The organism is Flavobacterium movens (assembly GCF_039581425.1).
In the GTDB taxonomy this organism is placed as follows: domain Bacteria; phylum Bacteroidota; class Bacteroidia; order Flavobacteriales; family Flavobacteriaceae; genus Flavobacterium; species Flavobacterium luteolum.
Genome location: NZ_JBCPXY010000004.1, coordinates 288356 through 346026 on the forward strand (window position 1 = coordinate 288356; position 57671 = coordinate 346026).

Sequence of the window (57671 nt, forward strand, 5' to 3'; positions counted from 1 at the left end):
ACAAAATAAAAATCAAAAAATTTATTTTCACATAAGTAAAACGTGTTTACTTTTAGAGCGAAAGACGAGGCTCGAACTCGCGACAACCAGCTTGGAAGGCTGGAGCTCTACCAACTGAGCTACTTTCGCATTGGTTGTGCAAATATAGAAAGAAAGTTCAGTTCAAAACAAGCTTTTGAGCAAAAAAAATCAATAAAAATCAACATTTTTTTATAACTTATTTAAAATTAAAAAGTTATAAATTCAATATTTTTTTCAAAAAATCATGATTACAATCAGAGAAATTCCATCAAATGAAACTTATACCGTTCGTCAACCTGTTTTAAGAAAAGGAAACCCCATAGAAAGTTGCGTCTTTGAAGGCGATGATTTAGAATCAACACATCATTTTGGTCTATTTGAAGATAAAAATTTAACAGGAATTATTTCGTTATTTGAAAAAATCAATCCTATATTTGCCGCTCAAAATCAAGCTCAAATTCGAGGGATGGCTGTTTTAGAAACGCATCAGAAAAAAGGATTCGGAGAGGCTTTGGTAAGACATTGTGAAGCTTATTGCACCGAAAGCCAAGTAGAATTAATTTGGTTCAATGCCAGAACTGCCGCTGTCGGATTTTATCAAAAAATGCACTATCAACCACTAGGCGAAGCATTTGACATAAAAGATGTTGGCGAACATTATTTGATGTTTAAAAAATTATAAAATGAAAATATTTTACTCTTTAGTAGTAATCTGCCTTTTAGTGGGCTGCAAAAAAGAAAGCCCAGAACCCGCTCCTATTATCAAAAAAAAGGCGCCGGCAATTATACTTACTGATGAGAGAACTGTCTTAATAGACACCGCATTAATAGGAACTTTTAAAAACGAAACCTTAAAGCAATTTTACATTGCATCTGAAAATCAAACTGTATGGGGGAATCTTCAAAAAAGGACTTTTGTTTTGGCTCAATTAGAAAAATCAGAAGAATTAGGTTTAGAACCAGAAGATTACAAAATATCTCAGCTGAAAAAATTCGAAAGTAAAATCACTTCGCTAAATGATAAAGATTTAGCTACGTATGATATTTTGCTGACTTTTAATTTCGAAAAATATCTTAATCATATATATAAAGGAAAACTAGATCCTAAAAAACTTTATACTAATTGGGATTTGGACGAGAAGGAATTTGACGTAAATTCTATTTTAATTAAAGGTTTCAACAAAAACAAATTAGATAGCATTGTTGAAAATATTCAGCCTAAAACACAAACATATAAAGAGCTATTAAAAGCATTGGAAATCATCAATACTTTTCCAGATGATAATGTAAAAACTATTGAGTCTGTTGATAAAATTGTTTTAAATGATACTAATCCTGCTTTAATAAATATTAAAAAAAGACTTTTGTATTGGAATGATATGTCTGGAAAAGATAGTCTGACACAGATTTACAATCAGAAAACTTTTGAAGCCGTTAAAAGATTTCAGGAAAGACACGGTTTGGCTTCGGATGGAGTTATTGGAGTAGGAACCATTCGTGCCTTAAACTATTCAAAAGAAAGCAGAAAAAAACAGATAATTGCTAATTTGGAGCGTTGGAGATGGTATCCGTCAGAATTGGCTGAAAACTATTTCATAATTAACATTCCTGATTATAGCCTGAATGTTGTCGAAAATCAAGACACAACTTTAGTTAGAAATGTTGTTGTTGGAACCAGTAAAAGAAGAACACCTATAATTACTTCTTTCTTGAAAACTGTTGTTTTTAATCCGACTTGGACTGTTCCTCCGACAATCTTGAAAGAAGATGTAGTTCCAGCAATGAAAAGAAACAGAAATTATCTCGCTAATAAAAATATTACGATTTATGATACTTCTGGAAATGTAGTAAATCCGATGTCATGGAATGAAAACAAGCCAAACAATTATCGTTATGTACAAAGTCCTGGCTATGATAATTCATTAGGATTGATGAAAATTTTATTTCCAAATCACCATAGCGTTTATCTGCACGACACGAATCATCGTAATATTTTTGGACGAAACAACCGCTCTATGAGTTCTGGATGCGTACGCGTTGAAAATCCGATAGAACTTGCACAACACATTTTAGATGTTGACGGAAACTGGCCTCAAGACAGAATTGACACCATTATTGCCAGCAAAAAAACCATGAGCTTCAAAATCACTAAAAAATACGCTCTTTACCAATGGTATTGGACAGCATGGAGCAAAAAAAATCAGCTCCTTTTTAGAGCTGATATTTATGATTTAGATTCGGATTTATATGCGCAATTAAGAAATTAGCCTCTCCTCCATCGCGAAACTTCTCGATGGATGATAGATATATAAACACGATTTGTCTTTTATTAATTGAATAATTTCGTTTGTCAATTCAACTGGAACCGCTGGACAGCCTTGGCTTCTACCTAATCTTTTATGGTTTCTAATAAAAGATTCAGACACATAATCTGCACCGTGCATTACAACGCCTCTCTCGCGAGCATTGTCATTAACACCATCTTCTAAACCATCTAAACGCAAAGAGGCACCATGTTTTCCTTGGTAAATTTCACCAGTTGCATAAAACCCTAAACTGCTTTTAAATGACGAATTAAGATTTGAAAATGTTGAAGCAAATTCTTCTCCCGTATTTCTTCCGTGAGCAACAAGCGAATTAAACAAAATGGTATTGCTAGCTAAATCAATCACCCACAAACGTTTTGTGTTTGATGACAAACTGAAATCGATCAGTGTTAAGATATCTTTCTTAATTACTCCTCTTTCTTTCAACAAATAAAATCCTTTTAAAGCTTCCGAGAAAGTTTTAAGTTCAGGCATTTTAAAGTTGTTAGAATTTAATGAATTATAAACGCTCTCGATTTTAGAATCTACTGTGACTTTTTCGACTTTGGCAATCGCTTTTACAGTGGCATTTTTTTTAAGGTCTGGTGTGCTTTTTGAATCTTTTCCAAAAGACAATAGCAAAAACACAAATAACGGATAAATTTTGTAAATCATTGAATTTCTTTAGGTTAAACAAAAATTTGGGTATCGCAAAAATATAAAAAAATCATACCGCGCAAAATACAAGCCTGATTTTCAGGTGTTTTTTGTTTAAATTTTAACATTAAACCGTATTTCTGTAAGATTTTATCTTACACTCAAAAAGGCAACATTTCATCCATTTTCTTTAAAAAAAAATGAAAGATTTGAATTCAAAACATATAATTCCACTAATTTTGAAGAAGTTATTGAGAAGATTTCGAGCATAATTTTCAGATTATTAAACAATGATGCTTTAAAACAAGCCTTTTCTACCAGCATCAAAATACTTTATTGACTATAATGCTGTCAAAAACAAAGTCCAAAAAAGAGCTTAGCGTGAATTAATTTTAAAAAATAAAGGCTTCTTCAATTAAATCAATATTTTTTTTTATAGTTCATTTTATTAAACATAAATGTAACATAGCTCAGTTTTCAAACTTTAGAAATGCCTTATATTTGTAGAAAACAAAAATGCAATGAACAAAAAAGTTATCCTTATGATTTTAGATGGTTGGGGAAAATCTCCTGACCCTAAAGTATCTGCAATAGACAATGCAAATGTTCCTTTTATAAACAGTCTATACAAAAATTACCCAAGTGCACAACTTAGAACTGACGGGTTAAATGTTGGTCTTCCAGAAGGACAAATGGGAAATAGTGAGGTTGGACACATGAATCTAGGTGCAGGAAGAATTGTATACCAAGATTTAGCCAAAATAAATTTAGCTGTAGAGCACAAAACTTTAGCAAAAGAGCAAGTTTTAATTGATGCTTTTAATTATGCTAAAGACAATAATAAAAAAGTACACTTTTTAGGATTAGTTTCAGATGGTGGTGTTCACTCACATACTTCACACCTTCGCGGATTAATCGATGCGTCTCAAGAATATGGTTTAGATCAGGTATATGTTCACGCTTTTACAGACGGACGTGACGTTGACCCAAAATCTGGTGCAAAATACATTCACGATCTTGAAGATTATATTAAAGATACTCCCGTAAAAATTGCTTCGATTGTTGGCCGTTACTATGCAATGGATCGTGACAAACGTTGGGAGCGTGTAAAATTGGCTTATGATCTTCTTGTTAACGGCGTTGGAACTCCATCAACAAATGCTGTTGCAAGTGTTCTTGCAAGCTACGAAAAAGACGTAACAGACGAATTTATCGAGCCTGTTGTTATTGTTGATGATAACGCAAAACCTCTTGCTACAATTGTTGAAGGCGATGTTGTAATCTTCTTTAACTTTAGAACAGACAGAGGACGTGAACTTACTGAAGCGCTTTCTCAGCAAGATTTTCATGAGCAAAACATGCACAAATTAAACTTATATTATGTTACATTGACAAACTACGACGAAACATACCAAAACGTAAAAGTAGTTTACAATAAAGATAATATCACTGAAACACTTGGTGAAGTTTTAGAAAAAGCTGGCAAAAAACAAATCAGAATTGCTGAAACTGAGAAATATCCTCACGTAACTTTCTTCTTCTCTGGTGGTAGAGAAACTCCTTTTGAAGGTGAAGAGAGAATCTTAAGAAACTCTCCAAAAGTAGCAACTTATGATTTAAAACCAGAAATGAGCGCTTACGAGTTGGCAGATGCTCTTGTTCCTGAATTGAACAAAGGTGAAGTTGATTTCGTTTGTTTAAACTTTGCAAACGGAGATATGGTTGGTCATACCGGAATTATGGAAGCTGCAATTAAAGCTTGTGAAGCTGTTGACGCTTGCGCGAAAAAAGTAATCGAAGCCGCTCTTGCAAATGATTATACGACAATCGTAATTGCCGATCACGGAAACTGCGAAACTATGATTAATCCTGATGGATCTCCAAATACAGCTCATACTACAAATCCAGTGCCGATTATTTTAGTAGACAAAGAATTGAAAAATATCCAAAATGGTGTTTTAGGCGACATCGCTCCAACTATTTTAGAATTAATGGGAATTCAGCAGCCAAACGCAATGACTTGTCATTCGCTTTTGTAGAAAAATATTTTCTCCTATATAAAAAGAGGCTAATTTTTTAATTAGCCTCTTTTTTATTTTTGCGTATTTTTTGTCATTTCGACGAAGGAGAAATCTCCCTGAGAAGCTCGACAAAGATTGGCTTTTCTTTACGGAGTTACTTGTGGAGATTTCTCCTTCGTCGAAATGACAAAACTGCGTGCACTTCTAGATAATCTTAAACCATAAAATAATGATAAATCTGCTCTACCCCATAAATCACAAGACCAATAACACCACCAACCAAAGTTCCGTTAATTCTGATATATTGAAGATCTTTTCCAATTTCCAATTCTAGTTTTTCAGAAACCTCTTTTCCGTCCCAACTTTTTACGGTTGACGAAATCAAATCCCCTATTACTTTTTTGTTATTCAAAAGCATCGATAGCAAATCGTTTTTAATAAAACCGTTTATTTTGTCAATCATAACTGGATCTTCTTTAATTCCGTTTCCGAAAGTCTGGATTAAATTTGAAATGCTATTTTTTATTGAAGAATTATCACCTTTATTTAAATCGCTTGTAATGGACAATTTAATTTCATCCCAAATGCTATTAATATAATCTTGAACCTCTTTTTTCCCAACAAAACCCAAAATCATATCGTTGATTTTGGTTCTCATTTCTTCTGAGTTTTTTACTTTTTCTAAGAAATTAAAAATGTATTCGTCTATTTTTACGCGTACTGCGCTTTCAGGTTTTTTAGCTTCATTTAGAAAATCTTGCAAACCATTAAAAACACCTTCTGTGATGCTTTTATCAGCCAATCCGAAACTTAAAAGCGGGGTTGAAGCTTTTACTTTTTGCCTAATTAAATCCTTATTGTTAGTCAATTCAATACTCATTACTTCTAAAAGATTTGTCAGCATCTGATTTTTTAAATTTCCTTTTTGCAAAGGTTCTAATGCCAGCGCTACCCAATCGCCAAAATTAATTCCTTCTATTTTTTCCTTAAACTGAACCTGAATAAACCTTCTGACATCTTCATCTTTTATAGTCCTTAAAACTCCTGGAATAATATTTACAGCAACCGCATTGGCAATTTTATTGGCGTTTTCTTGTTTCGAAAGCCACTCTGAAGCTTTGGTGGCAAAATTGAATTCGTCAAGTTTTATTTCCAATTTTTCTCGGTCTAAAAACTCCTCAGAAACAAAATCCCCTAAGTTCTCTCCTATTTCATTTTTCTTGGTCGGAATAATTGCCGTATGCCAAATCGGAATTCCCATAGGGTGACGAAAAAGCGCCACAACAGCAAACCAATCGGCGATTCCTCCAACCATAGCCGCCTCACTAAAAGCTTGAAGTATTGGAATTTTGAAGTAAATAGCAATTACAAACAACAGCACGGCAACCCCCAAAAGCCCCAAAGCATTTTGCTTCATTTTCTTGAGAGCTTTTACTTTGGCAATATCTCGATCTATAATAGTTTCCATAATTATAAACATTTGTACTACTAATTTATGGCTTTTTTCTGAAAAGGTTTAACTCTATTGATCATTTTGATAGCCACAAATTCATATATTCTTTTAAAATTAACCAATTCATTAGTGCAATACATTTTTAAAAATTTTGTTTTGAGATAATTCGTGAATTCGTGGCGAAAAATTTTAATTAAAAGTTGTATTTTTGCCAACTGAAAATGGAAAAAATATGATTATCCAAAAAACTAGAGAGGAAATCGAATTAATGCGCGAAAGTGCTTTAATCGTGTCGAAAACATTAGGAATGATTGCTTCTGAAATTAAAGAAGGAGTTACTACATTATATCTTGACAAATTAGCCGAAGAATTTATTCGTGATCACGGTGCAGTTCCAAGTTTCCTTGGATTGTATGATTTCCCGAATTCACTTTGTATGAGTCCAAATGCTCAGGTTGTTCACGGTATTCCTAATAATACACCTCTTAAAAGCGGTGATGTAATTTCGGTTGACTGTGGGGCTTTTAAAAATGGTTTTCATGGAGACCATGCTTACAGTTTCGAAATTGGAGAAGTTGCACCTGAAGTTAAAAAACTTTTACGCGTAACTAAAGAATCTCTTTACGTTGGAATTAGAGAATTTAAAGCTGGAAATCGCGTTGAAGATGTGGGAAATGCGATTCAAAAATACACTGAAGCTCATGGTTACGGAGTAGTTCGTGAATTGGTTGGACATGGTGTTGGGCAAAAAATGCACGAAGAACCAGAAATGCCAAATTACGGAAAACGTGGTCGCGGAAAGCTTTTTGTTGAAGGAATGGTTGTAGCAATCGAACCAATGATCAACATGGGAACTAGAAACATCAAACAACTTAAAGACGGCTGGACTATCTTGACTGCTGACGGAAAACCTAGCGCGCATTTCGAGCACGACGTAGCTTTAATTGATGGGAAACCTGAATTATTATCTACTTTCCAATATATCTACAAAGCTTTAGGAATCGAAAGCAACGAAGAAGATGAATTCAGACAAGTTCCGTTAATAGTATAGCTATTACACAGAGATACACAAAGATATACGCCAAGATTCACAAAAAATTATTTATACGCCTTTTTTGAAATGTATGCTGAAAATTTAGTCTCGAAAGATGAACTAGATTCTATTTCATACAAAATTATTGGTTTAGCAATTGAAGTCCACAGACAATTAGGCCCTGGTCTACTAGAATCTGCTTACCAAGAATGTTTGTACTACGAAATAGTAAATTCTGGTTTAATAGTTGAAAAACAAAAAGCTTTACCTATAATTTATAAAGATATAAAATTAGATCACGGATATAGAATCGATTTGTTAATTGAAAACAAAATTGTAATTGAATTAAAGACTGTGGAGGCTTTTACAGATATACATTTTGCACAAATACTAACATATCTTAAACTTGGAAATTATCCTTTAGGATTGCTCATAAACTTTGATTCAAAAATATTAAAAAACAACATAAAAAGATTTATAAACACTCTGTGAAGCTCTGTGTCTTACTTAGTGCAACTCTGTGAAACAACCCCATGAAAAAACTTTTCAAATTAGTTTTAAATACAATCCCGCGTCCAATATTAATTCGTTTGAGTTATGTGGCGCGTCCAATTTTAGCTTTCTCTTTAAAAGGAGATAAATTTACAGATCCAATTGACGGAAAAAGCTTTAAATCGTTTTTGCCTTACGGATACGGAAAACAGCGTAATAATGTGCTTTCACCAAGTACACTTTCTTTAGAGAGACACCGTTTGCTTTGGTTGTATTTAAACGATCAAACTGATTTTTTTACAGCACCGAAAAAAGTATTGCATTTTGCTCCAGAGCAAGCTTTTTATAAAAGATTTCGCAAGCAGAAAAATTTAGATTACACAACAACTGACTTACTTTCGCCATTGGCCGATGTAAAAGCAGATATCTGTAATTTACCCTTCAAAGACAATGAATATGACGTTATTTTATGTAATCACGTTTTAGAGCATATTCCTGACGACACAAAAGCAATGCAGGAATTATTCAGAGTTTTAAAACCAGGCGGAATGGCAATTTTGCAGATTCCTCAGGATTTATCTCGCGAAGTTACTTTTGCCGATGATTCGATTACAGACCAAAAGGAACGCGCTAAAATCTTCGGCCAATACGATCACGTTCGTGTTTACGGACGCGATTATTTCGATAAATTAAGAAGTATTGGATTTATTGTTATCGAAGAAGATTACACTAACAAAATTGCACCAGAATTGGTTGAAAAATACTGTTTAGCAAAAGGCGAGATTATTCCGCTTTGCTTTAAACAGGAAAACTAATTTTTCACCATATAAGTTCATTTAATAAAGAGTTTTCAAAATATCAGATTTGAAAACTCTTTATTTTTTTGCCTAATTCCCAAAATATAAGCCTAACCAAATCCCTAAACCTTGGAACCTACAAAATCATTTCAGTTCTGTTTTGACATCAGTTTGGAAAAAAATCTGAATGCCTATATCCCAACTGCATACATTGTCGAGAATACTAGCGAAATCAAATATTTAGATAAAAAAGCAAGCGCAGATGTACTTGAAAGCTTTGGAGTCACTTTTGAAAATCTTGATTCTAATACAAAAAGAATATTAACCGCTTGTGACTCTTTAAAACCTGAATTTATTTTTAAAAAATTCGGAGCCAAAATTAAATCCGCCAAAACAATTGCTGATTTACAGAAAGATTCAAAAATTGAATTTGCGATTCGCCAACACTTAAAATTCAATTTAAGTTCGTTTTACGATTTAATTGTAAAAGAACAATTTCCTTTGTCTTTAAACCTCGGCCCAGAAAAAGATTTTTATCGTTCAAGAGTCAGCATTGATCCCCTAGATTTTGAACCTCAGATTCAATTTGACAAACATGCCGAAGGAATTACTTATACCCTTTCTTTAAAGGAAAATGAAACCACTTTTTCTCCAATGGACAGCAAAGCAGAAATTCTTTTGGACGAACCGGGCTGGCTTATTATCAATAAAAAATTAGGACAATTAAAAGAGCTAAACTCGAAAAAACTAATGCCTTTTTTAAAGAAAAAGTCAATTGAAATACCTTCAAAATTAGTTGACGATTACTTTAAAAGTTTTATTCCGCAAATCGCAAAGAAAATAGATATTGAAGCTACTGGTTTTGAGATTGAGCTTCGGGACAAAATCCTTTCCTGTACAATTCAGCCTATTCACGATTTCTTTAAAAACTGTTATTATCTTAATCTTTATTTTGATTATAACGGATATTCATTTGATGGAAGCAAAACTAAAAAAACACATTCTTTTGTAGATTTCAGTATTGCTAACGAACCTAAAATAATTCAGTTTAAAAGGAATCCAGACGAAAATTTATATACAGATAAATTAAATGAAATTGGTTTATCAAAAATCAAAAACGAATTATTTGGAATAAATTCAGAAGCCGAAAACACAGATCCTTACGTAAACATTCAACTGATAATTGATCATAAAGAAGAGCTAAAAAGTTTAGGCTTTACCATCGAAAATCTAAAACTGGAAAGCAAAGAAATCATTACAGAAAGCCACACTATTTCTGCTTCAAAAGAAACAACAGGCGATTGGTTTGACATTAAGATAATCATCACGGTTGGAAATTATAAAATCAATTTCAGTGAAATAATTCCGAATATAAAAAGCAAAGAAAGGCTTTTTGCATTGCCTGACGGAAACTACTTTTTGATTCCGCTAGAATGGTTTAGTAAATATGGTTCTTTAGCGAAATTAGCCAAAACAGAAAACGGCGTTTTGCTTTTACGTAAAAGCAATTTTACAGCTTTAGACGGAATTTCGGAAATCGACAATGATTTGGATCGGATTCATCAAGCCGAATTTACAGCTTCAGACTTAATAAAAGCAACTTTAAGACCTTATCAAGTTGATGGTGTAAAATGGCTTTTAGGCCATTTCAATTCCAACATGGGTGCATGTCTGGCCGATGATATGGGACTTGGAAAAACCTTGCAAACATTATCCGTTTTAGTTTCTGTTCAGGAACAATTAGGCTTTACCACTAAAACCACCAATTTTGATTTGTTTGCTAACGAAACCACAATTGAAAGAGAACCACTTAAGGCTTTAATCGTTCTTCCTTCTTCATTGGTTTTTAACTGGTTTAACGAAGCTGGAAAGTTTACGCCTCACTTTTCTAAAATGCAATATGTCGGAAATGATCGAAAAATGTTAGCAAGCAGCATCAATTCAACCGACTTGATTTTCACAAGTTACAGCATCGTTCATCGAGATATTTCTATTTTAGAAAAATACGATTTCCGTTATTTAATTTTAGATGAAAGTCAGTACATCAAAAACAAAAATTCTAAGATTTTTAAAGCCATAAATAAAATAAGTACTGGACATAAAATTGCTTTGAGTGGAACACCAATCGAAAATTCGCTTGACGATTTATGGTCGCAAATGCAATTTATCAATCCGGACATTTTGGGCAGTTATGCTTTCTTTATGGAAAATTTCAAAAATCCGATTGAGAAAAAACAAAATGAAGAAGTTCTCGCTGAATTAAAAAATCTAATCCAACCTTATATTCTAAGAAGAACAAAAGAACAGGTTTTAAAAGATCTTCCTGAATTGACAGAACAGATTTATTATTGCGACATGGATCCTGAACAGGAAAAATTATACGAAAAAGAGAAATCCAAAGCTCGTAATTTCTTGCTTAAAACCGACGGATCGAGTCCAGATAAAATCAATATCATTAATACTTTGATGAAGCTGAGACAGCTGAGTAATCACCCGAAAATGGTTGATCAGGAATCTGAAGTTGATTCGGGAAAATATATTGCCGTAACCAATTATTTAGAAAATTTAGTAAAAGCAAAACAGAAAGTAATCATTTTCAGTTCGTTTGTTACCAACTTAAATTTCTATACTGATTGGTGTAAAGAAAACAAAATAGATTTCTGTGAAATTACAGGCGAAACTCCATCAGACAAAAGAGAACAGCAAGTCAAAATGTTTCAGGAAAAAGAAAATCCATTGCTGTTTTTTATTTCGCTTAAAGCGGGAGGCGTTGGTTTAAATATCACCAAAGCTTCTTACGTTTTATTCTTAGATCCGTGGTGGAATCCTTTTGCGGAAAAACAGGGTATTGGCCGAGCGCATCGAATTGGGCAATTGAATAAAGTAAACGTGATTCGTTTTATCTCGAAAAATACAGTCGAAGAGAAAATCATCAAACTGCAGGAAAACAAAAAACTACTATCAGATTCCCTTTTGGAAGAAAGCTATATTAATGATGAAATTGAAGGTAATTTAGAATATATTTTGGGTTCATAATCGTTAAATCCAATAGAATGGCATCTTTTTCGTTATATAAAATTGTTATATTTACAATCTTACAATGTTTTAAGATGCCAAAATTTTTATATACAAGCTTTATTTTTCTTTTCATTATTACTTTAGCGAAAGCTCAAGAAAAAGAAATTGATCCTCCTTATAATATTAAAACTGTTTCATTTATTCAGAATGGCAGTAATGTTCCGCCAATTTTCGAATTAGGTTCTCCATTTACCTTTCAATTTGATGATTTATTTGGCAATGAAGCTAATTATTATTTTGAAGTTATTCATTGCGACTACAACTGGTTTCCTACGGACATTCCAAAAACAGATTATATTCTCGGCATGGACAATCAGAGAATTACCGATTTTTCGAATTCGTTTAATACTCTACAAGTTTATACACATTATAGACTTTCTTTTCCAAATCAGTTTACGCAATTATTAAAACTTTCTGGCAATTACATGCTGCGAATTCTTAATGAAGACAGAGAAGTTGTTTTCTCAAGAAAATTTATTTTGCATGAAAATCATTGTACAGTTGGTGTTCAAGTAAAAAGAACCCGTAACCTAAGTAATATTGATTACAAACAGAATCTTGATTTTGCCATCTTATCTAATGATATAGTTTTTCAAACCCCATTGCAAAATGTAAAAGTTCTTTTACTGCAAAACGGAAACTTTCATACTGAGATAAAAAATGTTGTTCCCCAATACACAATTGGCAATCAGCTGGTTTATAAATATGATAAAGAAACCCAATTTTGGGGCGGAAATGAGTTTTTATATTTTGAAAACAAAGACATTCGAGCGGCAAGTAATAATGTTGCCAAAATAGGTTCAAACAATGACATTTACAATGCGTTTTTATATACCAATGCTGCAAGAGGAAATCAGATTTACACCAATTATGAAGACGTAAACGGAAATTTTGTAGTTAAGAATATCAACGGTTCTAATAATGACATTGAAGCCGATTATGCTTGGGTTTATTTTACTCTTTCTGCTCCTGCTTTTAGAATGAACAAAGACATTTATATTACTGGAATGTTTAACAACTATAGTCTTTCGCCAGAATACAAAATGGATTACAATACAGACAAAGGAGTTTTTGAAAAAGCCATCATGATCAAACAAGGTTTTACTAATTTTCAATATACCGTTGCAGACAAAAAAGGAGTAATCGATTCTGAAAATGCCATTGACGGAAACTTTTATCAGACTGAAAACGAGTACACCGTACTGGTTTATTACAAAGAAGCAACAGACCGTTATCAGCGTGTAATTGGAAAGGGAAATGCAAACTCTATCAATATAGTCAATTAAAACAATGTTAAGGTTTTAGTTTAAACGATTTTTTTTCGTAGCTTTGCCACTATAACACTCACATATATACGGCGTTAGTATGGTTTCTCAAATTACCCGAGGCATAAAAATATCTGTTTTGACTAGTTTTGAAGGTACATATTTCAAAAACTACAAGATTCATTTTGCTTTTAGCTACGTAGTTACCATCGAAAATCATAGTAAAGATTCTGTTCAATTAACTTCTCGCCACTGGGAAATTTTTGATTCTTTAAATGATTTAGAAGTTGTAGATGGCGAAGGCGTTATCGGTAAAAAACCAGTTCTAAAACCGGGCGAAAACCACACTTACAGTTCTGGCTGCTTATTATCGTCTCCTTATGGCGCAATGAAAGGTCATTTCAACATGATCAATTTTACTACTACAAAAACATTCAAAGTAATTGTTCCTACTTTTAGAATGTGTGCTCCTTTTGCATTAAATTAAGATATAGTTTACATCTATAGCTTTTATCGTTATCTTAATCATAAAATTGTCAATTTATTAATTTATCCTTTGTACTTTTGTGCAGCGTTAGATTATTCGTAACAAAACAAATCGTCTAACTTTAAATTGTCTAATTCACAAAATTTTAAATAACATGCTTAAAGGATTTTTTCATGTACCAAAAGCGGTAAACGAGCCTGTAAAAAGCTACGCACCAAATTCACCAGAAAAAGCTGCTGTTCAGGCTGCTTATACCACAATGTGGAATTCTCAAATTGACGTTCCTTTGTATATTGGAAACGAAGAAATTAGAACTGGAAATACAAGAAACATTACAGCACCTCATGATCACAAACACGTTGTTGGAAAATATCATTTAGCTGAAAAACAACATATCGAAAGTGCCATTGCAAATGCACTAGAATCAAGAAAAGCATGGGCAAACTTAGCATGGGAACAGCGTGCTGCTATTTTCTTAAAAGCTGCTGAACTTATCGCAGGACCATACAGAGCTCGTATCAACGCTGCTACAATGATTGGTCAATCTAAAAATATTCACCAAGCAGAAATCGATGCTTCTTGCGAATTAATCGATTTCTTACGTTACAATGTTGAGTTTATGACTCAAATCTACAACGATCAGCCAAAATCAGATTCTTCTGTTTGGAATCGTGTAGAGTACAGACCTCTTGAAGGTTTTGTTTACGCAATTACTCCTTTCAACTTTACTGCAATCGCTGCAAACCTTCCTGCAAGTGCTGCAATGATGGGTAACGTTGTGGTTTGGAAACCAAGTGACAGCCAAGTATTTTCTACAAAAATCATTTTAGAAGTTTTCAAAGAAGCTGGAGTTCCTGATGGAGTTATCAACGTAGTTTTTGGAGACGCTTTAATGATTACCGATACTGTTTTAGCTAGCCGTGATTTTGCTGGTATTCACTTTACAGGATCAACTCATGTATTTAAAGATATTTGGGCTAAAATTGGAGCAAACATTCACAATTACAAAACATACCCAAGAATTGTTGGCGAAACTGGAGGTAAAGATTTTATCATTGCTCACCCAAGTGCAAATGTAAAACAAGTAGTTACAGGAATTACTCGTGGAGCTTTCGAATTCCAAGGGCAAAAATGCTCTGCAGCTTCTAGAGCTTATATTCCTCAAAGTTTATGGCCTGCTGTAAAAGAGCAATTAGTTGCTGATGTAAAATCTATGAAAATGGGTTCTCCAGAAGATTTCGGAAACTTCATTACAGCAGTAATCCACGAAGGTTCTTTTGACAAATTAGCTAGTTATATTGACCAAGCTAAAAAAGATGCTGATGCTGAAATCATCGTTGGAGGAAATTACGATAAATCTGTTGGATACTTTATTGAGCCAACGGTTATTGTAACTACAAATCCAAAATATACTACAATGGAAACTGAACTTTTTGGACCAGTTATCACAATTTATGTTTATGAAGATGCTAAATGGGAAGAAACTTTAGAATTAGTAGATACTACTTCTGAGTATGCTTTAACTGGAGCAGTTTTCAGCCAAGATCGTTATGCTATTGAAGTAGCCACAACTAAATTGCAAAACGCTGCTGGTAACTTCTACATTAATGACAAACCAACTGGAGCAGTTGTAGGAATGCAACCATTTGGTGGAGCAAGAGCATCTGGAACTAACGATAAAGCAGGTTCTGCATTAAACCTATTGCGTTGGGCTTCTCCAAGAACTATTAAAGAAACTTTTGTAACTCCAGAAGATTACAGATACCCTTTCTTAGGATAATCTTATTTTAAAGAGTTTAGATTATAAAAAAGCAGGAATTTCAAATGAAATTCCTGCTTTTGCTTTTTATATTATTAAATTATAAAAACACTAACTCCTCCAAAACTTTCAGATTTTCAGACTTACATTTTATATTTTACAAGCATTAGTTTTTTGTAATACTTTTCTTATTTATTTAAAAATCAGCACTTTAAATACCAAAATGTCTTATTTTAATATTTTAATACCTTTTTGTTCCGTTCAGGAAAAGCACATCCTTCTAAATTTGCTTAATAATAAACAACATTAAAAGATATTAGAAAAAAAACTACATACGTATGAGAAATTTAAACAATGTTCCTGAAGTCATTATGAAATCAAAAAGCATAGGACATCCGATTAATTACAAATGGACTAAGAAGAAAATAAATAAACTTTTAGATTGCGTAGAAGGAAATGAAGAACTAGAAAACGCTTTAATGCAGATAAATCATAAAGGTTCTATAGGATTAACAGCAGCTCTTTTAGAATGGATATATTGGCGTTTTACTGGATATAGTCAAGCCACTCACGATACAAAAAAGCGTATCGAAGCACTTTGGTGTTCTATCAATAATCGCGAACAGACAAATCCATTATTATTTGACACTGATTTCGAAATACCTGCCAATGGGCCAGTCAACGGAGTACTTTGGATTGCCTTAATGAATGTTAGAATGATTGATGCCAGATACAGAAAAGGTTCTTACTTCTTGCAAAATGACATTGTTGGATTGATTCAGTTAGCACGTCATATCACACCAAAAAAGAAAAATTTTGACAACTGGCTTGACCAAACTGTAACTCATTTAACAGAATCTCATCCTAACACCTATAAAAATGATGTATTAGATGAAAGTGATGAAGCTGTTTATGATTCACATAGTGAACCAACAATTTCCAGAGAATATTTCTTTGATCCAGAATTTCAATATACTGTTGAAGCATCAGAAAATGCAATTCACAATTTTATTGACAATTTAGACCTTAAAGCAAATACTTTTCTTAATTTTTCAAAGAAAGCTTCTTAATACTAAATTTAAAAACAAACCCGATTAGAAATTACTAATCGGGTTTGTTTTTATTTATGGTTTAAATTTTAAAGGAAGATGCACTACTTTTTTAGTTTCAAAAAATTCATCCTCAAATATTTCGGCCAAGTCATACAAAGTAGCGCTTGGAAAATCTTTTAATTCTTCAGCTAAGTCTCCACCTTTTAAGTACAGAATACCATTCTTTAATTTATGTTTATGCTGCTTTTTAATCTTATCTTTTATCCAAGAGACAAAATCAGGCATATTGGTTACGGCGCGGCTCACAATAAAATCGAAATCGCCTTTTACTAATTCAGCACGTTTTTGCTCTGCTTTAACGTTCTTCAATTCTAATGCATCAACAACCCCCTGAACCACTTTTATTTTCTTTGCAATAACATCAATCAAATAAAAACGAGTTTCAGGAAAAAGAATCGCTAACGGAATTCCAGGAAAACCGCCTCCCGTTCCAACGTCCAGAACAGTAGCTCCAGGTTCGAATTTCATGATTTTAGCAATTCCTAAGGAATGCAAAATGTGTTTTGTATATAATGAATCAATGTCTTTGCGCGAAATAACATTGATTTTTTCGTTCCAATCGTGGTATAAAAAGTCTAATTTTTGAAATTGCTCGATTTGAAGATCGGTCAAATTGGGAAAATATTTCAATATCTCATCCATTGCTGTAAATTTTTAACAAAAGTACTACTTTACGATTGAAATATTTAACTCAATTTTGCAAATTGAGAATTTATAATAATTACCTTTGAAACCTATTTAAATTAATTATGAATAACACTGCTCCAACTTTTGCACGGCAAGACAATTTAAAGTTTTTTAGAACGCTTAACTCTCGCGTTAACAATTACTTTAAAGAAAACAATATCAAAAAAACCGGAAACTGGAAGTTACACTTAAAAGCTGTTATTCTATTTGCTGTTTTTCTAACTCCCTATTTTTTAATTCTTACTCTCGAGATGCCATTTTGGCTAATGCTATTGTTATCGATTGTAATGGGTATAGGAATGGCTGGTGTTGGGATGAACGTAATGCACGACGGTAACCATGGTTCTTACTCTACTAAAAGTTGGATTAATAAATTTATGGGCGGAACAATCTACGTTCTGGCTGGGAATGTTTACAACTGGCAAGTACAGCATAATGTATTGCACCACACTTATACTAATATTCCAGGACATGACGAGGATTTAGATGCTGGAAGAATTATTCGTTTTACAGAACATGCAGAATGGCATCGTTTTCATCGTTTCCAACACTATTATTCTGTTTTCTTATACGGTTTATTGACTTTCAATTGGGCTTTAACGACTGATTTTAAGCAGATGAGAAATTACCTGAAAAGAAAATTATCTTACGGAGAACCAAAAAATCCTAAAATACTTTGGACAACACTTATCATTACTAAAATGATTTATGTTTCAATCTGGATTGTTTTGCCAATTGTAATTGGAATTACATGGTGGAAAGTTCTTGTTGGATTTTTTGCAATGCATTACACAGCCGGATTAATCTTAAGTATCGTTTTTCAATTAGCACACGTGGTTGATCATACGACAAATCCAACTCCAAATGATTTAGGGGAAATGGATAATACTTGGGCAATTCACCAATTGTATACTACGACTAATTTTGCGCCAAAAAATGCAATCGTAAACTGGTATACTGGTGGATTAAACCATCAAATCGAACATCATATTTTCCCAAATATAAGCCATATTCACTATGGTAAAATTGCAAAAATCGTAAAAGAAACGGCAAAAGAATGCAACTTGCCTTATTACGAGTATAAAACAATGCGAAGTGCCGTTGTTGCTCACTTTAAGCATTTACGCGATTTGGGAATGAAACCAGAATTATCAGTTTAAAAACTAAAGAAAATCTATTAATAATTAACCTTCCTTAACAGGCGCAGCAAATTAAGGACATTCAAAAATTTTATAATGAATCATATTCTTTCGGACAGAATCAACAATCTTGCGACTTCGCAGACATTAGCAATGGCCGCTTTGGCAAGAGAATTAAAAGCACAAGGAAAAGACATTATCAGCTTAAGTTTAGGTGAACCAGATTTCAACACACCAGACTTTATTAAAGAAGCAGTAATAAAAGCAGTAAACGAAAATTATAGCACTTATTCTCCAGTAGAAGGTTACCTTGAATTGAGAGAAGCAATTTGCAGAAAATTCAAAAGAGACAACGGATTAGATTATAAACCAACTCAAATTGTAGTTTCTACAGGTGCAAAACAATCTTTATACAACATTGCACAAGTAATGTTAAACGACGGTGACGAAGTTATTTTACCAGCACCTTACTGGGTTTCTTACTTCGAAATCGTAAAACTTTCTGGCGGAGTTCCTGTTGAAGTTCCAACTTCTGTAGAAACAGATTTCAAAATGACACCAGAACAATTAGAAGCTGCAATTACGCCAAAAACAAAAATGATGTGGTTCTCTTCTCCTTGTAATCCTTCAGGTTCTGTTTACAGCAGAGAAGAATTAACAGCATTGGCAAAAGTTTTAGAAAAACACCCAAATATCTATGTAGTTTCAGACGAAATTTATGAGCACATCAATTTCTCAGGAACTTTCTGTAGCATCGGATCTATTCCTGGAATGTTAGACAGGACAATCACTGTAAACGGAGTTGCAAAAGCATTTGCAATGACAGGATACAGAATTGGTTATATTGGAGCACCTGAATTCATCGCAAAAGCGTGTACAAAAATTCAAGGACAAGTAACTTCCGGTGCAAATTCTGTAGCTCAACGTGCTACAATCACTGCAGTTGACGCAGATCCAAGTGTTTTAAACCACATGGTTAAAGCTTTCCACGGTCGTAGAGATTTAGTAGTTGGGTTATTAAAAGAAATTCCAGGAGTAAAAATCAACGTTCCAGAAGGTGCATTCTACGTGTTCCCAGACGTTTCTTCTTTCTTCGGAAAAACATTAAAAGGACACGAAATCAAAGATGCAAACGATGTTTCGATGTATCTTTTAGCTGAAGCAAACGTTGCAACAGTAACTGGAGACGCGTTCGGAAATCCAAACTGTATTCGTTTCTCTTATGCAACAAGCAACGATATTTTAACAGAAGCATTACGCAGAATCAAAGAAGCTTTGACTGCATAACAATATTCTAAGTTTTATTAAAACGGCTTAAGGTTCAAAAGTTTCATCACTTTTATACTTTAAGCTGTTTTTTTTATGGGTTTAATTTGGGCGTGTCCCGCCGAAAAAGGCGGGGCGGGCTTTCGGCTATATCTTTTATTCCGCTCCGCTTCATAAAAGGATACCGCCTCAATCCCTCACGCAAAACGGTAAACGAGAAAATTCATTTTTAAAAGAAAAAAAACTAAAAAATCTGCCAAATCTGCGAGAGCAAAAAAACACTTTCAAAATTCCCATTCCACAATATTGTAAAACCTCAACTATAATCCTGTAAAACAGAACGTTTTAGAAATCACCAACTTTGTAATGTATTAATTAAAAAACTATTCATCATGATACATACAGATGTAAATACAGAAGAAACTGTAAAAACTTTAAACGGGTTAATTTCAATTCTTGAAGACGGAAAATTAGGATATACAAACGCAGCCGAACATGTCGAAAATCTAGCCATGAAAGCCGACTTTCTAGATTACGCCCGCGAACGCGCTCTTTTTATTGTAGAATTACAAGACGAAATCAACAAACTAGGAAAATCAACAGACACTTCTGGCGGAGGACCATTAGGCGCTTTACACCGCACTTGGATCGACATTAAATCTTCTTTTACAGGAGGCGATACAAAAGCAATCATCAATGCCTGCGCTACTGGTGAAGAAGCTGCAATCGAAAAATACAAAAATGCACTCGAAGAAAATCACCTTGAACACAGTCAGGTTTACATTGTTTCAAAACAATTAAACAGCATTCAAAACACTTTATCACAAATTAAAATGAGAGCGAATTAAACGATTGATTCATGCTCTTTTTTGAGAACCGCTTAGTCTTCGGATTGGGCGGTTTTTTTATAAATATGAAAAACAGATCAAAATTCGTTGTAAGAAATAAACTGAATCACCCCATATTAAGTTAACAATTTCAAAAAAATCGCTTCATTGCTAGCAAACTCGAATAATTTATTAGACCTTTGCACACTTTTTTTCGGGAATACCACAAAAGTCTAAAGTTTTAGAAATGAAGAAGAAAATCGAAATATTAGCTCCTGCTAGAGATTTAATTGGAGGAATCGCAGCCATTAATAGTGGTGCCGATGCAGTTTATATCGGTGCACCGCAATTTGGCGCACGTTCAAATGCCAACAACTCAATCGAAGATGTTGCCGAACTGGTAAAATACGCACACTTATTTAACGCACAGGTTTTTGTAGTTATCAATACTATTTTATATGATAACGAATTAGAAACTTGTCGCGCCATGATTTGGGAATTATACGATATTGGTGTCGATGCGTTAATCATTCAGGATATGGCGATTATGGAAATGGACTTGCCTCCTATCGTACTTCACGCCAGCACACAAGCTAATAATCGTGATGCTGATAAAATTAAATTCTTAAAAGACGCTGGTATCAAACGTGTGGTTTTAGCACGTGAATTAAACTTGCATCAAATTAAAACAATATACGATCACGCTGATGTTGAATTAGAGTTTTTCGTAACTGGAGCTTTATGTGTTTCTTTTAGTGGAAACTGTTATATGAGTGTGGCAAATGGAGAGCGTAGCGCGAATCGAGGTTCTTGTGCACAAAACTGTCGTTTACCTTATAACTTAATCGACGGTAACGGAGATACTTTGATCAGAAACAGTCACTTGCTTTCGATTAAAGATTTAGATGTTTCAGATCAGATTCCGAATTTGATTGAAGCTGGAATCGTTTCTTTCAAAATTGAAGGAAGATTAAAAGACGTTGCTTACGTTAAAAATAATGTTTCGTATTTACGTCAAAAATTAGACAGCTTTTTGGAAGGAAGCGTTAAATACACAAAAGCTTCTTCTGGAAAATGTACGTATACTTTTGATTCTACTTTAAGCAGAACTTTCAATCGTGGTTATACCGATTATTTCGTTAACGAAAGACACAGTTCTATTGGTTCATGGGAAAGTCCAAAATCAAAAGGACAATATATTGGTAAATTAATCAGAACTGTTGGAAATGCTTACGAAATAGAAAACGGCGAATTACTAAACAACGGTGACGGACTTTGTTTCATCAATGAAAATAATGAAGCTGACGGAATATACGTAAATAAAGCCGAGAACGGAAAAGTATATCCAAACGTTTTAAAAGAAATCAAAGACGGAACTTTCATCTATAGAAACAACGACGCTGCTTTCATCAAAATCGTAGAAAGAGAAGACAGTGCAATCCGTAAAATCGGAACTACTTTATTGCTTACTGAAAACGAAAACGGTTTTGAATTAATCGCAACTGACGAAGACGGAAACGTAAGTACAGTAAAATTAGAGCATCCGAAAGAACAAACTAAAACTGGCGAATCGATCGAAGAAAACATCAAAGTTCAATTAGCAAAAACAGGTTTTACACCTTACAGTGCTGACGAAATCAACATTATGTTTTCTCAAAACTGGTTCCTTCCTATTTCAAAAATCAACGAAATGAGAAGAAATGTTTTCGAGCAATTATCAGAAATTCGTCTAGCAAATTACGTTCGCGAAGAACACCAATTGGTAAAAACGTCACATCCATATCCTGAAACCAAATTGGATTTCATGTACAACGTTTCGAACAAAACGGCTCGTAAATTCTACGAACGCCACGGTGTTACAGAAATCGAAAAAGCATTCGAATTACAATGGGATCCAGGAAAATCTCGTGTAATGACAACAAAATATTGCATCAAATACGAATTAAAAAAATGCCCGATTCACCAAAAAGACATTGTAGGTGTTAAAGTAAAAGAACCTTTGGTACTAAAACAGGGAGAATTGGAATACAAACTAAAATTCAACTGCAAACCCTGCGAAATGGAAATTTGGGAAAAAGATGCTGAATTTGAAATTGAAGAAGATCATTTTCATTAATATACAAGCCGATACTTTTTAAAAGAAGTATCGGTTTTTTATTTTGGGCGTGCCCCTCCGGGTCGGGCTATCCGTTACAAGTCCTCGCCTGTTCGTTCCTCACGGCTGTGGGCTTTTCACTTCTATCCCTCACGCAAGCGGTTTCATAAGAACTTTTACGTTTATAATTCCCAGAATCTTGTCATTTCGAGGAACGAGAAATCGCACTAGAAACTCCACAATCAAAATCGCCAATCTTTGTCGAATCCCGAGTGCGATTTCTCGTTCCTCGAAATGACAAACTGTAAGGTTACTTTATCTAGAACTTAAACTTCCAATTAAATAAAATCTGCTGAATCTCCAAAATCTGCGTGAGAAATTCTTTGCGAGCTTTTTTTAACTTAAAAACAAAAATTTAGCGCTCTTTGCGTTCCCGATAGCTATCGGGATTGCGAACTTTGCGGTTAAAACCTTTTTTCCTACTTTTACTACTCAAACATTACAACACTCCAAAATGAAAATACTACTCCTAGGTTCAGGCGAATTAGGCAAAGAATTTGTCATTGCCGCACAACGAATCGGACAAACCATAATTGCAGTTGACAGTTACGAAAATGCACCTGCAATGCAAGTTGCACACGGTTTTGAAGTTATCAATATGCTCGACGGCGAAGCATTGGACCGAATCGTAGCCAAACACCAACCTGATTTTATAGTTCCAGAAATCGAAGCCATTCGTACCGAACGTTTTTACGATTACGAAAAGCAAGGCATCACCGTTGTTCCTTCAGCGAAAGCGGCAAACTTTACCATGAACCGTAAAGCCATTCGTGATTTAGCCTCGAAAGAACTTGGGCTAAGAACCGCTAAATATCAATATGCAACTTCAGCCGAAGAATTACAAAAAGCGGTTCAAGAAGTGGGAATTCCTTGCGTGGTAAAACCTTTAATGTCTTCATCAGGAAAAGGGCAATCAACAATCAAAACAGAAAGTGACATCGAAAAAGCGTGGCAATATGCTGTTGCGGGTTCGCGCGGTGATGTTATCGAAGTTATTGTAGAAGCCTTTGTTAATTTTGATTCAGAGATTACACTTTTAACGATTACTCAAAATAATAATCCAACTTTGTTTTGCGCTCCAATTGGCCACAGACAAGAACGTGGCGATTATCAGGAAAGCTGGCAACCTGCTTTGGTTTCAGAAAAAGACTTATATGAAGCGCAAGATATGGCCGAAAAAATTACGGAAGCGCTTGGCGGCGCTGGACTTTTTGGCGTTGAATTTTTCCTTACTAAAGAAGGTGTTTATTTCTCTGAGCTTTCGCCACGCCCGCATGATACCGGAATGGTAACTTTGGCTGGAACTCAGAATTTCAACGAATTCGAATTGCATTTAAGAGCGATTTTAAGCCTTCCTATTTTTGAAATTACTTTAGAAAAAGCCGGAGCAAGTGCTGTAATTTTAGCATCTGAAGATTCTACAAATCCAACTTTTACAGGAATCGAAAAAGTAGCCGCTTTACCAAAAACTGATTTCAGAATTTTTGGAAAACCAACTTCAAGGCCTTATCGAAGAATGGGAGTTGTTTTAAGTCACGATACGCTTTCGACACCAATCAACGAAGTAACAGAACGCGCCAAAGAAACGGCAAAATTAATAACTGTAAACTCTTAACTATGAAAAATATAATATTAGCAACTTTCCTTTTTATCGGAATCGCGGTACAAGCGCAAGACAAAAAGAAATTTGACCAACCAACTGTAGTAGAAGCTTCTTGTGGAGAATGCCAATTTGGAATGAAAGGCAAAAGCTGTGATTTAGCCGTTCGTATTGATGGAAAATCTTATTTTGTTGAAGGAACAAAAATTGATCAGCATGGTGACGCTCATGCAAAAGATGGATTTTGTAATGCGATTAGAAAAGCTTCTGTTACAGGAGAAATCAAAGGGAATAAATTTATCGCTACTTCATTTACCCTAATAGAAGATAAAAAATAATGGATTTAATTCTCCAAAATATTGCAAAACACGTTTCTTTGACACCAGAGGAACAAGCACTTTTTTTATCTAAACTTGAAACGAATACTTATAAAGCCAAAACAGTTTTATTGAATGCTGGCGAAGTCTGCAAACATTCTTATTTTGTAAACTCAGGAATTTTAAGGAGTTTTAATATCAACGATAATATTGTTGAACATGTTCTTTCGTTTGCTTGCGAAGGTTGGTGGATAAGCGACATGTACAGTTATTTTTCGGAAAAACCAGGTCAGCTTTTTATTGAAGTTCTGGAAGAAGCAGAAGTAGTTTCTTTATCAAAAGAAAATCAAGAGCAATTGTATCTTGAAATTCCAAAGCTTGAACGTTTCTTCAGAATTTTAATTGAAAATTCATTGGTGGCAAATCAACAGAGATTAATGGACAACTTGAGCTTACCCGCCGAAGAACGATTTGAAAAATTCACAAAAAAATACGGAACATTGGTGCACAAAGTTCCTCAAAAACAAATCGCTTCTTTCATTGGTGTAACGCCTGAATTCTTTAGTAAAATGAAAGCTAGGCTTTTGAAGAAATAGTTTTTGCCACAGATTTCACAGATTAAAGTGATTTTTTTTTAGCCACGAATTACACGAATTTCCTCGAATTAAATTGAATAAAAAATTTGTGGAAATTCATGTAATTCGTGGCAACATTTTTTAATCATTCTAATCCTTTTAATCTGTGGCAAAAAAAAACGGCTCAAAAATGAACCGTGTATAGTGAATTAAAATTGCTCAACCTCCGTAGAATGTTCCATTGCCGTTATTGCTGATTTTCCTAGCATTACCGTGTTCTGAACAGCATCAAAATAAGAAGTCCCAACAAAAGCTTGATGTTTTACTGCTCTGAATCCGTTTTTCTGTAAAGCGAATTCACGTTCCTGCAATTCAGAATATCCTGCCATTCCTCTTTCTTTGTAGGCTTTAGACAATTCGAACATACTTGTGTTCAAAGCATGGAATCCTGCTAAAGTGATGAATTGAAAACTATATCCCATTGCTGCCAAATCTTCTCTAAATGTTTCCATTTCAGCAACTGATAATTTTGCTGCCCAATTGAAAGATGGCGAACAATTGTAAGCCAGCATTTTATCTGGAAACTCTTTTTTCATGGCTTTTGCAAATTTTCTCGCATAATCTAAATCCGGATTACTGGTTTCCATCCAAATTAAATCAGCATAAGGCGCGTAGCTTAAACCTCTTGCAATACCCTGATCGATTCCGTTTTTTACGTAGAAGAAACCTTCTGCCGTTTTTTCTCCTGTTAGAAATTTTTTATCTCTTGGATCTGCATCACTTGTTAATAAATTTGCTGCATCTGCATCTGTTCTCGCTACAATTAAAGTCGAAACGCCCATAACATCTGATGCCAAACGTGCCGCAATTAATTTATTAATAGCCTCTTGCGTTGGCACTAAAACCTTCCCTCCCAAGTGTCCGCATTTTTTAGCAGAACTCAATTGATCTTCAAAATGAACTCCAGAAGCTCCAGCTTCAATCATCGATTTCATTAATTCGAAAGCATTTAAGTTCCCGCCAAAACCAGCTTCGGCATCAGCTACAATTGGAACCAAATAATCTTTTCTATCTTCAATATTATTTACAGTCTGAATCTGATCAGCACGCAATAAAGCGTTATTGATCTTTTTTACCACCATCGGAACGCTGTTTACTGGATAAAGCGATTGGTCAGGATACATTTCTCCCGCTAGGTTTGCATCAGCAGCAACCTGCCATCCGCTTAAATAAATCGCTTCTAAACCCGCATCGACTTCCTGAATCGCCTGATTTCCAGTTAACGCCCCCAAACCTGCAACATAATCCTGACTTTTTAACTTTCTCCATAATTTCTCTGCACCCATTTTGGCAATAGAATGCTCAATTTTATAAGACCCTTGAAGCGTTACTACTTCACTCGCAGTATAAGGACGCTCAACGCCTTTCCATCTCGGGTTCGTAATCCAATCGTTAATCAATTCCTGAATTCTGTCTTCTGTTGTTTTCATAATATAGTTTAGTTAAAGTGGTTCGTTTTTTAGTGTTCAGTCACAGTTTTAAGTGTTCAGTTTAACCAGACTGATTTTTTCTCTCATTTTATCTGCTAAATCTGCGAGAAAAACTTATTCGCTCGCAGATCTGGCAGATTGAGCAGATTTTAAAAGTTTATAGATATTTATAACATGGTAGAGTAAGAAAATCTACAAAATGCAGGTTTACAACCAGTCTTTCCAGCATTTTTTCCGCTAATGGAAATTGTTGTTTTTCATAATTTTCTTCTCCTAGTTCTTCCTTGATTTTTTTGAATTCATCTAAAGCCAATTCATGATAATAAGCCAAATCTAATTTTCGTCCATTATCCAAAATCACTTTATTCTGAAGCCATTGCCATAATTGCGATCTCGAAATTTCGGCCGTTGCTGCGTCTTCCATCAAATTGTGCAATGCAGCGGCTCCCTGTCCGTTTAGCCATGAAGCCAGATATAAAACACCAACATTGATATTTTTTCGAACGCCATTTTCAGTAATGATTCCAATTGGTGGTTCAATCAAATCAGCTTCAGTGATTTTTCGGTGTTCTCTTTTAATATGAATTTGATTTGGAGTTGGCATTCCTCTATCAAAAATCTCTTTTGCAATTGAAACTAAATCAGGATGCGCAACCCAAGTTCCGTCATGACCGTTTCGAACTTCACGTTCTTTATCCGTTTTTACTTTCGCGAAAGCGACAGCATTGGCTTCTTCATTATTTCGAATCGGAATCTGTGCTGCCATTCCGCCAATCGCATGAATCCCTCTTTTATGACATCTTTGAATTACCAGATTTGAATAGGCATTCATAAAAGGCGAAGTCATAGTTACCTGATCACGATCTGGAACAATGAATTTTGGATTTTTTCTAAACTTTTTAATGTATGAGAAAATATAATCCCAGCGTCCGCAATTCAAGCCAACGATATGCTCTTTCAATTCGTAAATAATTTCATCTAATTGAAAACTTGCCGTTATGGTTTCAATTAAAACTGTCACTTTTATTGTTCCTTTGTTCAGTTTCAAATAATCCTCCGTAAAATCGATTACGTTATTCCACCAACGCGCTTCGAGATAATGTTCCAATTTCGGAATGTAGAAATACGGTCCAGAATTGTTTTCTAAAAGTCGCTTATGATTATGAAAAACATATAAACCAAAATCTATCAAAGAACCCGAAACTTCATTTCCTTCAACTAGAACATGTTTTTCTGGCAAATGCAAACCTCTCGGGCGTACAATTAGCGTTGCGATTTTTTCATTTAAATGATATGATTTCTGTTTCACCAAATCAGTATACGTAATTGTTTTGTTTACCGCATCGATTAAATTTACTTGACCGTCCATCAGGTTTTGCCAGGTTGGTGAAGTGCTGTCTTCAAAATCGGCCATAAACGTTTTAGCTCCCGAATTCAAAGCGTTGATGATCATTTTGCGATCAACTGGTCCAGTAATTTCAACTCTTCGATCCAGTAAATCTTTCGGAATTTCACCAGCTTTCCAATTACCTTCTCTGATGCTTTTGGTTTCCGGAATAAAAACCGGCATAATTCCCTGATCAAAAGTGACTTGTTTCTGTTCGCGCTGTAAAAGCAATAGTTTTCGCTGTGATTCGAATTTTCTATGCAATTCAGTTATAAAAACAATGGCTTCCTCTGTCCAGATCTTTGGATAACGAAGCTTCTTTTCGGCTAAAAATTCCATCGCCGTTTCGGTAATTTCTAATTGGTTTTTCATAGCTGTGGTTTTTAATTTCATTAGCAGCAATTGAATCGATTCTATGTTTTTCAAAAACACAAATACATAACAAACTGATAATTAATATTTTCTACACCACAATATTAGAAAAAAGTTTTTTACAAAACAAGCGAACGTTCGCTAAAAATGAAAAATAATTTTTTGGCGATTATTTTTAGAATACCTATATTTGGTTCATGGATATCGAAAAAGACTATATAAAGCTGATCTTCGGATTAAAATTGAAGCAAGTCAGAACGCAAAAAAACTTGTCACTTTTTGGCTTGGCCAAATTGACAAATCTTTCAAAATCGTATTTAAACGAGATTGAAAAGGGAAAGAAATATCCAAAAACAGATAAAATTTTATTGCTCTGCGAACATTTGGACGTGACTTACGACCAAATGGTGTCTTTAAAACTCGACAACAACCTCGCTCCTATTGGCGAAATCTTGAAATCAGGTATTTTAAAAGAGATTCCGTTGGAACTTTTCGGAATTCAGGAAGCCGATTTAATTGATATTATCGCTAATGCTCCTGCAAAAGTCAATGCTTTTATCAGTACGATTATCGAAATTGCACAGCATTATAACTTAAGCCGTGAAAGTTTCTTTTTAGCCGCTTTGCGTTCGTATCAGGAAGCACACAGTAATTATTTTGAAGATTTAGAAGAAAAAGTAATTGCATTTTCGAAGTCGTTTCAAATTAATTTAGATTCTAAAATTAGCATTGAAGAATTACAAGCGATTTTAAAAGAGGAATACGAATACAACATTAAAGAAATTGCTTTTACAGATCAGGAAGCATTGGGCGATTTGCGTTCGATTTATGTTCCGAAAAGCAAAACATTATTGCTTTCCACAGAACTTGATGCTCCGCAAAAAGCATTTATTTTAGCCAAAGAAATTGCTTATAATTACTTAAAAATATCAGATCGCTTACTGACTTTCAGCTGGATTAAGTTTGAAAATTTCGATCAGGTTTTGCATAATTTTTACGCTTCTTATTTTGCCGGCGCTTTATTATTGCCTAGAAAATTAGTTGTTGATAAAATTAATTCTTTTTTAGAAAATGAAAATCCGAAACCGGAAGAATTTGTTCAATTAATTGAAAGTTTTGAAGTTTCGCCTGAATCGTTTTACCAAAGATTGACCAATTTATTACCGAAAGATTTTCAGCTGAAAAACTTATTCTTTTTAAGATTATCACATCGCGTAGATTCTGACATTTACCAAATAAATAAGGAATTACACATTACACATCAGCAGGAACCCCATGCCAACGAAACCAATGAGCATTATTGCCGAAGATGGGTTTCGGTTAAAACGATTGATGAAGCCATTAAACAAAATAAATCTCATTTTTTTGATGCTCAAATTTCGAGTTATGCTAATAGCGGAAATGAATATTTAGTATTTTCATCGGCCACAAAAGATCCTTTTTTACATGATACCATTCGAAGTATTTCTGTCGGCATTTTGATTAATCCAACAATGAAAAAGAAATTCAAGGTCATTGACGGAAAACCTTTGGTGAAACGAATTGTTGGTGTAACTTGCGAAACCTGTGCTGTAAAAGATTGTCTAGAAAGAGCGGCGCCGCCAATTGTTCTAGAAAGAAAAAAACGCCATGAGAATACCGATGCTGTTGTACAGCAGTTTATGAATCAATATAGTTAGAATGCCATGAAATATTTTGCCTTAATAACGACACTGCTTTTAATTAATTTTACTCAGAAAACAGACAAGCTTATTGGCCGTTACAATTACTTGATTGAGGAGGACAATACTTATATCCAAAAAGATAAAATTACTTTTAAGGACAGCATTTTTGCCTTTGATAACAAATATCTGCCAAAAGGAAAAGTTTCTTATGGCAACAAAATAGTATTGGATAATTTCATCAATACCGATTTAGTTATAAGTATTGCTAAAGATCAAATCGAAAAAGATACTATTCCTTTTTTCATGCATGATAAAAAAAGCTCTTCTACAAATTATCTTGATGAAGTGATTGGGAAAGGAAAATTGATTAGGATTAAGTAATTCAGCGCATTCTTGTCATCCTGAGAAACGAAGGATCATACTCGAAAGTCGACAAAGATTTGCGAGTATGCAGGCGGAATTTCTCGTGTGATCCTTCGTTCCTCAGGATGACAAACCGTATGATTAATTTGAAGCTAAAAAAAAATATAATTTCCAATCTTTGTAGAGTTACTTGCGAAGATTTCTCCTTCGTCGAAATGACAAACCGTGTGGTTACTTTGAGGTAGAACCTTTGAACCTCTGTAACTTTGTGCCTTTGAACCTTCTTATAAAAATAAAACTTCTCGCATAGCCCCGATAGAAGTGGAAATCCTTTTGTGGTGGGGTTCATCACAAAAGATTGCAACGGATAGCGGGACTAAACGTCTTTTAAAAATGAAAACGTCTGCTTCAGAAAAAAACTTAGAAACTTAACATCTTAGAACCTCAGAATCTTTTCTTAATCTACATTAAGTGCTTTTCCTTTACATCGGCTGTATCTTTGTACTATCAAAATCAATAAAAGACAAAATCATGGAAAATATAGTATTGCACAAAGCAGAATCAAGAGGAAATGCAAATCACGGATGGTTAAATGCTTATCATAGTTTTAGTTTTGCAAGCTGGTACAACCCGGATAGAATTCAGTTTGGAGCACTTCGCGTTTTGAACGATGATACAATTGCTGCTGGAATGGGTTTTGGAACGCATCCTCACGATAATATGGAAATCATTACGATTCCGCTAGAAGGTGATTTGGCTCATAAAGACAGCATGGGAAATACGGAAGTCATTAAAAATGGTGACATTCAGGTAATGAGTGCTGGAACTGGAATTCAGCATAGCGAGTTTAATCCGAATGCAGATCAGCAGACTAAATTGTTGCAGATTTGGCTGTTTCCGAACAAAAGAAATGTTACGCCACGTTACCAACAGATTACTTTAAATGTTGCTGACAGACATAATAAATTAGCACAAGTTTTATCTCCAAATGCCGATGACGAAGGAGTTTGGATTCACCAAGATGCTTGGTTCAACATGGGAAATTTTGATGCAGGAACTGCAACTGAATATAAAATCAAAAAAGAAGGAAACGGAGTTTATGCTTTCGTTTTAAAAGGAAATGTAACCATCAACGGTCAGGAATTAAATACTCGTGATGCAGTTGGAATTTCAGGAACTGATACGTTGAATATTAAAGCAAATACAGACGCTGAATTTTTATTGATGGACATTCCGATGAATTATTAATTCAAACAAAAACAATTAATACCTGTATCTTGAAACGATAATAAATCTATAAATCAGACTATTATCGTTTCTTTTTTTGTTCAATTTTAAAAAAGAAAGACTAACTTTATAAATAAGAAAATTAGTCTGACTTTAAAATTAAACTAACTCTTAAAATTTTAAAACCATGAATCCAAACAACCTCACTAAAGAATATACAAACGGAGAAGTTACGATTGTATGGCAATCTGGAAAATGTATTCATTCGACAAATTGTGTCAAAAACAATCCGGATGTTTTTCGTCCAAAAGAAAAACCTTGGATTACTCCAGAACAATCTACAACTGAGAAAATAATTTCGACAGTTAATAAGTGTCCTTCCGGAGCGTTGACATTTTATATGAATAATAAAACCTAAGCCTTTTGCATAGTTTTTTGCCACAGATTACACAGATTAAAGTGATTTTTTTTTTTGCCACAAATTGCACAAATTTTCACAAATTTTGATTCAATTTATTTCGTGGTAATTAGAGCAATTCGTGGCAACATGTTTTTTTTTTACTCCCTGTAATCTACGACAAAAACACATCATCTTTTTTATTTCTTAATCTAGATTAAGTGCTTCAGGACAACTGTCACCGTAACTTTGTCCTATCAAAATGAAATTAATTATTTAAAATATTTAAAAAATAAAATTATGGCAACTACAAAATGGTCAATTGACCCAACTCACTCAGAAATTGGTTTTAAAGTTAAACACATGATGTTTACAAATGTTTCAGGAAAATTTGGAACTTATGAAGCTTCTGCAATCACAGAAGGAGATAGTTTTGATAATGCAGATTTTAGCTTTTCTGCTGATATTGCTTCAATCGACACTGCAAATGCGGATCGTGACGGACATTTAAGAAGCGGTGATTTCTTTGACGCTGAAAATCATCCAAAATTAACTTTCAAATCTTCTGCTTTCAAAAAAATTAATGATGGTGAATTCGAATTAACTGGAGATTTAGATATTAAAGGCGTTTCTAAAACAGTAAAATTCCCAGTTGAATTTAGCGGAATCATGACTGATCCTTGGGGAAATACAAAAGTAGGTTTAAGCATAGAAGGAAAAATTAATCGTAAAGATTGGGGTTTAAACTGGAACTCAGCTCTTGAAACAGGTGGTGTTTTGGTAGGCGAAGAAGTTCGTTTAAACATTGAATTACAATTTGTAAAACAAGCCTAATTAAGCATTCTCGGATTTAATTGGTTGGTTATTGAAACCCTGCGTAATGACGCAGGGTTTTGTTTTTTTTTAGCCACGGCCCGAGCGATAGCGAACGGACGAAATAATTCACGAATTTTATTTGCCACAGATTAAAATGATTATTTGGATTAAATCTGTGAAAATCCTTTAATCTGTGGCAAAAGAAAAAAAATAATTCGTGAATTCGTGGCTAAAAAAAATCATCGCACCGTGTTTCTAAATTCAGTCGGCGACATTCCTGTTTGTTTTTTGAAGAATCGGGAGAAATAGGAATAATCTTCGTAACCTACTTTAAAGGCAACTTCGTTTACAGCTAATTGCTTATCAATCAACATTCTTTTTATTTCCAGAATTACTCTGTCAGTGATTACGTCTGTAGCGGTTTTTTGAAGGATTTCATTGCAGATTCGGTTTAAATGTTTCAGCGTTATATTTAATTTTTCAGCATAAAACGAAGGCAGTTTCTCGGTTCTAAAATATTCTTCTAAAAGCGATTCGAACCTGTTAATTTTGATATTGTAGGAATGCGTTTGGTGCGAATAGGTTTCTCCATATTTTCTTGCTACTTCGATGTGAATGCAGTCTAGTAAATTCAATAATTTATCTAATTGATATTTATTGTCTTGGTTATTTTCCTGAATCAGTAAATCGAAATAAGGCTGGATTTTCGGGATTTCTTTTTCTTCAAAAACCATTTCTGGCCGGTTTTGAATAGAATGATAAAAATTGTAGTCGTTAATTTTTTTCTGTCCGAAATACAGATTGTACAATTCCTGTGAAAAGATAATTACAAAACCCTGAACGTCTTTAGATAAATTCCAATGATGCATTTGCCCAGGCTGTAGCACAAAAAGGCTTCCTCTTTTGATTTCGAATTGGTCAAAATCGACTTCATGCAATCCTGAACCTTTTGTAAAAAAAACCATTAAATACGAATCATGACGATGCGGTTCTTCGACAAAACTGTGACTTTTTAAATGTTCTGTAAAAGTATTGACATAAAAATCACGGTGAATATCGTTACAGCTAAAATTCTGAACACTATAAATCGGATATCGTTTCATAAAAAATGTCTTTATTGTGCTATAATAAGCGAAGATACTAAAAAGACTTTCATTCTACTCCAAATTACCTTTGTACAAATAAAAAACATCAAAGTCATGTCAAATGCACTAACTCATATTTTAAGCAACGAATGTCCTGTTTGTCATAAAGGAAAAGTCTTTACAGACAAAAATATTTTTCTGACTTTTGGTCTTCCAAAAATGAACGAATACTGCAGTCATTGCAACTATAAATTCCAAAAAGAGCCGGGTTATTTTTTTGGAGCTATGTACGTAAATTACGGATTAACAGTAGCTCAAGGAATTGCAACGTATTGTATTGCTCAGTTTTTCTTTGAGAAAAATTTCGATTTACGAATCATTCCAATTATTGCTGTTGTGATTACTTTGCTCACTTCTTTCAATCTACGATTTTCACGATTAGCATGGATTTACATGTTTAAGGATTATACGAAATAAAAAAGTATTATTTTTGCCTTTCAATTGAAGCTAATTTTCAATTCCAAAAAAAATAAAAAACAAATTAGACAAATGAAAGCATACGTATTTCCAGGTCAAGGTGCACAATTCACAGGAATGGGTAAAGACCTTTATGAAAATTCGGCTTTAGCCAAAGAATTATTCGAAAAAGCTAATGAAATATTAGGTTTCAGAATTACAGATATCATGTTTGAAGGCACTGCCGAGGAACTAAAAGAAACTAAAGTAACACAACCAGCTGTATTTTTACACTCTGTTATTTTAGCTAAAACTTTAGAAGATTTCAAACCGGAAATGGTTGCAGGACACTCTTTAGGAGAATTTTCTGCTTTGGTAGCAAACGGAACTTTGTCTTTTGAAGATGGCTTAAAATTGGTTTCTCAACGTGCTCTTGCAATGCAAAAAGCATGCGAAATCACTCCATCTACAATGGCTGCTGTTTTAGGTTTAGCTGATAATGTTGTTGAAGAAGTTTGTGCTTCTATCGATGGTGTTGTGGTTGCGGCAAATTATAACTGCCCAGGGCAACTAGTAATTTCTGGCGAAACTACTGCTGTTGAAAAAGCTTGCGAAGCAATGAAAGTGGCTGGAGCAAAACGTGCTTTAATATTACCTGTTGGTGGTGCTTTCCACTCTCCGATGATGGAACCAGCGAGAGAAGAATTGGCAGCTGCAATTGAAGCGACAACTTTCTCTACTCCTATTTGCCCAGTGTATCAAAACGTAACTGCAAATGCTGTTTCTGATGCAAATGAAATTAAAAAGAACTTAATCATTCAATTGACTGCTCCTGTAAGATGGACACAATCTGTACAGCAAATGATCGCTGACGGCGCTACTTTGTTTACTGAAGTTGGTCCTGGAAAAGTATTAACTGGTTTGATTAATAAAATTGATAAAGAAGCTGCTGTTGCTAACGCTTAATTTTTAGTATTCAGTCACAGTGATAGTTTTCAGTTGTTAACTGTATAAAAACAATAAATCCTCATATACTTTGAAAAGTTTATGAGGATTTTATTTTATAATTCCTTTGCTTCTTCGCTGTAATTATTTAGAATTCCAGTAATAAGATAATTTTGATTACTCTTTTCAAAAAATATATACCAAGTTGTTCTGGCGTTAGGTTTATAAAATATATAATTTAAACCTAAATATTGAAGTGATTTTGGAGTTTTTTTATGTGGGGATTTTCTAATCTTTTCAGGAACTGCATCGTAAATACCATCAACATATTCTTCAGCTGATTCTATAAAACCAAAATATTCCTTTCTATATAAAACTAAAACCAGATTATCAAGATAACTAATTACTAATGGAGTAAAAATAACTTCTATTTTCCCCACCATTCTCTAATTCTCCTTTTTGCTTCCTCTTTTGCTTCCTCTGGCGTTAATCCTTTTGCAAATTCTGCATCAAAATCAAAAGTTTCACGATCTATTCCTTTAAATTTTGGTTTTTGAACTTCGTATTCTACTCTTGGTTCTTCGACCTTATTATTCTTTTTATTTTCTTTATCCGAATTCATTATTCCTACATTTTAACCTTACAAATTTACAAAATAAATTGAATCAAAATTTATACAGCTTTCTTTTCCTTCTTTTTGTAATTCACAATAAAAACTCCAAGGATAATAAGAGCTGTAGCAATAATAAAATCAATTGTAATTACTTCATCCAAAAGCAACCAGCCCAAGAAAACCGCAATTATCGTATTGATATAGGACAAAATAGAAACTTGAACCGCTGTAACATGTTTTAAAGCATAATTATAACAGAAGAAAGCAATCACAGATCCAAAGATTGACAAATACAAAGCCGCAAAAATACTTCTTGAACTCCACGAACTAAAGTCAGGATTTGGCGAAAAAATCGAAGCCAAAACTAACTGGATACAAGATGAGATTGTAAATTGATAAAACAAATTAAGGGTTATATTTTTCGATTTATTAGCATGCGTTTTGGTATAAATTGTCCCTGCTGCCCAAGCCAAAATTGCAAATCCCATAAACATCATTCCCGTTCTGTAATTGACATCTAAAAACGATACAAGTCCATCTTTAAAAATAAAAACTACACCAGAAAACCCAATAATCACTCCTGTAAATCCCTTTAAACTCATTTTTTGCAATCCAAACATAATACTACCCAAGAAAATAAGAATTGGAGTCAGCGCATTTATGACCGATGCTAGTCCGCTTGGGATATTCTGCTCTGCAATTGTTGTAAAACCATTTGCAATTACAAGCATTAAAACCGAAGCAATAAGCTGTTGTTTGAAATTCTGCCAACCAATCCATTCTAATTCTTTTTTGAATAATAAAATCGTCATCATAATCAATCCCGCCAATCCCTGACGAATTGAAGTTACAAACCAAGGCGGGATCGTTTCAACTGCCACCTTAATTCCTAAAAATGTTGTGCCCCAAACGATTCCAACAGCAGCAAGGGCTATAATTAATTTATAATCTAAATTCTGTTTCATAAAATGTCAGTTAATAAAAAATCCCAAACTATATTGCTATAATCTGGGATCTTAAAAATTTATAATTTTATTTAAAAAACTACTTATTCCTCACTTTTTGTTCCCATTTCCAAGCACTTGCCATTGCTTCGTCTAAACTTAGTTCAGCTTTCCATCCTAAGACATTATTTGCCTTATCTGTATTTGCATAAGCTTCAGTAATATCACCTTCACGACGAGGCATCATCTTGTAAGGCAGTTTTTTACCGCTGACTTTTTCAAAACTATGAATGACCTCTAGAACAGAACTTCCTTTTCCTGTTCCTAAATTAAAGGTTTCTACTTTTGCCAAGTTCTTTTTGTTTAACAAACGCTGTAAAGCAATTACGTGTGCTTTTGCTAAATCTACGACGTGAATGTAATCACGAACAGCAGTTCCGTCTGGTGTTGGATAGTCATTCCCAAAAACCGATAATTCCTGACGCAATCCTACTCCAGTTTGTGTAATAAACGGAACCAAATTTTGAGGAACTCCTAATGGCAATTCTCCAATTTCAACAGATTCGTGTGCTCCTACTGGATTAAAGTAACGCAATAAAATAGCGCTAATATTGGTAACTTTAGCTGTATCTGTAATGATTTCTTCACCAATTTGCTTTGTGTTTCCATAAGGAGACATCGCTGCTTGAACTGGAGCATCTTCTGTAATTGGCATTTTTTCGGCTTGACCGTAAACCGTACAAGAAGAACTAAAAATAAAACTTGCTTCAGGTTTTTGTTGTAATTCTTGTAAAAGGTAAACTAAACTGCTAATGTTGTTTTCGTAATACAACAAAGGCTGTTCAACACTTTCACCAACAGCTTTTGAAGCAGCAAAATGAATGACACCAGTAACATCATTATGTTTTTTAAAAAAATCCCGAACGGCACTTTTCTCTCTTAAATCAATTTTCTCGAATAAAGGCGTTTTTCCTGTAATAGCGGTAATTCCTTTTAAAACATCTTCTGAAGAATTAGAAAGATTATCAATGATCACAACTTCGAAGCCTTCATTTTGTAATTCGACTACAGTGTGAGAACCGATAAATCCTAATCCTCCTGTTACTAATACTTTCATTTTTTTGTGGTTGTTTTATGTAGTTAATTTATAAGCTTGTCTAGCAATTAAAACCCATTTGCCTTTTTGTTTCTGCCACACGAGCATTATTCCTATTTTAATGTCTCGATCTAATCCATCGTCTTTGGTATGAGCCGATAAAACATGTCGAACTATGGCAACATCATTCTGAATAGTTATAGTTTGATTCTGAAAATCGATCGAAACAAAATCAGATTTTCCACTTACGATTCCTTCTATAAATTCAGCTTGGTTTTGAAAATTACCATTTGAGTGGACATAATTTAATTTGTCAGAAGTTAGCGCTTTCAATTTCGCTCCATCAGCATCAATCATTGCCTGACGCAAAATTTCGACTTGACTGCTAACCGCATTCTCTTCTTTAGAATTCGTTTTTTGAGCCAAAACCGAAAACTGAAGAAGAATCATTAAAATTAAAAGACTACCTTTTCTCATCTTTATTTATTCAAAAATTCTAAAACAGAATCGGTAATAAATTTAATTTGTTCGTCGTCAAGTTCTGTGTGCATTGGCAAAGCAATTACTTCCTTAACTAATTGATTTGTAACTGGAAATTGTTCTTCTTTATAACGAGGATCTAAATATGCTTTTTGAGAATGCAATGGAATTGGATAATAAATTGCACATGGAATTCCTTTATCTAATAAATGTTGCATTAAAGCATTCCTGTCTGTGTCTAAAATTCTTAAAACGTATTGATGAAAAACGTGATCATTCTCGTTTGCATCAAAATCTGGAGTGATAATTTTTGCATTTCCAGCAAAAGCTGCATTGTATTTTGTTGCCGCCAAACGACGCGCTGCATTATATTCATCTAACAACGGTAATTTAGCATTTAAAACCCCTGCTTGAATACTATCCAAACGAGAATTCACTCCTACAACATCGTGATGGTAACGCTCATACATTCCGTGGTTTACAATTCCGCGGATAATATGCGCCAGTTTATCATCATTGGTAAAAATTGCTCCTCCATCTCCATAACAACCTAAATTTTTAGAAGGAAAGAATGAAGTTGCCGCAACGTGCCCAATTGTACCTACTTTCACTTTTGATCCAGATTTAGAAATATAATCTGCACCAATTGCTTGTGCATTATCTTCGATTACATACAAATTATGTTCTTTAGCAATTTCCATAATTGCATCCATATTAGCTGCACGCCCAAATAAATGAACCGGAACAATTGCTTTTGTTTTTGGTGTAATTGCTTTTTTAACCGCTTCGATATCGATGTTCATATTATGCAAATCAACATCAACCAAAACTGGAGTCAATTGCAACAATGCAATAACTTCAACAGTTGCTGCAAAAGTAAAATCGGCAGTAATAACTTCGTCTCCTGGCTTCAGATCTAATCCCATCATGGCAATCTGCAACGCATCTGTACCGTTAGCACAAGGAATAACGTGTTTTGCACCCAAATAATCTTCAAGATTCTTTTGAAACTGATGAACTAAAGGTCCGTTGATATAAGTATTTGTATCTAAAACTTCTTGGATTGAAGCATCTACAGTAGATTTTATTTTCTCGTATTGACTTTTTAAGTCAACCATTTGTATTTTTTTCATTTTCGAATAATATTTAAAAATTAAAGACTCTATTTTTAACAGAAATCTCTAAAAGGAGGAACAAAAATAGTTATTAATAGCTTCAAACCAATGAAAATAGTCGAAAGAAATGTAATTTAGCTGCAAAAAAAATTACATGCTTTTTTTATACAATCTAACCATTTACATCGCAGGATTTTTCTTAAAAATCATAGCGCTATTTAGTCCAAAAATTAAGCTTTTTGTTGAAGGGCGAAAAAATGTATTTTCAATTTTAGAAGAAAAAATTAAAGCAAGCGACAAAACAATCTGGTTTCATTCTGCTTCATTGGGCGAGTATGAACAAGGTCTTCCGGTAATCGAAAAAATCAAAGAAAAATACCCTTCTCATAAAATTATTGTAACCTTTTTTTCACCATCTGGATACGAAGTGCGTAAAAATAACACAGTTGCCGATGTGACCATTTATTTACCGCTTGATACTAAAAGCAATGCAAAGAGATTTTTAAAACTAGTTCATCCTGAATTTGCATTTTTTATTAAATACGAATTCTGGCTAAACTATTTAAAGGAATTAGAAAAAAACGAAACTCCGACTTATTTAATTTCAGGAATTTTCAGAGACAATCAAATGTTTTTTAAATGGTATGGCGGTTTTTACCGAAAAGCATTGAATGCATTCACCTATTTTTTTGTTCAGAATGAAAGCTCCAAACAAAAAATAGAATCACTTGGTTTTAAAAATGTAATTGTTTCTGGCGACACCCGTTTTGATCGTGTAAATGCTATTTTAGAAAGAGACAATCGCTTAGATTTTGTAGAGAATTTCAAAAATAACCAACCCACAATTGTCGTTGGAAGCTCATGGCCAAAAGACGAAGTATTAATTGCTGAGTACATCAATCAAGCTCCTGAAAATGTAAAATTCATTATTGCTCCACATAATATTAAGCCAGATCAAATTTCAGATCTATTATCGAAAATCACAAAACCAACCATTTTATTCTCAGAAAAAGAAAATAAAGATTTATCTAATTATAATGTTCTTATAATAGATACAATTGGCATTTTGACTAAGATTTACAGCTATGGAACGATCGCATACGTAGGAGGCGGATTTGGAAACCCAGGAATACATAATATATTAGAACCTGCTACTTTTGGAATTCCAATTGTAATTGGGCCAAACTATTCGAATTTTGCAGAAGCTGTCGCTTTAGTTGAAATTGGCGGCTGCTTAACAATATCGACAAACGCAGAACTTAAAGCAGTTTTTGATCAATTATTGAATGATAAAAACTTTCTAGAAGAAAAAAGCAAGATCTGCAAAGTGTTTATTCAAGATAATAAAGGAGCCACCGAAACGATTATAAAACGCATCTCGTAACCTTTTGATTTGTCAAAGGTTGTTAAATTTGAAAAAATAAGTAAAAAGATCTTGCTTAAATATTCTTAAAAAACAAAACAAACCCTAAATCTGAGAAACTAAATAGCTGATTTTCATAAAGATTATTCAACAAAAAATAATTTAGACGAGAAATTAGATAATTTAAGAAAAATTTATAATTTTGGCATATTCTTTGATAAATAAGATAAACGTGAGTAAGGAAAATATTTTAAAAAAAAAGTGAAAAAATATTTTACATATTAAAAAATTTATATCTTTGCCACGAATTAATAATTAACCTTTTATAATAAAGTAAGATGAAAAAAGTATTTTTAAGTTTAGCTGTTGTTGCTGTATTAACTGTTGTATCTTGTAAAAAAGCTGACGCTGCTGCTGAAGCTCCTGCTGTAGATTCTACTGCTGTTGCTGTTGATTCAGCTGCTGCTGTTGTTGATTCTGCTGCTGCAACTGTTGATTCTGCTGCTGCTAAAGTTGATTCTGCTGCTGCTAAAGTAGAAGAAGTAAAAAAATAATTAGAACCTAAGTTCTAACGATTTTAAAACCATCTTTTAGATGGTTTTTTTTGTGATTAATTTTTCCATTAATCTACAAGCAATAAAAAAAGCGTTCATAAATCATGAACGCTTTTTTTTATTATTTATTCAGCCACCTCTTCCATTTCTTCTTCAACCTCATCATCTCCAAAAATCGACTCACTCGAAGAGAAATCTAAAATTTCTGACCTAGAAGAATACGTTACAATTTCTTTTATCCCTTTCTGCAAAAGCAATTCCGTACTGTATTTTCGACTTGTAGCAAAATGAACTTCACCCAACATCAATTTAAAAAAATACTTCCCTCCAGAACCTTTAAACTTCAAGAATTTCGCAAGATCTATATTCGCTTTAAACTTCTCAATATCCTCTTCACACTCAAATCTCAACTCATAACTCAAACTCGTAAAAATAACCTTCCCTTTTCGAGAAGTAAACGTAAACTTATATTCATCATTAAATCGCTTGCTAATTACAAAAGCACCCATTTATAAATTTTAGATATTAGATTGTTGATTTTTTTCTGAGATTCTGAGATTCTAAGATTCTAATAAATTTACTACGTAAATTTATTTTCTGCAAGTCTGCAAATAAAAAAAGCCTCTTCAAAAGAAGAGGCTTTAGTACTCAGAGCGGGACTTGAACCCGCACGAACATTGCTGTTCACTGGATTTTAAGTCCAGCGTGTCTACCAATTTCACCATCCGAGCATTGTATGGTTTTAGAGCGAAAAACGGGGCTCGAACCCGCGACCTCGACCTTGGCAAGGTCGCGCTCTACCAACTGAGCTATTTTCGCATTTCAAATTTTATTAAGAACTGCAACACTTGTTTTGTTTCGTATTGCGAGTGCAAATTTAGGACATTTATTCAATTACACAAGCGTTTTTTCAAAAAAAAATCCACTTATTTTATAACTTTCTGATAACCTAAAGTTTAAATTTGAAAAATTTTTAAATTTTATTTTTTAACCAGCATTCTTTTAATCTCATTCAGTTTCATTAACGCTTCTACTGGTGTAATTGCATTAATATCGAGATTTAAAATTTCTTCTTTTATCTCTTCCAACAAAGGATCATCTAGATTAAAGAAACTCATCTGCATTTCTTCATTTGCCGATTTTATTCCGTTTAAAGCATCACTAGAATGATTCTTCTCCAATTTCTTTAAAAGCTTTTGAGCTTTCGAAATAACCAATTGAGGCATTCCAGCCATTTTTGCCACGTGAATTCCAAAACTATGCGCGCTTCCACCTTTTACCAGCTTTCTAACAAATAAAACAGTATCCTTAAGCTCTTTTACGGCCACATTGAAATTCTGAATCCTCGGCATCGATTCTGTCATTTCATTCAGCTCATGATAATGTGTTGCAAAAAGCGTTTTTGCTCTTCCTGGATGTTCGTGCAAGAATTCGGCAATTGCCCAAGCAATCGAGATTCCGTCATAAGTACTTGTTCCTCTTCCAATCTCATCTAACAATACCAAACTTCTATCTGATAAGTTATTCAAAATAGAAGCTGTTTCGTTCATTTCTACCATAAAAGTAGATTCTCCCATCGAAATATTATCTGAAGCTCCTACTCTAGTAAAAATCTTATCTACGATTCCCATTCTAACACTATCAGCAGGAACAAAACTTCCCATTTGAGCTAAAAGCACAATCAAAGCCGTTTGTCTTAAAATCGCCGACTTACCCGACATATTAGGTCCGGTAATCATAATAATCTGCTGTGTTTCTCTGTCTAAGAAAACATCATTGGCAATATACGGCGTTCCAACTGGCAATTGTTTTTCAATTACAGGATGCCTCCCGTTTTTGATATCCAATTCGAATGTATCATCTATTTCGGGCTGCACATATTGATTTTCGACAGCCATCTGCGTAAACGAACATAAACAATCCAATTGCGCAACCAAATACGCGTTCATTTGAACTGGTTTGATATAAGTAGAAATCCAAGCTACCAATTGCTCAAAAAGTTCGCTTTCGATTTTATAGATTTTTTCTTCAGCCCCTAAGATCTTAGTTTCGTATTCTTTTAATTCTTCGGTAATATAACGCTCCGCATTTACCAAAGTCTGTTTACGAATCCATTCTTCTGGAACTTTATCTTTATGCGTGTTTCTAACTTCGATATAATAGCCGAAAACATTATTAAAAGAAATTTTCAATGATGAAATTCCAGTTCTTTCAGATTCTCTTTTTTCAATTCCTTCTAAAAACTCTTTTCCTGAAGTCGAAATTGCACGAAGTTCATCTAGTTCTTCATTTATTCCGCTCGCAATAGCATTTCCTTTCGAAATGGCAACTGGAGCATCTTGATTTAGTGTAGTTTTAATTTTTTCACGAAGCAAATCGCAAGCATGCAAACTATCCCCAATAACCTTCACAGCTTCCTGCGGACTTTCTAGCGCAAGAGTTTTAATTGGAATAATCGCATCCAAAGATTCCTTTAAATATACGATTTCACGAGGAGAAACTTTTCCCGCAGCAATTTTAGAAATTAAACGTTCTAAATCTGAAATCTGTTTGATTTGATATTGAATATTATGAAGGATTTCAGGATTTGACTTTAAATAAGCTACAACTTCATGCCTACCTTTTACCTTATTAGCATCTTTCAATGGTAAAGCCAGCCAACGTTTCAGTAAACGTCCTCCCATTGGAGAAAGTGTTTTATCAATAACATCCAAAAGCGTAACTGCGTTTGGATTATAACTGTGATATAATTCTAAGTTTCTAATCGTAAAGCGATCCATCCAAACGTAAGCATCTTCAGCAATACGCTGAATTGCTGTAATATGCTGCACACGATTATGCTGTGTTTCTGACAGATAATACAAAATGGCACCAGAAGCAATAATTCCTTCTTTCAATTCTTCAACTCCAAATCCTTTTAAGGAATTCGTCTGAAAATGCTTTGTTAAGGTTTCTAAAGCATAATCTTCTTTATAAATCCAATCTTCTAGATAGAAACTATGAAAATCTTCTCCAAAAGCAGTTTTAAAATCATTCTTATTATTTTTTGGAACCAAAACCTCACTTGGATTAAAGTTCTGCAATAATTTATCAATATATTCTGCATTCCCTTGAGCTGTTAAAAACTCTCCTGTCGAAACATCTAAAAATGAAATTCCGATATTTTTATTAGCAAAATAAACAGATGCTAAGAAGTTATTCGATTTTGACTGTAAAACCTCATCATTCAGAGAAACTCCCGGAGTTACAAGTTCTGTCACTCCTCTTTTTACAATGGTCTTTGTCATTTTTGGATCTTCCAACTGATCGCAAATTGCAACACGAAGTCCAGCTTTTACCAATTTTGGCAAATAAGTATTTACAGAATGATGCGGAAACCCAGCCAATGCTGTTTCAGTATCAGAACCTGCTCCTCTTTTAGTTAAGGTTATCCCTAAAATTTTAGAAGCTCTAATGGCGTCTTCTCCAAAGGTTTCATAAAAATCTCCTACTCTGAAAAGCAGACATGCATCAGGATATTTAGCCTTGATTTCGTTGTACTGTTTCATTAAAGGTGTTTCTTTCACCACTTTCTCTTTAGCTGCCAAATTATTATATTTTAAATGAAAAAATTAAGACAGCGAATTTATGATTTTTTGGTGGCAAATCGAAAGCTTCAAAAATTAAAATATTTTTAAGACATTTTTAGGTTGCGGTTTAAGTTTTTTATATAGCTTTGTTTATCATTTAAAAAAAGACCCTTAAAGATGAAAAAAATAATTTTATTCGCTATGTTAGCTGTTGCTGGTATCACAGTTACTAATGCACAAACAACTAAAAAAGCTAAAGCTGCTAAAGTTGCAAAAGTTGAAGGAGCAGGAATGCTTTTCGAAACTGAAACTATCGATTACGGAACTATCGCTCACAATGCAGATGGAAAACGTGAGTTCGTTTTTGTTAACAATGGTACAAAACCATTAATCATTACAAACACTCAAGGATCTTGCGGATGTACAGTTCCAACTACTCCAAAAGAACCAATCGCTCCAGGAGCTAAAGGTGTTATTGGTGTAAAATATGCTACTGACAGAGTTGGTGCTTTTACAAAAACTGTAACTGTAACTTCTAACGCTGAAGGACAGCCAACAAAAATCCTTACTATTAAAGGTACTGTTTTACCAGATCCAGTAAAAAGCTAATCTGAGAAACATTTAAAATAATCAAAAAGCTTCCTTATCTTTGGAAGCTTTTTTTATGACTAGAATTTAAAAACAATGAGAAAACTCGAAAATAGCGAACTGGAACGCAAATCAATTGAAGATTTTAAAAAATCTGAAAAAACACCTTTAATATTAGTTTTAGACGATATTAGAAGTCTGCATAATATTGGTTCTGTTTTTAGAACAGCTGATGCGTTTTTGATTGAAAAAATAATTCTTTGCGGTATTACTGCAACTCCTCCAAATAAAGAAATTCATAAAACAGCTCTCGGCGCAACTGAAACTGTTGCTTGGGAACATCATGAAAATATTTTAGAAGTTATCGAAAATCTAAAAAAAGAAAATGTTTTGACTATGGCTATTGAGCAAGTTGAAAGTGCGATTTTTCTTCAAGATTTTAAAATTGAAAAGAAGCAGAAATATGCTTTGGTTTTTGGTAATGAAGTATTTGGTGTATCGCAAGAAGCTGTTGCAATCTGTGACGGATGTATTGAAATTCCACAGCTTGGAACAAAACACTCTCTAAATATTTCTGTAAGTGCCGGAATTGTGGTTTGGGACTTGTTTCAAAAAATAAACTGGCCAGAATAAAAATTTATTTTTTTATTCTTAATTAATTGATATTTTTAGCGAATGAAGAATATCAAATTAGCAACCTTTTTGTTTTTATTTTCTGTTTTAAGTTTTAATTTTTCTAATGCGAGTGAAAATACAAAAACTTTTAACAAAAAAAATGCGTACTTCTCAAAACCTAGCGTAAAATCAAAAATAAAAAAACAAGAGAAAAGTAGTTTTGTAATCGATCCTCCTAAGCTTATTGCGCAGGGAGACCAATTTTATTGCCCGCAGACATCAATTAACATTGTAACCGACTTTAGAATTGATCATGATAGTGCCGAAAACGGAACCCAAGTGCTTTACATCCAGATTTCGTCTGGTTATTCAAATGGTTTTGATCGATTAGAACTAACAAATCAGAACTTTCATCCCAATATTGTAACCAGTTGGGACGCTACTTCTGGAAAACTAAGGTTGTCTGGAACAACTGCTTCCGAAATTCCTTATGACGATTTTGTCTCAGCAGTGAAAGATGTTGTATTTACTAATTCTTCTGCAACAGCTAATGGAACAAGAACATTTTCCATTACAATTGGACAAGCTAATTATTTACCCTCTACTGGTCATTATTATCTCTTTATTCCCAATATAGGAGTGACTTGGACAAAAGCGCGAGATTTAGCTGCTTCAAGCACCTACTATGGTCTTCAAGGCTATTTAGCTACTATCTTATCTGCTGATGAAGCCAAATTAATTGGCGAACAAGCATCTGGAACTGGATGGATTGGAGGAAGTGATGCCGAAACAGAGGGGATTTGGAAATGGGTTACGGGCCCAGAAACCGGAACTATTTTTTGGAACGGAAATGCAAATGGCTCAACACCAAATTATGCTTTTTGGAATACAGGAGAACCAAATCAGCAAGGCGATGAAGACTATGCGCACATCACACAACCCGGTGTAGGAATAAGAGGCTCTTGGAATGACTTATCAAATTCTGGATCACTTACACCTGGAGATGCTTATCAGCCAAAAGGATATATTGTCGAATATGGAGGAATGCCAGGTGAGGCTCCATTAGAAATTGCTGCTAGTACCAAAATCACAATTCCTATAGCAACTCCAGCTATTGACCCAACCCCAGTTTGTGATTTTGGAAGTTTTACCTTTAATGCAACTGCAAATGCTGGAGCAACAATTAGATGGTTTGATGCTCTTGTTGGAGGGAATTTATTGGCAACTGGACCAACTTACACTACCCCAACAATAACTTCAACTACAACTTATTTTGTTGATGCTGGTTGTGAATCCAATCGCAAATCAGTAAAAGCAAATGTATATGCAACTCCTGCAGATCCAATTGCAGAACAAGATACCTATACGAACTGTGGACCAGGAACTGTAACGATTAAAGCAACTTCAAATATTGGAATTATAAACTGGTTTACTTCGCCAACTAACGGAACAAGTGTTTTTCAAGGAACAACTTTTACAACTCCAACAATTTCATCCAATACAACTTATTATGCCGAAGCATCAAATAATGGATGCATAAATACAACTAGAACTCCAGTAAACATTGTAATATATACACCTCCAGTTGTTACAAATGAGACTTTGACTTTATGCCAGTTTCAATCTATAACGTTAGATGCAGGAATTTCTGGAATTAGTTATTCATGGTCAAATGCGAATGAAACTACTCAACAAATTACCGTTAGCAAAGGAGGCAAATACATCGTACTTGTAACAAGTCCAGAAGGCTGTTCGAATACAAAAACAATTACGGTTGAAGAACATATGGTCCCTCAAATTGCCCGTGTGGATGTTGAAGGAACAAGAGCCATCATTTACCCTTTAAAAGAAGAAGATTATTTTGAGTATTCTGTTGATGGTATTAATTATCAAGATTCAACTATTTTTTACGATGTACCTGGCGGATTACAAACTGCTTATGCACGAGAAAAAAGTGGATGCGGCGAAACTGAAAAACAATTTGTAGTACTTGTTTTCCCTCCGTTCTTTACGCCAAATAATGACACCTACAATGATATCTGGGAAGTAACTGGAATGGAAAATTATCCGCAAGCTGTAGCTACTATTTTTGATCGCTACGGAAAACTAGTAGCGCAATTAAGCCGTTTCAAAATGAGCTGGGATGGCACCTTAAATCAAGTTCCGCTTCCTGCATCTGATTATTGGTATGCTTTAAAAGTCGATGATTCAATGCCGGTTTTAAGAGGTCACTTTACACTAAAAAGATAGCATGAATATAGAAACCATTCGAGAAATCTGTCAAAAACTAACTGGCACAACTGAAGATATAAAATGGGAACACGACCTTGTATTCTCGGTAGGCTCAAAAATGTATTGTGTTATTGGACTTGACCAAAATCCCACATCGGCTTCGTTTAAAGTTTCAGATGAAGAATTTGAAGAAATAAGCAATAAACCCGGATTTAAACCAGCGCCCTATGTGGCTAAATACAAATGGGTTTTAATTGATGATATTACTCGAATGAAAAAATCAGAATGGGAAACATACATTCAGCAGTCTTATCGTCTTGTTCAGGAAAAACTATCAGCAAAACTTAAAAAACAGCTCGGAATAATCTAAAGTTTAAGAAGCCGTTTTCTTTTTTATTTCATTTAATATATAAAGGTAGTCTTCGTGTTTTTTCACAAAATCACGATCTGAAACATCAATGATTAAAACATTCAAATCAGTTTGGGATTTTATATATTCCAAGTAACCGTTATTGATTTTTTCTAAATACGCAGCTTCAATATTCTGTTCATAAACCCGTCCGCGTTTTTTGATGTTTTGCAAAAGACGATCGGTGTTTTGATACAAATAAATATACAAATCTGGTTTTGGCATTTCTTTGTAAATAATATCGAATAAGTTTCTATACAAACGATATTCATCCTCAGCAAGCGTTATCTTTGCAAAAATTAGTGACTTAAAAATATGATAATCTGCAACTATAAAATCTTTAAACAAATCAAACTGCGCCAAATCATCTGCCAACTGTTGATAACGATCGGCTAGAAAAGACATTTCTAAAGGAAATGCATATCGGTTCTGATCTTTATAAAACTTTGGCAAAAACGGATTATCAGCAAATCTTTCTAAAACTGTTTTTCCGTTAAAATCTTCTGCAATTTTGTGCACCAAAGTCGTTTTTCCTGCTCCAATATTTCCCTCAAAAGCAACATAATTGAATTGATTGATTGGAATTTCACTAATTGGGCTTTTCAAATCCTGAACAACCGTGCATACGCTTTCATCTGGCGTAACCGCGATCAGTTCGGAAATTGTTTTCTGTAAAATCGGGTGTTTCCAATTTAGCATTAAGTCCTGCATTGGCAGCAAAACGAAATTTCTATTCTGCATTAACGGATGCGGAACCTGAAGTTTTTCCGTATTAATTATTTCATTATCAAAAGCGATTAAATCAACATCTATAATTCTTGATTGGTAACCTTCTTGGTTCAACCGAATTCTTCCAAGTTCTTTTTCAACTTTTAAAACTTGATTGAGTATTTTTTGGGCCGATGAATTGGTGTGAAGCAATAGCGCACAATTATAAAAAGCATCACTCTCAAAACCCCATGCAGGAGTCTCATAAAGTTTTGAAACCTGAATAACAGTCCCTACATTTTCGTGTATTAAATCAATACATTTTTGAATGTTTTCTAGTCTGCTGCCTTGGTTGCTGCCTATCGATAAAACGACTTGATGCTGTAATTTCATAATTAATGCAAATTAACTAAAACTATTTTAGAATTAACCAATATATTTGTGAAACGACGTCTCAAATCTTATTCATAATTTAGAAGTCTAATTTGTAACATTTTACTCTTTTTCGCTACTTATTAAAAAAATATACATATGAAGTTTTTAGGAAATGTAATTGCCACAGTTATTGGCATTTTTGTATTTATTATGCTCTTCTTTTTTGGAGTGATCTTTATTGGAGCCATTTTTGGTGGAGACGACTCCGTTTCTGTCAAGTCAGATTCTGTTATTGAATTCAATCTAAAAGAAATTAAAAACGATTACGCAGGAAAATATAAAGATCCTTGGGTAACTGTCTTTTCGGACAAAAAAGGCATTGGCTTGACCGATGTTATCAATGCAATTGAAGCTGCAAAAACAGACGACAATATTAAAGGTATTTCGATTTTAAACGATGAATCTTCCCTTGGTCTTGCACAATACAAAGACTTAAGAAATGCATTAGAAAGTTTTAAAAAATCAGGGAAGTTTGTTTGGGCTTATGCTAATACTTATTCGCAAAAAGAATATTATTTAAATTCTATTGCCAACACTATTTATATAAATCCAGCGGGAGATCTTGATTTTAAAGGTCTTTCTTCTGAAATTATGTTTTTTAAAGATTTTCAGGATAAATCAGGAATTCACATGGAAGTCATTCGTCACGGAAAATATAAAAGTGCCGTTGAGCCTTTCTTAGAAAACAAAATGAGCGATGCCAATAGAGAACAAATCACTGCACTTTTAAATTCTATTTGGTCTACCGTTTCTGCTGATATTTCAAAAAGCAGAAATATTCCGTTGCCTAAATTAAACGAAATTGCAAACGGACTTTTGGCAAGAACTCCAGAAATGGCGAAACAACAGCATTTGGTTGATATTATTGCTTATGAAGATGTTTATCATGATGCTATTAGAAAAGCCCTGAAAGTAGACAAAGACGAGGATTACAATAAAATTTCGATCTCAGATTATACTCAAAATCACTTAACAACAGCATTAGCAAATACAGCATCAGATCAGATTGCTATTATTTATGCTCAAGGCGAAATCGGAAGCGGCGAAGGAGATGTAAATACTATTGGCGAAGGCTCAATGAGACGCTCTTTGCAAGAAGCGAGAAAAAATGACGATGTTAAAGCAATTGTTCTTAGAATTGACAGTCCTGGTGGAAGCGCTCTAACTTCTGATTTAATTTGGAGAGAAATCGAAATTACAAAAAAAGTTAAGCCTGTTATAGTTTCGATGGGTAATTATGCTGCTTCTGGCGGTTATTATATTGCTTGCAACGCTAATAAAATATTTGCTGAAAACAATACAATTACAGGATCTATTGGAGTTTTCGGAATGCTGCCAAATTTCAGCCCTTTGGCTAATAAATTAGGAATTAATTCTGAGCAGGTTAAAACACATGAGAATTCTGCAAATTACAGTCCGTTTTTACCAGTTGATGAGAAATTTAAGGCTTTTACCTTAGAAGGCGTTGAAAAAATCTATAACACTTTTGTAAAACATGTTGCTGAAGGCCGTAAAATGACTTTTGCTCAAGTAGATTCTATTGCTCAAGGAAGGGTTTGGTCTGGAACTGAAGCTTTAAAAATTGGCTTAGTGGATAAAATTGGAGGACTAAATGATGCAATTGCTGAAGCTGCCAAAATCGCTAAATTAAAAAAATACAGCACTCAGAATTATCCTGAATACGAGAAAACGTTAAACGATCTATTGGGCAATCTTCCTTTTGCAAAATCGAAAGAAGCTTTCATTAAAGAAGAAATAGGAGAAGAAAACTATCTTCTTATTGAACAGGTAAAGAAATTTCAAAAACAAAAAGGAGTACAAGCAATTTTGCCTTACGGAATCAATATTTATTAATTGAGTTAAAAGATGAATAAAGTAATTCTTTTTCTAACGGTTTTGTTTTGGAGTTTCTTAAATGCTCAAACCCAAAAAGAAATCACGTTTAAGGAAATACCAGCTATATTAAAAATAAATAACGATCAGATTTTTGGTACACTGACGACGCCAGATTTGACCAAAAAATTTCCAGTTGCTTTAATCATTGCCGGTTCTGGCCCAACTGACCGAAACGGAAATAATCCAATGATGAAAAACAATTCTTTAAAAATGCTGGCAGAAGCTTTGGCAAAAAACGGAATTGCGTCATTACGATACGACAAAAGAGCAATCGGAGAAAGTAAAGCTGCCGGTGGATCTGAAAGTAGTCTTGTTTTTGAAAACTACATTCAAGATGCAAAAAGCTGGATTAATTATTTAAAACAGGATAAACGTTTTTCTAAAATAATTATAATCGGTCACAGCGAAGGTTCTTTAATCGGCATGGTTGCCAGTGGAAAAGCAGACAAATTTATTTCGATCGCAGGCGCAGGCGAACCGGCAGATCAGATTTTAAAAACTCAAATTGGTGCCAAGTCAATGAAACCACTTAATGACTTGACCTTCCCTATTATTGATAGTTTAAAAAACGGATTTGAGGTAAAAAAAGTCGATCCGATGCTGAATTCTCTTTTTAGACCCAGCATTCAACCTTATCTGATTTCTTGGTTCAAATACAATCCTCAGACGGAAATACAAAAACTTACAATTCCTGTTTTAATAGTACAGGGAAATAATGACATTCAGATTGCTGTAAAAGATGCCGAAAATTTAAAGCAAGCCAACAAAAATGCAGATTTACAGATTATTGATAAGATGAATCATATTATGAAGATTATTGACGGCAACCAGGAAGATAATTTGGCCAGTTACAATAATGAAACACTTCCTATTTCTGAAATCCTGGTTGAAAAAATAGTTTCATTTATTCAGAAATAATAAAATAAACACCCTAAAAAATCCGTTTTGAAAATAGTTCTCAACGGATTTTTTTTATTTAACAATTTTAATAAATTTCTTACAAAATTAAGAAAACTTTATCTTCAAACTCTAGTAAAAAAAGCTATTTTTGCAGGAGTCGATTTTAAGATGTAAACCCTCAAATCTATTTATATGCTAAAAAAAGTTTTAAAAATAAGTGCCATAGTTCTTGTGGTATTTGTTGCTGCATTATTTGCCATTCCATTTTTGTTTAAAGACCAGATCAAGTCAAAAATCGTCGAAGCTATCAACGAAAGTGTTGATGCCAAAGTAAGTTTTACTGATGCCGATTTAAGTTTATTTAAAAATTTTCCAAACGCTACAGTTGGAATCGAGAAATTAGTTATCATTAACAAAGCTCCTTTTGAAGGCGACACTTTGGTTTCTCTTGGAGAATTGAATTTAAAAATGAGCATTAAAGAACTTTTCAAAGGAAAAGAAGAGCCTTTAAGCATTCAGGGAATTAGTTCTACCAACGGATTAGTAAACATTATTTTTAATAAAGATGGTGTTGGAAACTTCGATATTGCTCTAAAAGACAAAAAAGAAGAGAAGAAAGACGAAGCAAGCAAACCACTTGCATTAAAAATTCAAAACTATAAAATCGAAAATTTTACTTTTAGATACATCGATCAAGGTTCTAAAATTAAAATGGTAATTGACAGTTTAAATCACGAAGGAACTGGAGATTTTACCAATTCTAAACTAGATTTAACTACAAAATCTACTGCAAAAGTTTCATTGGACATGGATAAAATAAATTACATGAAAAATGTAAAACTAACTTTAGACGCTGTTCTTGGAATTGATTTAGAAAAAAGCAAATATACTTTTAAAGAAAACAAAGCTTTAATCAATCAGTTGCCTTTAGAATTTGATGGATTCATTCAAATGGCAGAGAAAGCGCAGATTTACGATTTAAAGTTTAAAACTCCTACTTCTTCTTTTACCAATTTCTTAGGTTTAATTCCTTCGGCTTATGCCGCAGGTTTAGATGGTGTAAAAACTACTGGAGATTTTACTGTAAACGGTTTTGCAAAAGGAGAACTTACAGATACAACCGTTCCGAAATTTAATGTTGAAATTGCGTCCAATAATGCTTCTTTCCAATATCCGAATCTACCAAAATCGGTTCAAAATATTGTAATTGATACAAAAATCATTAACGAAACTGGAATTTTAAATGATACTTATGTCAACCTAGATAAGTTATCTTTTAGAATCGATCAGGATGTTTTTAACGCTAAAGCGAATATTAAAAACATAACGGTAAATCCTATTATCGATGCGGCTTTAAAAGGAACGATCAACTTGGCTAATCTTTCAAAAGCATATCCAATTAAAATGGATAAACCTTTGGCTGGTATTTTAAAAGCTGATGTTACTACCAATTTTGACATGGCTTCTGTAGAAAAAAGCCAATATCAAAACATCAAAAATGCTGGTACGATGAGCTTGTCAGGATTTAAATATACTGACGAAAACAACAAATCGATGAACATTAGCACAGCGATGGTTGAATTTAATCCGAGCAAAATTAACTTAAAACAATTTGATGCTACGACTGGTAAAAGTGATATCAGCATTAACGGTGTTTTAGAGAATTTCTATGGTTTTATGTTTAAGAAACAAGAACTAAAAGGAAACTTCAATATGAGTTCAAACCAATTGGCTGTTGATGATTTTATGACTGCTGGCGAATCTGCAAAAGAAGAAACAAAAACTCCTGCAAAACCAGCCGATGCAATGAAGATTCCTGCTTTCTTGAATTGTACATTAAATGCAAAAGCAACAACGGTTTTATATGATAATTTAAAACTAAAAGATGTTTCTGGAAGACTGCTTATTAAAGACGAAAAAGCAACTCTTGAAAACTTTAAAACAAATATTTTCGGAGGATCAATTGGTCTTAACGGAGCAGTTTCTACAAAAGAAAAAGTGCCAACTTTTGATATGAATTTAGGTTTTAATCAAGTTGATATTGCACAGACATTTACGCAGTTGGATATGATGAAAAAAATTGCGCCTATTGCTGGAATCATTAACGGGAAACTGAATTCAACAATCAAACTGAATGGTAATTTGGATGCAAAAGAATTTACTCCAGATCTTAAATCAATTTCAGGAGATTTAATTGGTCAATTACTGTCTACTACAGTAAACTCGAGTAACTCTACTTTACTTACTGCATTAAGTTCTAATGTAAAGTTTCTTGATTTAAATAAAGTGAATCTGAATGACATTAAAGCTGCTTTAACTTTTGACAATGGAAAAGTAAATGTTAAACCTTTTGACATTAAATACCAAGATATTAAAGTAACGGTTGGAGGAACTCATGGTTTCGATCAAACTATGAATTATACTCTAAAATTTGATGTTCCTGCTAAATATTTGGGAACCGAAGCTAACAACTTAATTGCAAAAATGTCTCCTGCAGATGCTGCAAAACTAGATAATATTCCAATCAATGCTTCTTTGACAGGTAATTTCTCAAATCCTAAAATCAGTACCGATATGAAAACTGCTGTGAGCAATTTGACAACACAATTGGTAAATCAGCAGAAAGAAAAACTGACTCAAAAAGGAACCTCAGCACTTACCGATTTGATCAACAAAAACACTAAAGCTAAAGATACAACTCAGGCTGCTAAAACTGAAAAAGAGCAGAAAACTCAAGAAGTAACTAAAAAAGCTAGTGATTTATTGAACGGATTGTTTAAGAAAAAGAATCCATAAAAAGGTACTGAGATGCTAAGCCTCTAAGGTTCTAAGTTTTTTTCTTTAGAAAAACTTAGAACCTCAGCACCTAAGAAGCTTAGCTCCTTAAAAAACAAAAAATCCTGTTCGAATGAACAGGATTTTTTGTTTTTATATTGCTTTTGAATAGCTACTTAATCGACCGTTATTCAAAATAGAATTTATTGTTTTTATATATTCCTTTTTCGTGTACAGATTAACATCTAGACCAATGCTGCAATTATCATAAGGCTCGTATTTTTTCAAATTTGAAACAGAAAACAGCCCGATGGTTGGTGTATGTACAGCGCTTGATAAATGCATAATTCCGCTGTCGGCACCAATAAACAAATCAGCATTTGTAATAACAGCCCCTATTTCTCTTATGTCTTTACTATAAAATGTTGGTGCTTTAAAACCAATTTGAGATACATTTTCTACAGGCAGAATTTCAATAATATTATAATCTTTATATTCTCCGGTAAGCATTGAATAAAACTTTTCCCACCACTCTTCTGAAAGACATTTTGCTCCTGTTGCGTAGGTAAAAATGCAAATCGTTTTTTTGTTATTATCAGTAAGTTCGTTCAATATTTTTTTGCCTTCAGTGATTTCAGAAATTGTTAATTTAAGATCCAAAGGAGCAATTATTTTATTGCTGTTTGTTGGTAATCTCAGTTTTGACAAATAATTTCTAAAATTATAAACTGGGTATTTTGCAATGTGTTCAAAATCGCTTTTCTGCTCTGTTAATTCCTCTTCAGAATCTCCGAAAAACTTGTATTTGGCATTTGAAAACTGAACCGCTAATCGGCCCGAAGAAGAATTTTGATCAACATTGATTGCTAAATCGTAATGTGCTTTTTTTAATGAAATCCAAACCTTTGAGTATTCCACTAAACTTTTAAATGGCTTTTTAGGCAAGTGAATTATTTTATCAACAACATCGTAATTTTCAAAAATAATAGGAGCCACTGTACCTTTCACAAACAAATCAATTTTACAATTTGGAAACATTTCTGACACTTCTTGTACAAGTGGGGTAATCAATAAAAGATTTCCTAATCTTCCGTTTGGCCTACAGATTAAAACTTTTTTGATTTCGCTCTTATCGACCAAAATAAAATCGTCCTGCATATTTGCTTTTCCAACATTCTTCGTTAGGTTCCGCATTATGCTGCGCCTGTGTACGTTTATTTTGTTTAAAACACTCATTTATGGAATAATTTACGGATTATAAATCTCAATTTAATTTTAGAAAACTAGCATTAAGAGCAGGTCTCAAATCTAATTTCTTTTATCTTCTAAAAATAAATTCTTCCAATAAGCATTTGTTACAAAATTGTAACGAAATGTATCAATATTCACATTTTTTTGCTTTTGGAAGCGATATAAATTTACAATAAATTATTACGTAATCAACAAATTTATAGACAGTTAGCTAAAAAACATCGACAACTTCCCGATAAACCTAGACGTTTATTGTGACGACATAACCTTCGGAACCACGTACATTAAAAACTGTTCCGTTTTCAAATAATAGATACTGACCTTTAATTCCTGTCAATTTTCCAGTGAACGAAGGAGATTTATCCAAGTTCAAACTATTTACTTTTGCAGGATAACTTAACACTGGATATTGAAGTTCGTAAACATCATTTTTTTGAGCGTAAAAATAGTCTTTGACTTCTGCAGGAATTAAACTTTCGATTTTGGCTTTCTCTGCAATCAGATCAAAAGTCTCAACAGAGTTCTGAAGCATTTTTCTCCAATTGGTTTTGTCTGTATAATGATCTTTTAATGCTACCTCTGTAATTCCTGCCAAATAACGGTTTGGAACCTCAACAATGGCAATCGCTTGAGAAGCGCCTTGATCGATCCATCTGGTTGGAACTTGAGTTTTACGAGTAACACCTACTTTTATCTCGCATGCCGAAGCCAAATATACAATATGCGGTTGTAACTGAACTTTAGATTCATATTCTAAATCCCTGTCTGCAATTCCCAAATGTGCCGTACTCAATTCTGGCCTCATAATCCAATCTCCAACAGCTGGACTTGAATAAAAACATTCATAACAAAAACCTTGTCGGTATATTTTTTTCTTTT

Annotated in this window: 51 protein-coding genes and 3 tRNA genes (1 of these 54 cut by a window edge); 34 read left to right on the forward strand and 20 right to left on the reverse strand. The window is 33.7% G+C overall.

Translation table 11 applies throughout. The features are described from left to right. Window positions 1–56: 56 nt before the first annotated feature. A tRNA-Gly gene (locus AAYQ05_RS09800) sits at window positions 57–129 on the reverse strand. A 136-nt stretch (window positions 130–265) separates the two neighbouring features. Here AAYQ05_RS09800 and AAYQ05_RS09805 point away from each other — a divergent pair. After that, window positions 266–703 (forward strand): GNAT family N-acetyltransferase, encoded by a 438-nt coding sequence (locus AAYQ05_RS09805; RefSeq protein WP_343543004.1) that lies wholly within the window; start codon window positions 266–268, stop codon window positions 701–703. A gap of 1 nt (window position 704) precedes the next feature. Continuing rightward, a complete protein-coding gene (locus tag AAYQ05_RS09810; RefSeq protein WP_343543005.1) occupies window positions 705–2288 on the forward strand; it encodes a L,D-transpeptidase family protein in 1584 nt (527 codons plus the stop codon). Here the strand turns inward: AAYQ05_RS09810 and AAYQ05_RS09815 are convergent. Continuing rightward, window positions 2277–3002 (reverse strand): murein L,D-transpeptidase catalytic domain family protein, encoded by a 726-nt coding sequence (locus AAYQ05_RS09815; protein WP_343543006.1) that lies wholly within the window; start codon window positions 3000–3002, stop codon window positions 2277–2279. The two genes, AAYQ05_RS09810 and AAYQ05_RS09815, sit on opposite strands and share 12 nt — an antisense overlap. Before the next feature lie 503 nt (window positions 3003–3505). Here AAYQ05_RS09815 and gpmI point away from each other — a divergent pair. Further along, window positions 3506–5023, forward strand: a complete 1518-nt coding sequence (gene gpmI, locus AAYQ05_RS09820; protein ID WP_177210842.1) for a 2,3-bisphosphoglycerate-independent phosphoglycerate mutase — start codon at window positions 3506–3508, stop codon at window positions 5021–5023. Window positions 5024–5219: 196 nt separating this feature from the next. On the opposite strand, the gene AAYQ05_RS09825 is transcribed toward gpmI, so the two are convergent. Further along, window positions 5220–6473: a DUF445 domain-containing protein gene (locus AAYQ05_RS09825; protein WP_343543007.1), complete on the reverse strand. Its 1254-nt coding sequence runs from the start codon at window positions 6471–6473 to the stop codon at window positions 5220–5222. 217 nt (window positions 6474–6690) lie between these two features. Between AAYQ05_RS09825 and map the strand changes: the two genes are divergently transcribed. From map to AAYQ05_RS09865, 8 genes are all read left to right on the forward strand, one after another. After that, complete coding sequence (gene map, locus AAYQ05_RS09830; RefSeq protein ID WP_343543008.1) at window positions 6691–7509, forward strand: type I methionyl aminopeptidase; 819 nt, start codon at window positions 6691–6693, stop codon at window positions 7507–7509. A 69-nt stretch (window positions 7510–7578) separates the two neighbouring features. Beyond that, window positions 7579–7983, forward strand: a complete 405-nt coding sequence (locus AAYQ05_RS09835) for a GxxExxY protein (protein ID WP_343543010.1) — start codon at window positions 7579–7581, stop codon at window positions 7981–7983. A 41-nt stretch (window positions 7984–8024) separates the two neighbouring features. Continuing rightward, a complete protein-coding gene (locus tag AAYQ05_RS09840; protein WP_111376726.1) occupies window positions 8025–8798 on the forward strand; it encodes a class I SAM-dependent methyltransferase in 774 nt (257 codons plus the stop codon). A 111-nt stretch (window positions 8799–8909) separates the two neighbouring features. Further along, window positions 8910–11816: a DEAD/DEAH box helicase gene (locus AAYQ05_RS09845; RefSeq protein ID WP_343543014.1), complete on the forward strand. Its 2907-nt coding sequence runs from the start codon at window positions 8910–8912 to the stop codon at window positions 11814–11816. A gap of 74 nt (window positions 11817–11890) precedes the next feature. Continuing rightward, window positions 11891–13144: a type IX secretion system plug protein gene (locus tag AAYQ05_RS09850; protein WP_343543015.1), complete on the forward strand. Its 1254-nt coding sequence runs from the start codon at window positions 11891–11893 to the stop codon at window positions 13142–13144. A 79-nt stretch (window positions 13145–13223) separates the two neighbouring features. Then, on the forward strand, window positions 13224–13610 hold the full coding sequence (gene apaG / locus AAYQ05_RS09855; RefSeq protein ID WP_008467225.1) for a Co2+/Mg2+ efflux facilitator ApaG/CorD: 387 nt from the start codon (window positions 13224–13226) through the stop codon (window positions 13608–13610). Window positions 13611–13764: 154 nt separating this feature from the next. Next, window positions 13765–15390, forward strand: coding sequence for an L-glutamate gamma-semialdehyde dehydrogenase (gene pruA, locus AAYQ05_RS09860; protein WP_343543019.1), 1626 nt, complete (start codon window positions 13765–13767; stop codon window positions 15388–15390). 317 nt (window positions 15391–15707) lie between these two features. After that, window positions 15708–16439: a hypothetical protein gene (locus AAYQ05_RS09865; protein ID WP_343543021.1), complete on the forward strand. Its 732-nt coding sequence runs from the start codon at window positions 15708–15710 to the stop codon at window positions 16437–16439. A 54-nt stretch (window positions 16440–16493) separates the two neighbouring features. Here the strand turns inward: AAYQ05_RS09865 and rsmG are convergent, their stop codons facing one another. Further along, window positions 16494–17123 carry a 16S rRNA (guanine(527)-N(7))-methyltransferase RsmG gene (gene rsmG / locus AAYQ05_RS09870; RefSeq protein ID WP_343543022.1) on the reverse strand — a complete coding sequence of 210 codons (630 nt, stop codon included), beginning with the start codon at window positions 17121–17123 and terminating at the stop codon, window positions 16494–16496. Between the two features lie 107 nt (window positions 17124–17230). Between rsmG and AAYQ05_RS09875 the strand changes: the two genes are divergently transcribed. The 7 genes from AAYQ05_RS09875 to AAYQ05_RS09905 all read left to right on the forward strand — a co-directional run bounded on the left by AAYQ05_RS09875 (window position 17231) and on the right by AAYQ05_RS09905 (window position 25068). After that, a complete protein-coding gene (locus AAYQ05_RS09875; protein ID WP_343543023.1) occupies window positions 17231–18328 on the forward strand; it encodes a fatty acid desaturase family protein in 1098 nt (365 codons plus the stop codon). A 75-nt stretch (window positions 18329–18403) separates the two neighbouring features. Further along, window positions 18404–19594, forward strand: coding sequence for a pyridoxal phosphate-dependent aminotransferase (locus AAYQ05_RS09880; RefSeq protein ID WP_343543024.1), 1191 nt, complete (start codon window positions 18404–18406; stop codon window positions 19592–19594). A gap of 371 nt (window positions 19595–19965) precedes the next feature. Further along, window positions 19966–20421 (forward strand): ferritin-like domain-containing protein, encoded by a 456-nt coding sequence (locus AAYQ05_RS09885; RefSeq protein WP_343543026.1) that lies wholly within the window; start codon window positions 19966–19968, stop codon window positions 20419–20421. Window positions 20422–20647: 226 nt separating this feature from the next. Continuing rightward, a complete protein-coding gene (locus tag AAYQ05_RS09890) occupies window positions 20648–22516 on the forward strand; it encodes a peptidase U32 family protein (protein WP_343543027.1) in 1869 nt (622 codons plus the stop codon). 427 nt (window positions 22517–22943) lie between these two features. Further along, window positions 22944–24170, forward strand: coding sequence for a formate-dependent phosphoribosylglycinamide formyltransferase (gene purT / locus AAYQ05_RS09895; RefSeq protein ID WP_343543141.1), 1227 nt, complete (start codon window positions 22944–22946; stop codon window positions 24168–24170). Window positions 24171–24172: 2 nt separating this feature from the next. After that, entirely contained in the window at window positions 24173–24493 is a 321-nt protein-coding gene (locus AAYQ05_RS09900; protein WP_343543028.1) for a DUF6370 family protein, read from the forward strand. Beyond that, window positions 24493–25068 (forward strand): Crp/Fnr family transcriptional regulator, encoded by a 576-nt coding sequence (locus AAYQ05_RS09905; RefSeq protein ID WP_343543029.1) that lies wholly within the window; start codon window positions 24493–24495, stop codon window positions 25066–25068. Before AAYQ05_RS09900 ends, AAYQ05_RS09905 begins: the two co-directional genes overlap by 1 nt. Before the next feature lie 188 nt (window positions 25069–25256). Here AAYQ05_RS09905 and aceA read toward each other — a convergent pair whose 3' ends face one another. Together aceA and aceB are read right to left on the reverse strand one after the other, a co-directional pair. Continuing rightward, entirely contained in the window at window positions 25257–26537 is a 1281-nt protein-coding gene (gene aceA / locus AAYQ05_RS09910) for an isocitrate lyase (protein ID WP_343543031.1), read from the reverse strand. 157 nt (window positions 26538–26694) lie between these two features. Then, window positions 26695–28296 (reverse strand): malate synthase A, encoded by a 1602-nt coding sequence (aceB, locus tag AAYQ05_RS09915; protein WP_343543033.1) that lies wholly within the window; start codon window positions 28294–28296, stop codon window positions 26695–26697. Between the two features lie 197 nt (window positions 28297–28493). Between aceB and AAYQ05_RS09920 the strand changes: the two genes are divergently transcribed. The 5 genes from AAYQ05_RS09920 to AAYQ05_RS09940 all read left to right on the forward strand — a co-directional run bounded on the left by AAYQ05_RS09920 (window position 28494) and on the right by AAYQ05_RS09940 (window position 32781). Next, window positions 28494–29975, forward strand: coding sequence for a helix-turn-helix domain-containing protein (locus AAYQ05_RS09920; protein ID WP_343543034.1), 1482 nt, complete (start codon window positions 28494–28496; stop codon window positions 29973–29975). Window positions 29976–29981: 6 nt separating this feature from the next. Beyond that, window positions 29982–30341 (forward strand): hypothetical protein, encoded by a 360-nt coding sequence (locus tag AAYQ05_RS09925; protein ID WP_343543035.1) that lies wholly within the window; start codon window positions 29982–29984, stop codon window positions 30339–30341. 513 nt (window positions 30342–30854) lie between these two features. Beyond that, complete coding sequence (locus AAYQ05_RS09930) at window positions 30855–31571, forward strand: pirin family protein (protein ID WP_286969027.1); 717 nt, start codon at window positions 30855–30857, stop codon at window positions 31569–31571. Between the two features lie 166 nt (window positions 31572–31737). Beyond that, on the forward strand, window positions 31738–31968 hold the full coding sequence (locus AAYQ05_RS09935) for a (4Fe-4S)-binding protein (protein WP_343543036.1): 231 nt from the start codon (window positions 31738–31740) through the stop codon (window positions 31966–31968). A 279-nt stretch (window positions 31969–32247) separates the two neighbouring features. Then, window positions 32248–32781, forward strand: a complete 534-nt coding sequence (locus AAYQ05_RS09940) for a YceI family protein (RefSeq protein WP_343543037.1) — start codon at window positions 32248–32250, stop codon at window positions 32779–32781. Window positions 32782–33002: 221 nt separating this feature from the next. Here the strand turns inward: AAYQ05_RS09940 and AAYQ05_RS09945 are convergent, their stop codons facing one another. After that, window positions 33003–33866 carry a helix-turn-helix domain-containing protein gene (locus AAYQ05_RS09945; protein ID WP_343543039.1) on the reverse strand — a complete coding sequence of 288 codons (864 nt, stop codon included), beginning with the start codon at window positions 33864–33866 and terminating at the stop codon, window positions 33003–33005. A 96-nt stretch (window positions 33867–33962) separates the two neighbouring features. Between AAYQ05_RS09945 and AAYQ05_RS09950 the strand changes: the two genes are divergently transcribed. Together AAYQ05_RS09950 and fabD are read left to right on the forward strand one after the other, a co-directional pair. Then, a complete protein-coding gene (locus AAYQ05_RS09950; protein ID WP_281631213.1) occupies window positions 33963–34325 on the forward strand; it encodes a DUF983 domain-containing protein in 363 nt (120 codons plus the stop codon). 72 nt (window positions 34326–34397) lie between these two features. Further along, complete coding sequence (gene fabD, locus AAYQ05_RS09955; RefSeq protein WP_343543040.1) at window positions 34398–35270, forward strand: ACP S-malonyltransferase; 873 nt, start codon at window positions 34398–34400, stop codon at window positions 35268–35270. A 95-nt stretch (window positions 35271–35365) separates the two neighbouring features. On the opposite strand, the gene AAYQ05_RS09960 is transcribed toward fabD, so the two are convergent. From AAYQ05_RS09960 to AAYQ05_RS09985, 6 genes are all read right to left on the reverse strand, one after another. Beyond that, a complete protein-coding gene (locus AAYQ05_RS09960; RefSeq protein ID WP_343543042.1) occupies window positions 35366–35692 on the reverse strand; it encodes a hypothetical protein in 327 nt (108 codons plus the stop codon). After that, window positions 35677–35871 carry a hypothetical protein gene (locus tag AAYQ05_RS09965; RefSeq protein WP_343543044.1) on the reverse strand — a complete coding sequence of 65 codons (195 nt, stop codon included), beginning with the start codon at window positions 35869–35871 and terminating at the stop codon, window positions 35677–35679. Before AAYQ05_RS09965 ends, AAYQ05_RS09960 begins: the two co-directional genes overlap by 16 nt. Window positions 35872–35921: 50 nt before the next feature. Further along, complete coding sequence (locus AAYQ05_RS09970) at window positions 35922–36827, reverse strand: DMT family transporter (RefSeq protein ID WP_343543046.1); 906 nt, start codon at window positions 36825–36827, stop codon at window positions 35922–35924. Window positions 36828–36906: 79 nt separating this feature from the next. Continuing rightward, window positions 36907–37923, reverse strand: coding sequence for a UDP-glucose 4-epimerase GalE (gene galE, locus AAYQ05_RS09975; protein ID WP_177210867.1), 1017 nt, complete (start codon window positions 37921–37923; stop codon window positions 36907–36909). A gap of 15 nt (window positions 37924–37938) precedes the next feature. Then, window positions 37939–38379 (reverse strand): nuclear transport factor 2 family protein, encoded by a 441-nt coding sequence (locus AAYQ05_RS09980; RefSeq protein ID WP_343543047.1) that lies wholly within the window; start codon window positions 38377–38379, stop codon window positions 37939–37941. Between the two features lie 2 nt (window positions 38380–38381). After that, window positions 38382–39515 (reverse strand): DegT/DnrJ/EryC1/StrS family aminotransferase, encoded by a 1134-nt coding sequence (locus AAYQ05_RS09985; protein ID WP_343543049.1) that lies wholly within the window; start codon window positions 39513–39515, stop codon window positions 38382–38384. 136 nt (window positions 39516–39651) lie between these two features. Between AAYQ05_RS09985 and AAYQ05_RS09990 the strand changes: the two genes are divergently transcribed. Then, window positions 39652–40881, forward strand: a complete 1230-nt coding sequence (locus tag AAYQ05_RS09990; protein WP_343543051.1) for a 3-deoxy-D-manno-octulosonic acid transferase — start codon at window positions 39652–39654, stop codon at window positions 40879–40881. 317 nt (window positions 40882–41198) lie between these two features. Next, window positions 41199–41414, forward strand: a complete 216-nt coding sequence (locus tag AAYQ05_RS09995; protein WP_008467260.1) for a PG1828 family lipoprotein — start codon at window positions 41199–41201, stop codon at window positions 41412–41414. A gap of 125 nt (window positions 41415–41539) precedes the next feature. Here the strand turns inward: AAYQ05_RS09995 and AAYQ05_RS10000 are convergent, their stop codons facing one another. From AAYQ05_RS10000 to mutS, 4 genes are all read right to left on the reverse strand, one after another. Beyond that, complete coding sequence (locus AAYQ05_RS10000; RefSeq protein ID WP_343543054.1) at window positions 41540–41923, reverse strand: DUF1508 domain-containing protein; 384 nt, start codon at window positions 41921–41923, stop codon at window positions 41540–41542. A gap of 136 nt (window positions 41924–42059) precedes the next feature. Then, window positions 42060–42145: transfer RNA gene (locus AAYQ05_RS10005), tRNA-Leu, on the reverse strand. A 15-nt stretch (window positions 42146–42160) separates the two neighbouring features. Beyond that, a tRNA-Gly gene (locus AAYQ05_RS10010) sits at window positions 42161–42233 on the reverse strand. Between the two features lie 161 nt (window positions 42234–42394). Beyond that, window positions 42395–45001, reverse strand: a complete 2607-nt coding sequence (gene mutS / locus AAYQ05_RS10015; RefSeq protein ID WP_343543055.1) for a DNA mismatch repair protein MutS — start codon at window positions 44999–45001, stop codon at window positions 42395–42397. 159 nt (window positions 45002–45160) lie between these two features. On the opposite strand from mutS, the gene AAYQ05_RS10020 reads away from it, so the two are divergent. The 4 genes from AAYQ05_RS10020 to AAYQ05_RS10035 all read left to right on the forward strand — a co-directional run bounded on the left by AAYQ05_RS10020 (window position 45161) and on the right by AAYQ05_RS10035 (window position 48788). After that, window positions 45161–45592: a DUF1573 domain-containing protein gene (locus AAYQ05_RS10020; protein ID WP_129748767.1), complete on the forward strand. Its 432-nt coding sequence runs from the start codon at window positions 45161–45163 to the stop codon at window positions 45590–45592. Window positions 45593–45667: 75 nt separating this feature from the next. Then, on the forward strand, window positions 45668–46204 hold the full coding sequence (locus AAYQ05_RS10025; RefSeq protein WP_343543057.1) for an RNA methyltransferase: 537 nt from the start codon (window positions 45668–45670) through the stop codon (window positions 46202–46204). Window positions 46205–46246: 42 nt separating this feature from the next. Then, entirely contained in the window at window positions 46247–48436 is a 2190-nt protein-coding gene (locus tag AAYQ05_RS10030; protein WP_343543058.1) for an Ig-like domain-containing protein, read from the forward strand. 1 nt (window position 48437) lies between these two features. Then, entirely contained in the window at window positions 48438–48788 is a 351-nt protein-coding gene (locus tag AAYQ05_RS10035) for an MmcQ/YjbR family DNA-binding protein (RefSeq protein ID WP_343543059.1), read from the forward strand. Window positions 48789–48791: 3 nt separating this feature from the next. On the opposite strand, the gene folK is transcribed toward AAYQ05_RS10035, so the two are convergent. After that, on the reverse strand, window positions 48792–49928 hold the full coding sequence (gene folK / locus AAYQ05_RS10040) for a 2-amino-4-hydroxy-6-hydroxymethyldihydropteridine diphosphokinase (protein ID WP_343543061.1): 1137 nt from the start codon (window positions 49926–49928) through the stop codon (window positions 48792–48794). A gap of 138 nt (window positions 49929–50066) precedes the next feature. Between folK and sppA the strand changes: the two genes are divergently transcribed. The 3 genes from sppA (at window position 50067) to AAYQ05_RS10055 (ending at window position 55562) form a co-directional block, all read left to right on the forward strand. Next, window positions 50067–51824: a signal peptide peptidase SppA gene (gene sppA / locus AAYQ05_RS10045; protein ID WP_343543062.1), complete on the forward strand. Its 1758-nt coding sequence runs from the start codon at window positions 50067–50069 to the stop codon at window positions 51822–51824. 12 nt (window positions 51825–51836) lie between these two features. Beyond that, window positions 51837–52784, forward strand: a complete 948-nt coding sequence (locus AAYQ05_RS10050; protein ID WP_343543064.1) for an alpha/beta hydrolase family protein — start codon at window positions 51837–51839, stop codon at window positions 52782–52784. A 174-nt stretch (window positions 52785–52958) separates the two neighbouring features. Continuing rightward, entirely contained in the window at window positions 52959–55562 is a 2604-nt protein-coding gene (locus AAYQ05_RS10055) for an AsmA-like C-terminal region-containing protein (RefSeq protein ID WP_343543066.1), read from the forward strand. Window positions 55563–55694: 132 nt separating this feature from the next. On the opposite strand, the gene AAYQ05_RS10060 is transcribed toward AAYQ05_RS10055, so the two are convergent. Beyond that, window positions 55695–56777: a glycosyltransferase family 9 protein gene (locus AAYQ05_RS10060; RefSeq protein WP_343543067.1), complete on the reverse strand. Its 1083-nt coding sequence runs from the start codon at window positions 56775–56777 to the stop codon at window positions 55695–55697. 256 nt (window positions 56778–57033) lie between these two features. Beyond that, window positions 57034–57671, reverse strand: the 3' portion of a protein-coding gene (locus AAYQ05_RS10065; protein ID WP_343543068.1) for a DUF2797 domain-containing protein. 157 nt of this gene lie beyond the right edge of the window; 638 of the gene's 795 nt are visible here — the last part of the coding sequence; its start codon lies beyond the right edge, outside the window; it ends in the stop codon at window positions 57034–57036.

What these genes read in the sequence shown, in the direction of transcription:
- aceA (WP_343543031.1), bottom strand. Translation starts at nt 26,537, where the DNA reads ATGAAAACAACAGAAGACAGAATTCAGGAATTGATTAACGATTGGATT.
- AAYQ05_RS09885 (WP_343543026.1), top strand. Translation starts at nt 19,966, where the DNA reads ATGATACATACAGATGTAAATACAGAAGAAACTGTAAAAACTTTAAAC.
- AAYQ05_RS09960 (WP_343543042.1), bottom strand. Translation starts at nt 35,692, where the DNA reads ATGGTGGGGAAAATAGAAGTTATTTTTACTCCATTAGTAATTAGTTAT.
- AAYQ05_RS09990 (WP_343543051.1), top strand. Translation starts at nt 39,652, where the DNA reads ATGCTTTTTTTATACAATCTAACCATTTACATCGCAGGATTTTTCTTA.
- gpmI (WP_177210842.1), top strand. Translation starts at nt 3,506, where the DNA reads ATGAACAAAAAAGTTATCCTTATGATTTTAGATGGTTGGGGAAAATCT.
- AAYQ05_RS09805 (WP_343543004.1), top strand. Translation starts at nt 266, where the DNA reads ATGATTACAATCAGAGAAATTCCATCAAATGAAACTTATACCGTTCGT.
- AAYQ05_RS09930 (WP_286969027.1), top strand. Translation starts at nt 30,855, where the DNA reads ATGGAAAATATAGTATTGCACAAAGCAGAATCAAGAGGAAATGCAAAT.
- fabD (WP_343543040.1), top strand. Translation starts at nt 34,398, where the DNA reads ATGAAAGCATACGTATTTCCAGGTCAAGGTGCACAATTCACAGGAATG.
- aceB (WP_343543033.1), bottom strand. Translation starts at nt 28,296, where the DNA reads ATGAAAAACCAATTAGAAATTACCGAAACGGCGATGGAATTTTTAGCC.
- AAYQ05_RS10050 (WP_343543064.1), top strand. Translation starts at nt 51,837, where the DNA reads ATGAATAAAGTAATTCTTTTTCTAACGGTTTTGTTTTGGAGTTTCTTA.
- AAYQ05_RS09810 (WP_343543005.1), top strand. Translation starts at nt 705, where the DNA reads ATGAAAATATTTTACTCTTTAGTAGTAATCTGCCTTTTAGTGGGCTGC.
- rsmG (WP_343543022.1), bottom strand. Translation starts at nt 17,123, where the DNA reads ATGGATGAGATATTGAAATATTTTCCCAATTTGACCGATCTTCAAATC.
- AAYQ05_RS10025 (WP_343543057.1), top strand. Translation starts at nt 45,668, where the DNA reads ATGAGAAAACTCGAAAATAGCGAACTGGAACGCAAATCAATTGAAGAT.
- folK (WP_343543061.1), bottom strand. Translation starts at nt 49,928, where the DNA reads ATGAAATTACAGCATCAAGTCGTTTTATCGATAGGCAGCAACCAAGGC.
- AAYQ05_RS09890 (WP_343543027.1), top strand. Translation starts at nt 20,648, where the DNA reads ATGAAGAAGAAAATCGAAATATTAGCTCCTGCTAGAGATTTAATTGGA.
- AAYQ05_RS09985 (WP_343543049.1), bottom strand. Translation starts at nt 39,515, where the DNA reads ATGAAAAAAATACAAATGGTTGACTTAAAAAGTCAATACGAGAAAATA.
- AAYQ05_RS09920 (WP_343543034.1), top strand. Translation starts at nt 28,494, where the DNA reads ATGGATATCGAAAAAGACTATATAAAGCTGATCTTCGGATTAAAATTG.
- AAYQ05_RS09940 (WP_343543037.1), top strand. Translation starts at nt 32,248, where the DNA reads ATGGCAACTACAAAATGGTCAATTGACCCAACTCACTCAGAAATTGGT.
- AAYQ05_RS09880 (WP_343543024.1), top strand. Translation starts at nt 18,404, where the DNA reads ATGAATCATATTCTTTCGGACAGAATCAACAATCTTGCGACTTCGCAG.
- AAYQ05_RS09965 (WP_343543044.1), bottom strand. Translation starts at nt 35,871, where the DNA reads ATGAATTCGGATAAAGAAAATAAAAAGAATAATAAGGTCGAAGAACCA.
- AAYQ05_RS09980 (WP_343543047.1), bottom strand. Translation starts at nt 38,379, where the DNA reads ATGAGAAAAGGTAGTCTTTTAATTTTAATGATTCTTCTTCAGTTTTCG.
- AAYQ05_RS10035 (WP_343543059.1), top strand. Translation starts at nt 48,438, where the DNA reads ATGAATATAGAAACCATTCGAGAAATCTGTCAAAAACTAACTGGCACA.
- AAYQ05_RS09995 (WP_008467260.1), top strand. Translation starts at nt 41,199, where the DNA reads ATGAAAAAAGTATTTTTAAGTTTAGCTGTTGTTGCTGTATTAACTGTT.
- apaG (WP_008467225.1), top strand. Translation starts at nt 13,224, where the DNA reads ATGGTTTCTCAAATTACCCGAGGCATAAAAATATCTGTTTTGACTAGT.
- AAYQ05_RS09865 (WP_343543021.1), top strand. Translation starts at nt 15,708, where the DNA reads ATGAGAAATTTAAACAATGTTCCTGAAGTCATTATGAAATCAAAAAGC.
- AAYQ05_RS09935 (WP_343543036.1), top strand. Translation starts at nt 31,738, where the DNA reads ATGAATCCAAACAACCTCACTAAAGAATATACAAACGGAGAAGTTACG.
- AAYQ05_RS09945 (WP_343543039.1), bottom strand. Translation starts at nt 33,866, where the DNA reads ATGAAACGATATCCGATTTATAGTGTTCAGAATTTTAGCTGTAACGAT.
- AAYQ05_RS10030 (WP_343543058.1), top strand. Translation starts at nt 46,247, where the DNA reads ATGAAGAATATCAAATTAGCAACCTTTTTGTTTTTATTTTCTGTTTTA.
- AAYQ05_RS09840 (WP_111376726.1), top strand. Translation starts at nt 8,025, where the DNA reads ATGAAAAAACTTTTCAAATTAGTTTTAAATACAATCCCGCGTCCAATA.
- AAYQ05_RS09815 (WP_343543006.1), bottom strand. Translation starts at nt 3,002, where the DNA reads ATGATTTACAAAATTTATCCGTTATTTGTGTTTTTGCTATTGTCTTTT.
- galE (WP_177210867.1), bottom strand. Translation starts at nt 37,923, where the DNA reads ATGAAAGTATTAGTAACAGGAGGATTAGGATTTATCGGTTCTCACACT.
- AAYQ05_RS09925 (WP_343543035.1), top strand. Translation starts at nt 29,982, where the DNA reads ATGAAATATTTTGCCTTAATAACGACACTGCTTTTAATTAATTTTACT.
- AAYQ05_RS09850 (WP_343543015.1), top strand. Translation starts at nt 11,891, where the DNA reads ATGCCAAAATTTTTATATACAAGCTTTATTTTTCTTTTCATTATTACT.
- AAYQ05_RS10000 (WP_343543054.1), bottom strand. Translation starts at nt 41,923, where the DNA reads ATGGGTGCTTTTGTAATTAGCAAGCGATTTAATGATGAATATAAGTTT.
- map (WP_343543008.1), top strand. Translation starts at nt 6,691, where the DNA reads ATGATTATCCAAAAAACTAGAGAGGAAATCGAATTAATGCGCGAAAGT.
- AAYQ05_RS09970 (WP_343543046.1), bottom strand. Translation starts at nt 36,827, where the DNA reads ATGAAACAGAATTTAGATTATAAATTAATTATAGCCCTTGCTGCTGTT.
- AAYQ05_RS09900 (WP_343543028.1), top strand. Translation starts at nt 24,173, where the DNA reads ATGAAAAATATAATATTAGCAACTTTCCTTTTTATCGGAATCGCGGTA.
- pruA (WP_343543019.1), top strand. Translation starts at nt 13,765, where the DNA reads ATGCTTAAAGGATTTTTTCATGTACCAAAAGCGGTAAACGAGCCTGTA.
- AAYQ05_RS10055 (WP_343543066.1), top strand. Translation starts at nt 52,959, where the DNA reads ATGCTAAAAAAAGTTTTAAAAATAAGTGCCATAGTTCTTGTGGTATTT.
- AAYQ05_RS09875 (WP_343543023.1), top strand. Translation starts at nt 17,231, where the DNA reads ATGAATAACACTGCTCCAACTTTTGCACGGCAAGACAATTTAAAGTTT.
- AAYQ05_RS09835 (WP_343543010.1), top strand. Translation starts at nt 7,579, where the DNA reads ATGTATGCTGAAAATTTAGTCTCGAAAGATGAACTAGATTCTATTTCA.
- AAYQ05_RS10020 (WP_129748767.1), top strand. Translation starts at nt 45,161, where the DNA reads ATGAAAAAAATAATTTTATTCGCTATGTTAGCTGTTGCTGGTATCACA.
- AAYQ05_RS09905 (WP_343543029.1), top strand. Translation starts at nt 24,493, where the DNA reads ATGGATTTAATTCTCCAAAATATTGCAAAACACGTTTCTTTGACACCA.
- sppA (WP_343543062.1), top strand. Translation starts at nt 50,067, where the DNA reads ATGAAGTTTTTAGGAAATGTAATTGCCACAGTTATTGGCATTTTTGTA.
- AAYQ05_RS09825 (WP_343543007.1), bottom strand. Translation starts at nt 6,473, where the DNA reads ATGGAAACTATTATAGATCGAGATATTGCCAAAGTAAAAGCTCTCAAG.
- AAYQ05_RS09950 (WP_281631213.1), top strand. Translation starts at nt 33,963, where the DNA reads ATGTCAAATGCACTAACTCATATTTTAAGCAACGAATGTCCTGTTTGT.
- AAYQ05_RS10060 (WP_343543067.1), bottom strand. Translation starts at nt 56,777, where the DNA reads ATGAGTGTTTTAAACAAAATAAACGTACACAGGCGCAGCATAATGCGG.